The following is a 51,446-nucleotide window of genomic DNA, read 5'->3' as shown; positions in this document are numbered from 1 at the left end:
ATGGCGGGGGACTCTACAAAATCTCAGCGCTCAAGGCGCGGCGATTGGGTTTCTCGGGATTTCGTACAGAGCCTAGGAGAGGAGTGATTTGAGGATGGCCAACTGTATGAGATCAGTGCGGACCATTCCATGCGACTCGGAGCTTAACGGCCGAGAATAACGGAACGCAAAAATGCCAGCTTGCCTACGCTATATACTTGATACTGTAAAAGGCTATCGAAATCGCGTACTCGGTGGAGATCCGAGTACGCAGAGCGGTACCATCGGGAGTGAAAGCCCTCGTTCTTCATACCGCTTAATTTTTTTGGGCGTTGTTCACTAATGATGATGACGCCAGCAAAACCGCAACCGGTAGCCAGAACAACGTCCAGTAGTCTCCCGGCCGCGTGAAAATTCTCTCCACATCTGTAAGCATTGCAACGAGCGCGAAAAGCAAAGCGGGTATGGCGATGCGAATCCAGAAAAGGTCACGCTTTGACCAACACTTATAGAATAGAGTGACTATCCCGCCAAGCAGCAAAAACAAAGAAATCAGTCCACTGTCATAGATTTGCTGTAGATATAAGCTGTGTGCATGGGGAGAAACCATGCCTCTTCGAGGCCAGACGTACTTAAATTCTGTACCAAGTCCATGTCCTTGCCACCAGTAACCCGGCATTTGGGAGAGGAAATAATTCCAGATAGGTCCCCGGCCAGAAAGCTGGCGAGTAGTAACTTCGAAAACTAAATCGTGCCATAGGTATGACACAGCAACAATACACACAGTTACACCCGCAGCTAGAACCAGCCAACCTCGACGAGTATTTTGAATAACAATTACAGAAACGCCGCTTACCAGAAGCCCAAACCAAGCACCACGAGTATAAGTCAACAGCACATACACAACTAATACCGTGAAAATCGAGAACCAAAAGAAGAACGATTTTCTGCTTGCACTCTTGTCCAACGCGAATCCTAAAGCCCAAGTAGCAACTGCACCGTGAAATATACCAGCAGCTACCGGCCAACCATAATTAGCAAAGTCGCCGATCCCGGATCGATCTATTCTAAAAGCACGATACGCAAAAGGACGATCAAGTACCAAAAACTGGTGAACCATACTAACTAGCGCACCTAAGGCGATAACCACGACTGCCGTCATCACGGCACGCCGAAATACGACTTCGCTCTGACGAAGAAAGAAGCAAATAGCCAGAATGTAAAGAGCAATGAAAGCACCGCGCTTGACCAACGAGAAAGGATCATCTGATAGATCCCGCGCCCAAGCCGTACTTAGGGCAACCCAAAACAAGTAGCAAACCCAGGGAACGATATAGACATCAAGACCGAACCGTTTAATCCCGCCAAACAACACTACCAACAACGAGGGCAGAAGCAGCCAGATATATACCTGAGAATTCTGCGCACTATTAGACTCCAACCAGACTTTCCCACTCATCTGAATGAAAAGACCTAGAGCCATCATAGCGACAGCGACCACCGCCAGTCGTTCACGCACTAGTACACCACCCAAACCCACGCCCTCTTAAATACTCTGAAAAACTAAAAAGCGTTTCTATTAACAAAGCCCTTAAAGGCTGTCAAAAAGATAATTTTCAGATCTAGCCAAAGAGTCCAATTATCGATATACCAAAGGTCAAATTCGACACGCTTTTGCATCTTATCGAGTGTATCTGTCTCACCGCGGTAACCACTCACTTGCGCCCAGCCAGTGATCCCAGGCTTGACCTTGTGCCTTTGCATATATGACTCTACAAGATCCTTATAGTATTCATTATGAGCAAGTGCATGTGGCCGCGGCCCGACAATCGACATACGCCCTTGCAACACATTAAAGAACTGCGGCAACTCGTCAAGACTAGTACGACGGAGAAATGCCCCCAGCTTTGTAACCCGCATGTCCCCTCGCTTGGCCTGCGTCACTTCACCATTTCTTTCTGCATGCACTACCATCGACCGGAACTTATAGACTTTAAAATGCTTGCCATTAATGCCGGTACGCTTCTGCTTAAATAAAACAGGGCCGGGCGAGGTTATCTTTATAGCTATTCCAATTGCAATACATACAGGAAGTATAAGCAACGCAATGACGCCGCCTAATAGTAAGTCTTCCAACCGCTTTATCACTCTCGCAGGGCCGTCAATTGGGCTACAACTTAAGTCCAATGAGTACACACCAGCTATATGGCTGACTTTATGATTCAATAACGGAATATCTCCCCACTCGGGAAAAAATCTTACTGCGACAGTATAGTGGCGTAACGCGTAGAGTACTGACTGCACCGCCCCACCCTCGTGCAATGGTAGACAGAGCCACACCTCATGCACACCCAAAGAATCAACCTGTTCCACTAACTGCTCAAGCCATTTTTCATCAGAGCTATACGTAAGTTTATGCTCAAGCTTGAAACCGTGCTCTCCCAAAGCCTTTTCCTCATTGAGCTGCAACGCGGATGTACCTCCTGAGTCAACGAGTAGTACAGACTTTAAGTTCATATTCATGGAGCGGACATGACGTAGGAAAACAAATACTAAGAACCTCAAAACTAGAGACAATCCCACGCCGATCAGTAGCATGGCAGAGAACCAGATTCGGGAGTATTCCTCAGAAACCTTCAAGAAAAATGCAGTCGAAAGCAAGATTCCAGTCGCTATTGCCCAGCAAGCTAACAAAATACTCAACTGGCGTGCTAACGAGTAGCCACGTTGAGTGCCGTAAACGCCGCCCATCCACAGGCACAGCACAACAGTAATAGCAGTTATCAATGCAGCAGTCGTATAGCGACCAGCCATTTCGAATGCCCCATAACGCATCCAATGCGCAAGTAAGCCGGCAGCAATAATGATCCCTAAATCAATAAGTGCAACGAACAACGGTACCGGATACCGTTCCGCGAAAGTAGGCTGATAGCGCTTTACAACTTGCATATATTTATATTACCGTCCATTACCCATAAAAATCAGCCGCTCTCGACCCGAGTGCTTCATCTCTGCTAACGGTAGCCATTAGGATTAAGGCTTTGCCAGCGCCACGTATCCAGCATCATATCTCGCAAATTTCGCTCGGGCTGCCAGCCCAGCTCTTTTGCCGCCATTGAAATATCTGCCCAGCACTCCGCGACATCTCCAGGGCGTCGGTCTACCAGCTTGTAGGGTATAGAGACACCGCTGGCATCTTCGAAGGCGCTAATTAATTCTAGAACGCTGTATCCCTTTCCCGTACCAAAGTTCCATACTTTACAACCAGTGCAAGTACGCATGAAATCCATCGCCTTTATATGGCCAAAAGCCAGATCCATAACATGGATATAGTCCCGCACTCCCGTACCGTCGACAGTTGGATAATCGTGCCCAAAAACACTTAGCTGCTCGAGCTTCCCTACGGCCACTTGGCTTATAAACGGAACAAGGTTATTGGGAGTACCTTGAGGATCTTCACCAAGCATTCCACTTTCATGCGCGCCAACTGGATTAAAGTAGCGGGCAATAGCGATCCGCCAAGACTGATTCGTGCTCGCAATCTCATGGAGAACTTTTTCTGCCACAAACTTAGTGCAACCGTAGGGATTTGAAGGCATCTGTACCAGACTGTCTTCGCTAAGCGGCATCGTTTGCGCTGCACCATAGACAGTTGCGGAGGAACTGAAAACTAAATCGTACACATCCGCTTCTTGCATCGCGGCAAGTAAAGTGAGTGTCCCCCCCACATTATTAGAGTAGTAATCCAGCGGATTCTTAACACTTTCACCAACTGCTTTTAAACCCGCACAATGGATAACTCTATTTATATCATTATCAACAAAAACGCGTCGTAGCTTTGCCGCATCGCGCACATCGCCTTCTATACACTCCAATTCACAGCCAGAGATCTGAGCAACACGATCCAACGAAGATTTACAGCTATTACTAAAATTATCATAGACAATCACGCGCGCGCCGTACTGTAGTAGAGCCACAGCAATGTGAGAGCCTATAAACCCTGCCCCGCCCGTCAATAGAACAGCACCGCTCATCGAATCTCCTCAACTCTTGTTACGAGCATCAACTGAAGCTACTGAGTTTAGATACGGCCGTATTTATCTTCAAATCGCACAATATCATCTTCGCCCAAATAAGATCCGGACTGCACTTCAATTAACTCCAACGGAATAACGCCGGGATTTTCTAATGCGTGTACCTGCCCAATCGGAATATACGTGGATTGATTCTCAGTCACCAGGTACGTTTTTTCACCGTTAGTCACTTGAGCTGTACCACTTACAACTATCCAATGCTCAGCACGATGATGATGCATCTGAACTGAAAGCTTTGCTCCGGGATTAACAGTTATGCGTTTGACCTGATATCTCCGACCCGCATCAATACAATCGTACATCCCCCAAGGCCGATAAACCTCTCGATGCCGCATATACTCACTACGCCCTTCAGCCTTTATCAGGGAAACAATTGCTTTAATATCTTGCGCACTGGATTTCTCGGCGACTAGCACTGCGTCTTTAGTTTCTACAATCACAAGGTTACTAACACCAAGTGTGGTAACGAGGCGATAGTCTGAGTGGACATAACAATCCCGAGTTCGTGAGGTCAGCACATCGCCTTTAAGAACATTTCCATCGCTGTTCTTATCACCGACATCCCAGAGTGCATTCCATGACCCTACGTCACACCACCCGGCATCCAGAGACACCATGAGTCCATCCTCAGTACCTTCCATAACGGCGTAATCAACAGACTCATCAGGGCAAGTTAAGAACAGCTCTGGGTCTACGCGAGTAAAATGCATATCCTGCTTGCCGGCTGCCAGAGCTTGACGGCAAACAGCGACGATAGCAGGCCTTTGACGCTCCAGTTCCTCAAGGTATTTTTTGGCCTTGAACATGAACATGCCGCTATTCCAATAATAGCTGCCATCCTTGAGATATTCTTCCGCTCGCTCCAAGCATGGCTTTTCCACAAAGCTATCTACCGCGAAAGCACCTACCGAGGACTCCACGCCGCGCTTGATATATCCATAACCTGTTTCAGGATGGGTCGGCGTCACACCGAAAACTACCAGTTTGTCCATCATCGCGGCAGTGAAAGCAGTGTTAACACTTTCGTGAAAGCGCTCTATATCTAGAATAAGATGGTCAGCAGCCAAAGCTAATAAAACAGCATCCTCGTCTTTGGACAAAGATTCTAGTGCCGCCAGCGCCAAAGCTGGTGCAGTATTGCGTCCTGCAGGCTCCAGAATTATCTGGCATGAATCCATACCTAACTGTCTTAATTGTTCCGCAGCCAGAAACCGGTGTTGCTCATTACAAATGAGCAGTGGCTGAGCGGCCTCAATTCCATCAAGTCGCTGGCACGTATCCTGCAACATAGAAACCCCCTCCTTCACAAGAGGGATAAACTGCTTTGGATGGAGCTCTCGCGACAAGGGCCACAGTCGAGCCCCATATCCGCCAGCCATTATTATTGGATGCAACATAATAACTCCTTAACTAAAAATTAAAACCAAAAAAATCCTTGAGAAATTGTCACATCCAATGGCGTTGGGACTCTAGCTCCGGGCGAAACTTACGTTATTGACATACCACTCATACGCATCCCGCAGCCCTGTTTCCAAGTCAATACTGGCTTTCCAACCTAACTGCTCCAGACGAGACACGTCAAGTAATTTACGAGGCGTGCCGTCAGGCTTAGAAGTATCAAACACTATCTTTCCCGCATAACCAGTTATCTTGGCGACAGTTTCCGAAAGTTCCCGAATAGTGCAATCCAATCCTGTACCAACGTTGACATGAGACAGCATATCTTTCGTACAGGACTTGTAAGCGCAATTATCTAAGTGCATGACATGCACACAAGCGGCAGCCATATCGTCCACATGGAGAAATTCACGCTTGGGATTGCCACTACCCCAAATAACAACTGTCTCATCACTACGCAAAGTAGCTTCATGAAAACGACGTATCAGTGCAGGAATCACATGACTATTAACCGGATGATAATTATCATTCGGTCCGTAAAGGTTGGTCGGCATGACACTGCGGTAGTCTCTACCAAACTGTCGATTATAACTTTCACATAGTTTGATACCCGCAATCTTCGCTACAGCATAGGGTTCATTGGTCGGCTCTAAATGGCCGTCCAACAAGTATTCTTCGCGAATTGGTTGAGCAGCGAATTTCGGATAAATGCACGAAGAACCTAAAAAAAGCAGCTTCTGCACCCCAGCAGAATTGGCGGAATTAATGATATTCGCCTGTATCATCAAATTCTCATATATGAAGTCAGCAGGAAATTCATTGTTCGCATGAATACCCCCGACCTTCGCGGCAGCGAGATAGACCTCATCGAAATCCTGCTCGGCAAAAAAATCTCGCACCGAGCCCTGATCGACTAAATCCAGCTCTTCACGAGTCGCTGTAATAATTGTTCCGGCATTTAGCGTCTGCAAGCGCCGCACAATCGCTGACCCGACCATACCTTTATGGCCCGCAACAAAGATCCTCTTTTCTGCGCCCATGTTCAATTCTCCACAGCTACAGGCAAGTCGTAGCCATGCTTCTTCAAAAGTGCGTGCCGCTGAGCAATCTTCAGATCCTCAGATACCATTTCTGCGCACATGTCTTGCACCGTAATCTCAGGTGTCCAACCGAGTCGCTCTTTCGCACGGGTTGGGTCACCCAACAGCGTTTCGACTTCTGCAGGGCGGAAATAGCGAGGATCAACTCGTACGATAACATCGCCAACCTTCAACTCAGGAGCCTTGTTACCGTTAATCGCTACAACCACTGCGTGTTCATCTATACCCTCTCCAACAAAGTCGAGAGTTATTCCGAGCTCTTCGGCTGACCAACGCACAAAATCGCGAACAGAATACTGCACCCCTGTGGCAATTACGAAATCCTCTGGAACTTCTTGCTGTAGCATCATCCATTGCATGCGGACGTAGTCTTTAGCATGCCCCCAGTCGCGCAGTGCATTCATGTTGCCTAGGAATAGGCACTGCTCCAACCCCATTGCTATATTAGCAAGCGCCCGAGTTATTTTTCGCGTAACGAATGTCTCTCCCCGACGCGGTGATTCGTGATTGAAGAGAATTCCGTTGCAAGCATACATCCCATATGCTTCTCGATAGTTTACTGTAATCCAATAAGCATAAAGCTTTGCCACCGCATAGGGAGAGCGAGGATAGAAGGGAGTACTCTCTTTCTGTGGGATTTCTTGGACCAGGCCATACAACTCAGAAGTGGACGCCTGATAAAAACGAGTCGTTTGTTCGAGCCCCAACAACCGAATCGCTTCAAGTATTCGGAGCGTGCCCATGGCATCTACATCCGCAGTGTACTCAGGAGACTCAAAGCTCACTGCGACATGAGACTGCGCACCCAGATTGTAGACCTCGTGAGGCTTTACATCCTGGATAATACGAGTGAGGTTTGAGGAGTCGCTAAGGTCGCCGTAGTGTAAAACGAAATTTCGATTACTTACGTGCGGGTCCTGATAGATATGATCAATTCGCTGTGTATTGAACGAGGATGCGCGTCGCTTGAGGCCATGAACCTCATAACCTTTTTCAAGCAAAAACTCCGCCAGATAGGAACCATCCTGACCGGTAACACCTGTTATGAGAGCTCTTTTCTTAGTCATTGTGCACTTACCTTGTAAATTAAAAATCAATCCGTGACCTTATCGATCTAACCTTAAAAGCTGACGCATCGCAAAATAAACAAATAGTGTATTAGTTATAAAATAACGCTTAAATAGCCGTCTTGGCTCACTGCACAATCGATGAAGCCATTCAAAGCCGTTGTCGCGCATCCACCGTGGAGCTCGCGTTATAACGCCGGCGTGGTAATCAAACGCTGCGCCAACACCGATCATCACAGCCTTTATTTTGTCACGATGCTCCGCCATCCACAATTCCTGCTTCGGACACCCCAAACTGACCCAGACCGTTTTTGCTCCGGATGCATTTATCATATCCACTATTTGGGTATCCTCCACAGGACTCAAAGCCCGGAAAGGGGGGGAATAGGCCCCTGCTATCACTATGCCTGGCATCTGTTCAAGCAGCTTCTTTTTCAAGAGTTCCAACGTGGTCGCCGCCCCACCGTAAAGAAAAATAGGTTCACCTCGTAAAGACGCCTCTTTGCAATATGCCCACATCAGGTCAGGTCCATTGATCCTCTGTTGACCAGAAACACCAAGACGCCGCATTAGCCAAGCAACGGGGGCCCCATCCGAGGTGGCCATATCCGCATTCTCAATTACGCTTGAAAAGCGTGGGTCCAATCGGGCGGTGACCACCGAATGAACATTACAGATACAAACATAATGCCCTTCCCCACTTTCGCTGAATTGACGAACTTTCGCCAGAGCTCGGCCCCAAGTAAGACAGTCAATAGGTGAACCGATAACTTGACAGGTCTCTCGACCGGGTTGATCTGTGTTCATGCTCATTGAGAAGAAACCTTCATAGCTTGTTCGTAAATGCTTCGAAGTATGGCGTAGTTAGCCCCTTCGGTGTAATTTTCCTCGAAAGCCAACCGAGCGCCTTGTCCAAGTCTTTCCAGTAGGCCAGGCGTATGCCAAGCATCACGGACGCATGCTAGTATTGAATCTGGTGCAGCCGGTTTAAAAACGATACCACTCGTGCCATTTTGCACGATTGAGGGTAACGGCCCAATATCCGAAACAGCTGCCGGCGTACCAAAAGCAAATGCTTCACGGATCACCATCGGGAAGCCCTCGAACCATTCGGATGGCAGAATTTGAAGGCGCGCATTTGCGATTTGTCTTTCAGCCTCCTTAGCATCTACCTGCCCTAAAAACCGAACTGGTAAACCGGCACCCATACTTTCCAACTGATCACGTAATGCACCGTCACCTACAATTCGCAACTCTGGTGCCGCAGCTCCCCATGCTTGCCAGGCCCTAAGTAATGAAATAACGCCTTTTTCTGCGGTCAAACGACCTACAAATACGACATACGGTTCGCGATTAAGCCAAGGCTGCACTACTGGAGAGCCTGGGTAAAAATTAGGTTTAACAAAAACCTTTTCCGCAGGTAATCCAGCATCAATCATTAATGACCGCTGAAATTCTGAAAGTGCTATAAATGCATCTACATGCTTCCGCCAAGTGCCCAAGTACCTATGAAGCTCAACGTTCAAAGCCATGGGTAGAGTAGCTAGACGACTTTCCCTGTAGCAACCATGGATTAGGGAAGGTAAGGACGACTTCGCCTGCATGCACTCAATGCAAACCTTACCTTCCCTCATAGGAATAGCTGCGGGGCAAAACAGCCTGTAATTGTGAAGTGTCAGCACACGGGCGGCGCGTCCTGCAAGAGCAGGAAAAATAGCAGGTGATATCAATGGGAACGTATTATGCACATGCACAATATCTGGCTGAAACCCATCCAAAACACTTCTCAACTCATGCTTGATATCCATTCGCCAGGGCGTTCCCAAAGCCGCTGATAAGACACCTAGCTTCCCCTTCTTCGCTATTGAGTCGCTATACTTGCTAAACAGTTGAACATCATCACCATTCTTAGCGAGCAATCTCCTTTCAGCTTCAAGCACCTGATTCTCGCCGGAGGGAGTGGCTGAGTTGTAAAAATTATGTGCCAGTAGTATACGCATTAAATTTTATCCACACATAGTATTTGAAACCATCAGAACGTGATTTCAAATCACACAATTACAGCTCAACCCAATGGCGAAGATTACCCGCAGTCAGCGCGCCTACATTACTATAATTATCACTCTGGATACTTTCAAAAAGGCCTGCCACCTTACCCTTCCCACCAATTTGATAGTCTATTCCGTATACATCTTTACCGCTCGAAATCCCAAAAATACACGCATGGAATCGCATAGCCAAAAGATGAGTACAGCGCGCGAGTAATTCCAGCATCAATGGGACGCCCGGCTCATATTCTACGGTATAGAAATCACGAGAAGGCGAAATTTGCGCAACCAAATCATAAAAGGAACTAAAATCAGAAAATCCATAGGTATCAGGATTGAAAGGAATTAGTACAACGGCCCACTCTTTATCTAGCCCATTAACGAATTCGCTTAACTCGGCAACTGAACGCTCAACCACCGAAGAAACTGTTCCCTCAGTCCCTTTCAAAGCATAGGCGCTCCAAATAGGACGCAGATTGACAAAGAGCACTTTCTGTCTATCAGCAATGTAATCATCAAGTGCAGATATCTCTCCTCGCTCACGCGCGGAGTAATTCAGACCGCCCACTAAGTTACGATAATAGTCTAGGTAATCGAAAGCTGGATCTCGACCAACCTTCTCAATATGAAGCTTGGCATGATTGGGCAAGCTATCTAAATTACTTTGACTCCGCAAGGTAGTATGCGCGGAATTCATCAGCATCAAAGACGCCAAGTACTTGCTAACGGTACGCTTGTACGGACCTAGCCCCACACCTTCAACAACAAAAGGCAGACCTTTCTTCCGAGCAAGTAATGACGCGTACAAATAAAAACTTAGATTAACTGGAATATCCATAATTGGCCCGCCGGCATAAGCAAGACCATCACTCTGTTTGAGCGAGCTTCTTAGGTTTCGCTTACTCAGCGTAACAACATTGAATTCAACCCCCTCAATCTTAAGGGATTGCACCCACTTGAGAGTCCTTGCAGGGCGAAAACTCAATATTGTAAAGTGTCGAGTATCAAACTTTTCTTTTAATCTGAGAATGACGCCTCCAAGAATCGCGGCATCGCCCACATGCTCGCCACCATATGCACCAATGATAGTAGCCTTGGTAACACCCCCCCTTACTAACGGCACAGGGATCTTGCCAATTGCGAGCCTAAACCTCAACATAGCAGCACTAACAATGTTATCCGAGAATCGCAAAAGCTTTTTGACGACACGGAACAATTTTAATTGGCGGACCTTATAGCTAACAATATTGAAGGGACTCCAAGCCCCACTCTGATCATGAATACAGCTCGAGCAATAATTATCTTTTGTGTGTTGTCTTGCCGTCGAAAGCCCTACATTTGACAATACATAATTAGCACTTCGTAAATTTTCGGCTGCCGGCTTTGTCGCGATTGAACAGGGATACAACTGCAAATTCGAAGTCAGCAGAATCCCTTGATCTTGGAAATAGCACGGCATCTCACGCCCGCCCCCATGGGTGAGCCAACGCCCCATACGATCATAGTATAATTTCCTAGATAGCGAGCGGGTCTGAGACAATAGCTCTTCAGATGAGAAGAAGTCTGCAACAAAGGAGCGTTCTTCACTTCCAATGAATACTTCACTCCGATCAGCATTGTACAGTCTCTCTATATTTGTAGCGAGCCGGAATATTATCTCAACACCCAGCGCACGAGCATGACTCAGGGCCATCTGCATAGAGTAGACATTCATGGTGGAGATTGTGTACTGGAGCTGCAACCTAACTCCTAGCTCCTTGGCTAACTCTATTGTCCTGCTAGACTTTATAAATGCACCATCGATCCCACGAATCATATCGTGTCGGACACCATATCCATCCATAGATATATTCAGGCTAAAGTCAACGCCTTTCTCACTAGTAATCTGCTTGATAAGCGGTAAAAATCGGCGCCACCGAGAACTACTATAACCATGAGAAGTGATGGATAAAGTCTCCAGCATCGGCAGAGCATTGACGATTGCCTCAACACACCGCACAAGATCCTTTCGCAGCGTTGGTTCACCACCAGAAATACCTAAATGCTTTACGTGCCTAAACTCTGCTGCCGATAGAACTTTGGAGATTTCCTCGGGAGAAATTTCGTTGGTAGCATTATTCTTCCAAATATTGCACATCGTGCACCGCGAATTGCAATTATCCGTAATTGGAAAATTTACAACCCGGATAGCAGAGTTAATACCGAGATAATCCTTCAAATACTCCAAGTACTTCAAAGCTCTACCCTCTCAGACTTATTATGCCAAGGTGCGAAAAAGAACCCCAGGGAAACTGCACTCGCACTGTAAGCTACTGCCATGGAGATAAATCCAGCCGTCAGGCTTATACCGCCACCGAAATAATAGAATAATACCAGGCACATCAACTTTACAATAACAGCAATAGAGAAAGAAACTATCACCGCACTCTGTTTTCCGCCTACCCGCAATACCGACTGCATGATAGAGATAGCCAGCATACATCCAACTATAAGAGCAAAGGCGAACCATAAATCAAGCCCTACAACCGGACCATCTAGAAGCACCTTATAAATAACAGCACATACAGGCGTAGCCAGTACAGCAATGGATAAGGGCAGTACCAAATACTCAAATCGAGACGAAGCATAATTGCGATTACGCGAAAAAATATAATTTATCATTGCACTCGAAAGTTGCTGCACAGGAGAAAGCAACATAAGCAACTTTCGCATTTCCACTAGCACATGGGTGCTACCAAGGTAAGTCAACACCAAGTAAATACCATTGGAAGGGAACCAAAGGAGAGGGACCAACATTACAGACTTAAGTAAATGCCCCGGCTCCGCTAGCAAAACGCCAAATGAATGGCGTACGCCTTTTCCCGCGCTTCGGATAGAAAGGGCCACAAGAATGGTTACAGCAACCGCACAAATTAAACTATAGGTCACGAGAAACCAAGAAAACCTTTGAACAACATACGCCGCACAAACGGAACCTGCACCTGACAGCACCGTCAGCATGACAGAAAACTTTATCAGACCCTCATCCAATAAAGTAATACGCCTTGACAACCACAGCATTGAACTTGCAAACATTGTCAGCCCTAACAGAACGCTATGCTTGTAATCATGCCAAAGCACAGAAGAAATTAGTGCATCCATTACACCAACTAATGTAATCAAAACTATAAAATCATAGAACGTTAGCCTTTTATCCTCTCCACCGAGGCGCCGCTCTACCATCAATGCAAAACCGAAGTTTAACAAGAACGCACAACCCGACACCATAACAGAGTATTGAGCCACATCAGCCAAATCGAATTGCTTATCAACCACCAGAAACAAAACAAAGCTAAATGCGGAAAACAGTAGCTGATCGAAAAGATAAACAACTTTCGTCCTCATCTGCCTCTCCCAACAAGAAGAGCGACTGAGAAAAACCAAAATGTGAGTACAGTATAAACACCACCAAAAATCGTCATCGTAGCACAACCTAGAAGCAAAGGTATTGATAGTGCCACGAGGTACTTATAATGAGTTGCGCCTGGATTGAAGGTCTGTTTTACACCGCTTTTTACCACCAAAAAAAACGGAAATAGCATTATCAGCAATGCAAACAAACCACTTGATAGAAAAACTTCGATCAACGCATTGTGCGAGTGCGGCGGAAGCCAATAGCTTTGCGTAAAGTTGTTCCTGTAATACTCTTTCACCCCTTCAACAAATCCGACACCGATCCCCCAGTGCTCAAATGCACCTTTAAGTCCAACCTCAGCAACGACACTTCTATTATTTAGTGTCAGCAAATCATAAAGCGGCCGCTCGCCCCTCCCAATTAGCGGCAGTAACTCCTCCATCAAGAACTGTAAAAAAAGCACAAGAACCGGTGCAATTACGAATAATACGGTTACCACCAACGTCATCCTGACTAATTGAGTCCGTTTAACGTACCACCACCATCCTAGGGCTGCAATGAGCGAGAATTGAGCCGTTCGACTTCCAGTCAAATACAGAACAACAACAAATAGACAGCAGTTAACGACTAGCAGAAATCGTCGCACCTGAGAGGCTGTTTGTCCATACAAATAGATCGCGGACAGGATGCCTGCCACGAATACCATCCCTAAGTAATTAGGACTGTAAGCGTCCCCACCAAGACGATAGCGCCCCTGTGTCTCCAGCGCGTAAAAATGTTCAAAAGAGAAGATAGCACCTATAACAACTACTACTAGTGTCATCCAAGCGGCTAAGTAGACCCATTTTGAAAATATATTTACCGCAGACTCAAGCCCCTCTTTGATCAGCACTCTATCCAGCATTACCAACGCACAAAAAAATGGCAGGTACTCAAATAATCTGTAGTACCCAACAACGCCCACTCCATTGAGCGCAAGCCCTAATAGAGCAACAAAAAAATATACCAGCAACAATTTCATCAGCCGAGAGCGAGCACTGAACACTCCAATTAGTGAGCTCGGCCTAAGCAAAGCGATTGCGGACATTGCGACAAATAGCCATAACACTCGAACAACCTTATCTAAAGCGTTGTCGAGATTAACATCCAGGCCAGTCTTATCCACCACTGACAAATTGAATGGAGTTAGAGAAATCAGAAGAACAAGAACAGTATCTATTCTTATCTTTAAACTCAGAGCTTGCCGCCCCCTCATTTTTCGCCTGCCATTATTTCATCCATTAGGAAAAGCCATTACAACCTACCGCCAGCTAGCAAGTGAAAATCTCTCACAATACTTGTCCAGCCTCCAGCCTTACTTGGGACTACAACAAAAAGCTCACTCCAGCGGTACCCCGATGTGACAACCAGGTAATACCATCCACTTACAAAGCTAATTCAACCCATTAATTAGCGACCAAAACACAAAACCACAACGAACTCGAGTCTATATACTACGAACAGCTACCACTACTGCTACGTCCTTAATCAGCCATCCATTCCTTGCGATACGCAATACTAAATTTGGATCAGCATCATCCATTGAATCAACCGCTAAGCTACATAAATTCAAAGGCGCAAACGGCTGACTAGGCTGTTTGCGCCAGAGAGCGTGAAGAAGCAAGCAAATAACACGATGCTTCTAACAAAACAGTAGACTACTGCCCCCCAACCCCAGATTGAACTTTAGGCCTCCCGCTCTCCCTCACTCTTTGGCGTAAATTTTTTAACGCAGCCAGCATTACACCCAATAGAAGCCCGCCTACCAACCCGCCAACCACAATAAGAAAACGCTTGGGCTTTATAGGTTTATCTGGAGACTCAATAGCTCCATCTTGGCGATAAACCTGCACAACTCCGCTGTCAACGGACAGTGTTCGATAAAATGCTAACGCTTCCTGTCTTTGGCGTAAATTCGCTACATACGGGTCATCTGAAGCCCGCTCGCGAAGATTGGCAATTTCTGCCTCCAACGCTTTACTACCACGCATATACGTTAATGAACCTTCCATTCCCGCTGATACCTCGGCCGAAATTATCGGGGGCTTTTCAAGTCCAATCGATTTCGCAACACGCAACGCCTCGGTCAACCGAGCGATGTCATCCTCTCGCCGTTTACGCGTACTCTCGCGAGATGCTGTAATTTGCTGTTCAAGATTATTAGCTTTGATTGTGGCATCAGCTTTCGCGTCCTTGACTACCTCGCTTACCCCTCGATACCCAGCCATCTCAACATAACGGGTAGCCCATTCGGCCGCTTCTTGGGGATCCGGTAGATTAACCTTCACAAAGTACCGATTGGGCGACTCTTTTCCGGCTGGACCAAGAGATAGAACTTTCTGAAACTCAGCGTACAGTTCATCTTGCGAACCTTGCCGCTCTTCCTCAGTAAGACTAGGTAGATAAAACTTTCGAAAAAACTCTCGACGTAGCGACTCAGACTGTAAATTACGCAGGTAAATATCATAGACATCTTTTACCGTCAGCATGGCCATCCCGCTGGTTCCGCCGCGGCCGAAATTCAGTTGCGCTATATCATTTTGTGACGGGGGCTGGACGAATACTTTCGCACTATAAATGGGAGTCGCCAGTAGCGCGTAAGCGACAGCCGCCGCCGTTACGATGCCAGCGGTGGCCAGCACCAGCGCTCTGTTCTTCCAAATTCCCGCAATCAGCTCAAACAGATCAATCTCGTCATCACCGCTCAGGCGCTCACGTTCACTGCGCATTTGTTCTATTTTTCCTTAGATCCGTCTGTCTGCAAGGTTTCTGGAAAATGGCACGCCAGAACCCCCAATCCCTTCCGCCACCCGCCACACTCGACGCAGTGGTGGTCCGGCTGGGCGCTCGCTACCTGCCATCTTAATCATTAATCAGTAATAGAGGAAACCGGAGCGCAGAAGTTCCTCATTTTCCGACAGGCATGACCCCCTCCGCCAAACGGCTGCTAAGGCACAGCAACCTCCAACTCAGCCCCCATCATCCGATATCGATCCCGCAAAACCCCCGCCAAAACCCGCTTCGCCCCCTCCTCCCCATGCACCAGAACCACCCTCCCCGCCGGCCTCCCCCGCCCCATCGCAAACCCCACCAACCCGGCCTGATCCGCATGCCCCGAGTACCCCGCCAAGCTCATCACCTTGGCCCTCACCTCATACCGCTCCCCATCCAGGTCCACCGCCACAAACCCCTGCACCCCTTCACACGCCTGTATCACCGCCCCAGGCGTCCCTTTGGCCTGATACCCCACGAACATCACTTCATGCCGCGCATCCCCCAACATGGCCTTCAGGTAGTTCACGATCCGCCCACCCGAGCACATACCATTACCGGCAATGACGATCGCCGGCCGCCCGGTGCTCTTGAGGTAGTTCACCACCTGCTGATGCCTGGCATGGGTATCGACAGTCACCAACTGATCGAACGCCAGCGGATTACGACCCTCGTCGAGTTTATCCCGGGCCTCGGTACGCCAGTATTGATGCAGGTCCTTGTAGGCCCTGGTAATGCGCTGTGCGAGCGGAGAATCGAGAATCACCGGCAACTGGGACCAATCCAGCGGATCGTCGCCAGAAGCGGCGCCCTTGGCCCCTAGCAGCGCCTTGCGGTGCAGGATGTCTTCCAGCTCGTAGAGCAACTCCTGGGTGCGCCCCAGGCTGAAGGCTGGAATGAGTATCGTGCCTCGATCCGCCAGCGCGCGGTCGATCCCCTGCTCCAGTTGCTGTTGACGCTGGCTGCGGTCGGGATGCAGGCGGTCACCATAGGTACTCTCCAGCACCAGCACATCGGCTCGCTCTGGCGGCTCTACTGGACGCAGCAAGGGATTACAGGGCGCACCCAGGTCGCCCGAGAAGACATAGCGGGTGTTTTCAGCACCCAGGTCCATATCACACTCGACATAGGCCGAACCCAGCAGGTGCCCGGCGCGCTGCAGACGGATACGGCAACCCAGGCCCTCGCGCTGCACGACGTCGTGCCAATGGCCGAACGGCAGCGGGACGATGCGTTCTTGCAGGAATTCAAGATAACGCGCGACATGGGCCGGTTCGCGGCTGATGCCGAGCTTGTAGGCATCCTCCAGCACCAGCGGCAGGAGTTTGGCTGAGGGTTCGCTGCAGTAGATGGGGCCACGGAAGCCCGCTGCGAACAGCGCCGGAATGCGCCCAATGTGATCGAGGTGGACGTGGGTGACGATCAGCGCTTGCACGCCCTGGATATCGAAGCCGAGCTCGCCTGACTCATCGCCCTGCTCGAGGCCGCAGTCGATCAATAGGCTGGTTGCTGCATCGAGGTGAAGTTGATGGCAGGAGCCGGTGACGTCACGAACACCACCGTGATGGCTAAGGGAGGGAAATTGCATGGCGCTGATCCTTGGCGATTGAGGAACGGGCAAGCATTACCCCACTCCTCGGCCTGTGAACCCAGCGCGCAAATCTCAACGGATTGTAGGAATCGACCTCAGCTGCTGGCCAGGGCTTCCTGCCGGGCGCTGCGGCGCAGTTTGCGCTTGCTGCGCATGAAGGCGTAGGTGCCCAGCAAGGGACCGATGGCGAGGCCAACGACAAGCGCAGCGAGGACCACAACGGCCACCGGCACTGCTGGCGCGGTCCAGCCGAACAGGACCAGGGCAACGCTCTGCTGGTTTTCCAGCACGAAGAACAGCACCACAGCCGCCAACAGCAGCACGAACAACGCCGCCAAGGCGCGCTTGAGGTTACGCATGTTTCTGCTCCTTTGCCCGGTCAGTGTGCGTGATCGGCTTCGTCTTCGTTGACGCGATCACGCAGCTCCTTGCCTGGTTTGAAGTGCGGGACGAATTTGCCCTCGAGGCTGACCGACTGGCCGGTCTTGGGGTTGCGGCCTACCCGGGGGGCGCGATAGTGCAGGGAAAAGCTGCCGAAACCGCGAATTTCGATGCGGTCACCGGTTGCCAGGCACTGTGACATCTGCTCAAGCATGGTCTTGATGGCCAACTCCACATCCTTCGAGGAGAGCAGGCCCTGCTGGGTGACAATACGTTCGATCAGCTCCGACTTCGTCATGTTTTTCCCTTCGTTATCAAGCAGCTAGATCATTGCTTAATCAGGTTGTAGCACGCTCGGCGGGATTTGAACAGGGTGGATCTTGACTTAATAAAAAAATTCAAGAACGAGACGTTCACGGCTGGGTATGCACAGGCTGCCGACGCGGTTTTTCCAGATCACCACCCGGGTTAACACAATTAAGGATCCGTGGAGAGGGATGCGGAATTCCCATGCAATCAATTTGACATCATTCACTAAATTAGGAAAAATGTATCTAGCTGTTACAACAATGAAATATTCCTATGTTAGAGCGCTCTGGCTCGATCAATGCCTCCGATCTTGCCAATTGCCGTGCGCTCCGAGTACGTGCCCATCCCATGCTGACTTCGATGTTCCTCGCTGAGGATCTTTCTGCCACTGAGCAGCAAGAGCTAAACCGCTTCATCGATCACCCCGAAACCCTCGCCCTCCTCAACCCACGCAGCGACGAAACCCAGGTCCGGGTAGGTGACCAGGACACGCTGGTGTTCAAGGTGTTCAACATCCGTCGCTTCAAACAGCGCTGGCGGGCTCGCTGGAAACACGAATGCCCCGTGCATGGCCAGCGTCATGGCTGGGCTGAGCGCAGCAATGCCGAACGCTTCCAGGCGCTTGGGCTGCCCGGCCTGCCAACCCGCGCATACCTGGAGAACCGCACCCTTCTCGGGTGCAAGCAGCAGGTAGTGGCCTATCCCTACCTGAGCGGCCACCAGACCTTGCACGAGCGGCTACAGCACGATCCCCTCCAGGCCCTGGACGCCGTCGAGCCGGTGCTGCTACGCCTGGCCCAGGCGGGGGTTTTCCATCTGGATCTCAATACCCGCAACCTCATGCTCGATACAGACGACCAGGTGCGGGTCATCGACTTCGAGTACATGGCCTGGGACCAGTCACGTAAAGGCGAAATCTACAGCTACTCCTTGGGTTATCTGTTCCAGAAATGGGCCAGGCAGTCCATCGAAAGCGATGCCTTCGACCAATGGGCCCATCACTTGATGGAGCGTAATGCCGAGAGCTTCGGCTCGACGGCGCACAAACTGCTGGCCGCTTACACACTGGGCAAGAAAGTCGAGTTGTCCCGCGCCAAACGTTATCGGATATTCAAATGAAGCTTTTCACGCAACTGCTGGCGCGCCTGCGCCTGGCACGCTGGCGCAAGAAACTAAAGGCTGACAGAGGCTTCAGCCTGCGCCTGCGCAACCCCACGCGCTTTCTCGAAGGCCTGGCTCGGGAGAATGTTCCCTACGTCGTGCTGCGCTGGTACGATGAAGTTCCCGAGGTACTGTCCGGCCAGTTGGCGGACGATATCGATATCCTGGTGCAGCACGGCTCCCTGCCGCGCATTGCTGCAGCCATGCCGTTCTTCAACTTCGGCCGCAAAGCCAACAAGGTCAAGTTCGACATCTATAGCGACTCCGGTCGCAGCGGCCTGTCCTACCGCCACATGCCCTATTACCCACCAGTGCGGGCCCGTCATCTGCTGGACACCCGCGTGCACGACCCTCGCGGCTGGTACCGCATTGCACCCGCCGACTACATCCCAGCGCTGACCTATCACCTGACTTACCACAAGCGGCAGAACAGTGGTTTGCGCGTGCAGCCCGGCGATAGCGAGGCCAGTCGGCTGCCTGCCAAGAAGGATTACCGTCAACGCCTGTTGCTTGAAGCCGCTCGCGAAGGCGTGGCGATTCCGCCGATCGACAGCTTGGTGCAGGCCCATCTCTGGTTGCATGAACAGGGCTGGGCGATGCCCTTCGACTTGATCCGGCGCTGGCCCGACCAGGATGCCTGGCTGGCCCAACTGTTCGAATTGGAGGCCCAGCGCCTGCAGGCCAGCAACGAACAGACACCTGACAACCTGTTCATGCTGGTAACGCGGCAGGAAACCGCTGATCAAGGGCATGAACAGGAGATCATCGACACGCTCAGCCGCCACGGAACCGTCGTAGCTCGCGAACAACTGTCTGGCGATCAGCGCCAACGCTTGCTGTGGTGGGCACGGGGCGGCAATTGGCTGGCCGCGAAGCAGTACGCCTTGAGCGCTCCGGCCACCGTCATCACTTGCCTGCTGCCGACAGGCACAGTTGCCGACATCAAGGTCGAGCTACGCAAGTCGTTATCGCAACGCCACGGCAAGCAGAACTGGCTGCACGGTACCGACGATCTCGACGAAACGCTGTACTACCAGCAATTGATGAGTGGCCACCACTACCGCCTTCCAACTTCCAGTGCAGGACATTGACATGAAACTGCTTATCGTCAGTCGGCAGGAGCGTGCCCGGTCCTTCGACACACTGTTCGCCGGTTTGAAGACTCACTTCACCCAGGTCGATGTACACAAGCTGAGCAAGGCCCAGGTTCACGATATCCGACCCTACCTGAAGAGCACCGATTTCAGCGCCTGGGACCGGATCCTCTTCGATGTGCCGCTGCGACGCATGGGCAAAGCTGCCAACGCCCTGAGTCAGGTCGAGGGTCTGGTGTTCTATGAAGAGGACGCTTGCCAGGAACTGATCGCCAAGAGCAAGTTCCACAACCAGTTCGCCGCCGGCTTCAAACGCCTGCGCAACGCTCGCATCATCGTCACCAGCTACCACATGCGCGACCATTTCAAGGCCCGCGGAATCGATGCCTGGTGCATCCCCAAGGCCTACGACGATGCCGTGCTGGATGATCTGGGCATCGCCCGTGATATACCGCTGGGCTTCATCGGTCGCACCAAGAGCCAGGTCTACAACGAGCGCCGCCACCTACTCGAACGCATGACCGATCGCTGCGGGCTGCAAGCACTGCGCACCCAGACGCCCGACGAGTATCTGCAACTGCTCAATCGCATCGCCGTCTTCCTTAGCGCCGACATTGGCTTCAACGAATACATGGCCAAGAACTTCGAGGCCATGGGTTGCGGCTGCCTGCTGATGGCCAAGCGACAACCCTCCGAAGACGAACACCTCGGCCTGGTCGACATGCACAACGTGGTGCACTACGACACCCTCGACGAGGCGCTCGCCAAGTACCACCAGTTGCGAAACGACCCTGAGTTGCTCCGCCGTATCGCGGCCAATGGCCTGACGCTGGTACGCGAGCGCCATCGCCTGTCGCAGCGCACGCCCGACTTTGCCCAGGTATTGCGCATGCCGGCCCTTGGCATTACGGCCGGCAATACCCCTTGGTACCAGCGCATCACCGCCTGGTTGCCGGGCGTGTTCACTTGGTCTTGACCGCACCGCACTTCAATAACGGAACAGCATTTGTAATGGACGCAAAATCCACCCTTATCGCCCGCATCGACAACCGTGAAGCGGTCATTGGCATCGTCGGCCTTGGCTATGTAGGCCTGCCATTGATGCTGCGCTATACCGCCGCAGGCTTCAGAGTGTTGGGCCTGGACATCGACACCCATAAAGTCGACATGCTCAACGATGGACTCAGTTACATCGAGCATATTCGTGGCGAAGACATCAGTCAGGCCTGCCAGGCCGGTTTCCGGGCAACCTGTGATTTCAGCCGGGTAGCAGAGTGCGATGCATTGATTCTGTGCGTACCAACACCTCTCAATGAATACCGCGAACCGGATATCAGTTACGTCATCAACACGGCCGATGCCATTGCCCCTTACCTGCGGTCGGGCCAGGTCGTCTCGTTGGAAAGCACGACCTATCCCGGCACTACCGACGAAGAGATCATTCCGCGCATTTGCCAGCAAGGCCTGAACGTGGGTACTGATGTGTTCGTGCTTTATTCTCCAGAGCGTGAAGACCCGGGCAACAAGCACTTCGATACCCAGACCATCCCCAAAGTGGTCGGCGGCGCCACAGAAGCCTGTTTGCAAGTCGGTGTCGCGCTTTACCAGGTCGCCATCGACCGCGTGGTGCCGGTGAGTTCGACCAAGGCAGCAGAGTTGACCAAGCTGCTGGAGAACATCCACCGGGCGGTCAATATCGGCCTGGTGAACGAGATGAAGATCGTTGCCGACAAGATGGGGATCGATATCTTCGAGGTAGTCGATGCCGCCGCCACCAAGCCTTTTGGTTTTACCCCCTACTATCCAGGCCCAGGACTAGGTGGTCATTGCATTCCGATCGACCCCTTCTATCTGACCTGGAAGGCTCGCGCCTATGGCCTGCACACCCGTTTCATCGAGCTGTCGGGTGAAATAAACCAAGGCATGCCCGAGTATGTCGTGAACAAGTTGGTGGATGGCCTCAACGAGCATGGTAAGCCCGTAAAAAACAGCAAGGTGCTAGTGCTCGGTATCGCCTACAAGAAAAACATCGACGACATGCGAGAGTCCCCAGCCCTGGAGATCATCAAACTGCTTCGCCAGCGCGGTGGGATCACAGCTTACAGCGATCCGCATGTACCGACGTTCCATGGCCATGGAATCTACGATTTCGTGATGGAGAGCGTAGCGCTGACCCCGCAAACCCTTGCCGAGTACGACGCGGTGGTGCTGGCGACGGATCATGATCGCTTTGACTATGACATGATTGCCGACAACGCTCGATTGATCGTCGACAGCCGTGGGCGTTATCGAAGGGAAATGGCGAGTTTGATCAAGGCGTAGAAGAGCAGTATCGGCTGCTTTTGAGGGGCTTCCGTGTGGCGGCACCGGGGGTTCGCTTCAGGGGTGCGGTGGTGCGGATATCGAGCGCCACCACCCATCTCCAGACAGGCACCTCCATCAGACCAACACCCCCGCCCCCACACAAAAAAAAGGGTGGCCCGAAGGCCACCCCTTTTTACCGATCAAACAGAACTCAGTTCTGCTTGGCCATAGCTTCGCGCAGCAGCGCGGCCATGGTGGTGTCGGCAGCCGCTTCCGGAGCGTTTTTCAGGCTCTGGATGGCTTCGCGCTCTTCAGCATCGTCCTTCGACTTGATGGACAGGCTGATAACGCGGGACTTGCGGTCGACGCTGATGATCTTGGCTTCGATCTCTTCGCCTTCCTTCAGAACGTTACGCGCGTCTTCAACGCGGTCACGGCTTATTTCGGAAGCTTTCAGAGTGGCTTCGATGTCTTCGGCCAGGGTGACGATGGCGCCCTTGGCGTCAACTTCTTTCACGATGCCCTTGACGATAGCGCCCTTGTCATTGACAGCAACGAAGTTGGAGAACGGATCGTCTTCCAGCTGCTTGATGCCCAGGGAGATGCGCTCGCGCTCTGGGTCGACCGACAGGATGACGGTTTCCAGCTCGTCGCCCTTCTTGAAACGACGTACGGCTTCTTCGCCGGTTTCGTTCCAGGAGATGTCGGACAGGTGAACCAGACCGTCGATGCCGCCTTCCAGGCCGATGAAGATACCGAAGTCGGTGATCGACTTGATGGTACCGGTGATCTTGTCACCCTTGTTGAACTGGCCGGAGAAGTCTTCCCATGGGTTGGATTTGCACTGCTTGATACCCAGGGAGATACGACGACGCTCTTCGTCGATGTCCAGAACCATGACTTCCACTTCGTCGCCAACCTGAACGACTTTCGACGGGTGGATGTTCTTGTTGGTCCAGTCCATTTCGGAAACGTGTACCAGACCTTCAACGCCTTCTTCCAGCTCAGCGAAGCAGCCGTAGTCGGTCAGGTTGGTAACGCGAGCCTGTACGCGAGTACCTTCTGGGTAACGCGAAGTGATAGCTACCCACGGATCTTCGCCCATCTGCTTCAGACCCAGGGAAACGCGGTTGCGCTCACGGTCGAACTTCAGAACGCGAACGTCGACTTCGTCACCAACGTTGACGATTTCCGACGGGTGCTTGATGCGCTTCCAAGCCATGTCGGTGATGTGCAGCAGGCCGTCGATACCGCCCAGGTCCACGAATGCGCCGTAGTCGGTGAGGTTCTTGACGATACCCTTGACCTGTTGGCCTTCCTGCAGGGTTTCCAGCAGGGCTTCGCGCTCGGCGCTGTTCTCGGCTTCCAGCACGCTGCGACGGGAAACGACAACGTTGTTGCGCTTCTGGTCCAGCTTGATGACCTTGAATTCCAGCTCTTTGCCTTCGAGGTGGGAGGTGTCGCGCACTGGGCGGACATCAACCAGGGAGCCCGGCAGGAACGCACGGATGCCGTTAACGTCGACAGTGAAGCCGCCCTTAACCTTACCGTTGATAACGCCCTTGACCACTTCTTCGGCGGCGAAAGCTGCTTCCAGAACAATCCAGCACTCGGCGCGCTTGGCTTTTTCACGGGACAGTTTGGTTTCGCCAAAGCCGTCTTCGACCGCGTCCAGCGCAACGTGAACTTCGTCACCGACCTTGATGGTCAGCTCGCCAGCTTCGTTGTAGAACTGCTCGAGCGGGATGACGCCCTCGGACTTCAGGCCAGCGTGTACGGTAACCCAGTCGCCGTCGATGTCGACAACGATACCGGAGATGATTGCACCCGGCTGAAGATTGAGGGTTTTCAGGCTTTCTTCAAAGAGTTCTGCAAAGCTTTCGCTCATTTTAATTCCTGTAGATTCGGGCGAAACAGACGCCCATCGCCACATTCCAGACAATGTGGGTTTGTTTTAAGTAAAGGAAAGCCGGCAGGACGTTGACTGGTGCCCCTGCCTGCTCTCCTGGCTATCAGAGCAGATCGCGCTGGGCGAGCTCGCTCCTGATACGTTGCAACACCTGCTCGATGGACAACTCGGTGGAGTCCAACTGGATGGCGTCGGCCGCTGGCTTCAGCGGGGCCACCGCACGTTGGGTGTCGCGCTCATCACGCGCACGAATCTCATCTAGCAGACTCGACAGACTAACATCTTCGCCTTTGCCCTTCAACTGGAGGTAGCGGCGGCGGGCACGCTCCTCGGCACTGGCGGTGAGAAACACCTTCAGCGGCGCGTCGGGGAACACCACGGTGCCCATGTCACGACCATCGGCGATCAACCCGGGCAGCTCGCGGAAGGCGCGCTGGCGCTGCAGCAGCGCCTCACGCACGGCCGGCAGCGAGGCGACCATCGAGGCGCCGGCACCGACCGTCTCGGTGCGGATGACGTTGCTGACGTCTTCGCCTTCGAGAATGATCTGTTGCAGCTTACCCGGCTCAGCGGCGATGAACTGCACATCCAGATGGGCGGCCAAGGCCTTGAGCAGTTCTTCGTTGGTCAGGTCGACACCATGGTTGGTGGCATTGAACGCCAGCAACCGGTACAGAGCGCCGGAGTCGAGCAATCTCCAGCCCAGTTCGCGGGCCAACAGGCCGGCAACGGTGCCCTTGCCGGAACCGCTTGGGCCGTCGATGGTGATGACAGGCGCTTGAGCGATCACGACTTGCCCTCTTCGGCCACGCGGATGCCGACTTCGGCGCACAGCGCCAGGAAGTTCGGGAACGAGGTGGCGACGTTGGCGCAGTCGTGGATTCGAATCGGGGCGCTGGCGCGCAGCGAGGCCACGCTGAAGGCCATGGCGATGCGGTGGTCGCCGTGACCGTGCACTTCGCCGCCGCCAATCTGACCGCCGTCGATGATGATGCCGTCGGGGGTCGGCTCGCACTTCACGCCCAGGGCGGTCAGGCCGTCGGCCATCACCTGGATGCGGTCCGATTCCTTGACCCGCAGCTCTTCGGCGCCACGCAGCACGGTGCGGCCTTCAGCGCAGGCGGCGGCGACGAACAGCACCGGGAATTCGTCGATCGCCAGCGGCACCAGGGCCTCGGGGATCTCGATGCCCTTGAGCTGGGTGCCCCGCACACGCAGATCGGCCACCGGCTCGCCGCCAACTTCACGCTGGTTTTCCAGGGTGATGTCGCCGCCCATCAGGCGCAGGATGTCGATCACACCGGTACGGGTCGGGTTGATGCCGACGTGCTCGAGCACCAGCTCCGAGCCCTGGGCGATCGACGCGGCGACCAGGAAGAAGGCCGCCGAGGAGATATCCGCTGGCACTTCGATGCGGGTAGCGGTGAGCTTGCCACCGGCCTGCAGCGAGGCGACCGGGCCGTTGCTCTCTACCGCATAGCCGAAACCACGAAGCATGCGCTCGGTGTGATCGCGGGTCGGTGCCGGCTCGGTGACGGTGGTGGTGCCTTCGGCGTACAGGCCAGCGAGCAGCAGGCAGGATTTGACCTGGGCACTGGCCATCGGCAGCGTGTAGTTCAGCGCCTTGAGCTTGTGACCACCGCGAATGGTCAGCGGCGGACGGCCGTCCGGGCCGGTCTCCACTACCGCGCCCATTTCCCGCAGCGGGTTGGCCACGCGGTTCATCGGACGCTTGGACAGCGAGGCATCGCCAGTCATGGTGACGTCGAACGGCTGGCCAGCCAGCAGGCCCGACAGCAGGCGCATCGAGGTGCCGGAGTTACCCACGTACAGTGGCCCGGGTGGTGGCTTGAGGCCATGCAGGCCGACGCCATGGATGGTCACGCGCCCGTGGTTCGGGCCCTCGATGACCACCCCCATGTCGCGGAAGGCCTGCAGGGTCGCCAGGGCATCCTCGCCTTCGAGGAAGCCTTCGACCTCGGTCGTGCCTTCGGCCAGCGAGCCGAGCATGATCGAACGGTGGGAAATCGACTTGTCGCCCGGTACGCGGATCCGTCCGGACACGCGGCCACCCGGTTGGGCCAGGAAAATCAGATCGTTGGCGTTCATAGCGTCCACATAGGCCCGGCGGGCCAGGATTTTACTGAAATGCTCGCGGGCAAACCGTGCGCGGGTGAATACACCCAGCAACTGGTGCCCGTCCCCTGCATCGACCGCGTCGCGCAATGCGTCGAGGTCGCTGCGAAATGTATCCAAGGTCCGCAGGACAGCCTCGCGATTGGCGAGGAAGATGTCATGCCACATGGTCGGATCGCTGCCGGCGATTCGGGTGAAATCGCGAAAGCCCCCCGCAGCGTACCGGAAGATCTCCAGGTTTTCATTGCGCTTGGCCAGCGAATCGACCAAGCCGAATGCCAGCAGGTGCGGCAGATGGCTGGTGGCGGCCAGGACTTCGTCGTGGCGTTCGACCGTCATGTGCTCGACATCGGCGCCCAGGGCGCGCCACAGGCGGTCGACCAGGGCCAGGGCGGCCGGGTCGGTTTCGGCCAGGGGCGTGAGGATGACCTTGTGGCGGCGGAACAACGCTGCGTTCGAGGCCTCTACCCCGCTCTGCTCGGAGCCGGCGATCGGGTGGCCAGGGACGAAACGCGGCAGGCGGGTGCCGAATACGTCGCGAGCGGCACGCACCACGTTGCCTTTGGCACTGCCAACGTCGGTGATGACGGCATGGCCAAGGTCGAGCTGCGCCAGGCGCCCCAGGAGTTTTTCCATGGCCAGGATCGGCACGGCGAGTTGGATCACGTCGGCGCCGACACAGGCCGCGGCGAGGTCTTCTTCGCAGCGGTCGACGACGCCGAGGGCCACGGCCTGCTTGCGCGACGGGGCGTCGAGGTCGACGCCGACCACTTCGCGGCACAGGCCGCTTTCACGCAGGCCTTTGGCGAACGAACCGCCGATCAGGCCGAGGCCGACCACCACCAGGCGGTCGATGATTGGCGCGGATTTGGTTTTTGCTGCATTTACCACGGGCGCGGACCTTGTTCAGAAATCGAGACAGCCTGGGAGGGCCATTGGGTCGCTTCGCGCCCCTTCGCGGGCAAGCCCGCTCCCACAGTGAACGGGTGGAACCGCCCAGCGTGGAACCCTGAAGAAACGCCGAGCGGCGCCAATGCCCCAGATCAAAGCACCGCCTTGGGATACGACCCCAGCACCTTGAGCGCCACGGCTTCCTGACTGATCTTCTCCAGCACCGCCTTGATCAGCGGATCGCGGTGGTGGCCGACGAAGTCGATGAAGAACACGTAGGTCCACTTGCCGCTACGCGACGGACGGGTCTCGATACGGGTCAGGTCGATGCCGTTGTCGTGGAACGGCACCAGCAGCTCGTGCAGGGCGCCAGGCTTGTTGCTCATCGACACGATGATCGAGGTCTTGTCGTCACCGGTCGGCGGCACTTCCTGGTTGCCGATCATCAGGAAGCGCGTGGAGTTGTCCGGACGGTCCTCGATCTTCTCGGCCAGACGGGTCAAACCGTACAGGTTGGCCGCCATATCGCCGGCGATGGCCGCCGAATTCCACTCCCCCTTCACCCGCTTGGCCGCCTCGGCATTGCTCGAGACCGCCACGCGCTCGACGTTCGGGTAGTGGGCGTCCAGCCACTTGCGGCACTGGGCCAGCGACTGGGCGTGGGAATAGATGCGGGTGATGCTGTCGGTCTTGGTGTTCTCGCCTACCAGCAGGTGATGGTGGATACGCAACTCCACCTCGCCGCAGATCACCATGTCGTGCTCGAGGAAGCTGTCCAGGGTGTGGCTGACCGCACCTTCGGTGGAGTTCTCCACCGGCACCACACCGAAGTTGACGGCACCGGCCGCTACTTCGCGGAACACTTCGTCGATGGCCGCCATTGGGCGGCTGATCACGGCGTGGCCGAAGTGCTTCATGGCTGCGGCCTGGGTGAAGGTGCCCTCGGGGCCGAGGTAGGCGACCTTGAGCGGCTCTTCCAGGGCCAGGCACGAGGACATGATCTCGCGGAACAACCGCGCCATCTCTTCGTTGCCCAGCGGGCCCTTGTTGCGCTCCATCACGCGCTTGAGCACGGCGGCTTCACGCTCGGGACGGTAGAACACCGGCTTTTCGCCCTCAGCCAGCGAGGCGGTCTTGACCTTGGCCACTTCCTGGGCGCAACGGGCGCGATCGCTGATCAGCTCGAGGATCTTCTCGTCAAGGCTGTCGATGCGCACGCGCAGCGCCTTGAGTTCCTGTTCGGACATCAGCCGTGCTCCTTCTCGAATTCAGCCATGTAGGCCACCAGGGCCTCGACGGCCTCCAGACCCAAGGCGTTGTAGATCGAAGCGCGCATGCCGCCCACCGAACGGTGACCCTTGAGGTTGAGCAGGCCACGGGCATCGGCACCGGCCAGGAAGGCCTTGTCCAGGCGCTCGTCGGCCAGGCGGAAGGGTACGTTCATCCACGAACGGGCATTGTGGCTGATCGGGTTGGTGTAGAACTCGCTAGCGTCGATAAAGCCGTAGAGACGGTCTTTCTTGGCGCGGTTGCGCTGCTCCATGGCCTCGACGCCGCCCTGCTCCTTGAGCCACTCGAAGACCAGGCCGGAGAGGTACCACGAATAGGTAGCCGGGGTGTTGTACATCGAACCGTTGTCCGCAGCGACCTTGTAGTCGAGCATGGTCGGGCAGTGGCTGCGAGCATGGCCGATCAGGTCTTCACGGACGATCACCACCACCAGGCCGCTGGGGCCGATGTTCTTCTGCGCGCCGGCGTAGATCATGCCGTACTGCGAGACATCGATCGGGCGCGAGAGGATATCGGACGACATATCGACCACCAGTGGCACGTCACCGGTCTCGGGTACCCAGTCGAACTGCAGACCACCGATGGTCTCGTTGGACGCGTAGTGGACGTAGGCGGCGTTCGGGGTCAGGTTCCACTCGTTCTGGCCAGGAATGGCCAGGTAGTCGTATGGCTTGGCGCTGGCAGCGACATTGACGTGACCGAAGCGGCGCGCTTCTTCGATGGCCTTTTTCGACCAGATGCCGGTCTCGATGTAATCGGCAGTGCCGTTTTCCGGCAGCAGGTTCAGCGGAATCTCGGCGAACTGCTGGCTGGCGCCACCCTGCAGGAACAGGACCTTGTAATTGGAGGGGATGGACAACAGGTCACGCAGGTCCTGCTCGGCCTTCTCTGCGATGGCCACGTAGTCGTCGCTGCGATGGCTCATCTCCATCACCGACAAGCCCTTGCCACGCCAGTCCAGCATTTCGGCCTGGGCACGCTGCAGCACGGCGTCAGGAAGCGCGGCGGGGCCTGCGCAGAAGTTAAAGGCTCGTTTGCTCACATCCACTCTCGCTCTGCATAAATAGAACAAAATCGTAATTCGGTTGCCACATCCCATGCAGGAACCGTGGCGCCTGCATCGCGAGCTGCGCTCGCTCCTACACAGTCAAACGGGGCGACCTTGGTCGCCCCGCTCGGGTTTTACGCTTGCTTACTCCTGCGGAGCCTCTTCGGCACCCGCAGCTTCATCATCCGGCGCGTCGGCCTGGACGCCCTCCTCGTCCCCTTCGATGGCTTCATCGAATTCGTCTTCGGACGGCTCCTGGATTCGCTCCAGGCCTACCAATGTCTCGTCGCTGGCCAGCTTGATCAGCGTCACGCCCTGGGTGTTACGGCCCAGGCTGGACACCTCACCGACCCGCGTCCGTACCAGGGTGCCTTGGTCGGAGATCAGCATGATCTCCTCGCCTTCCTGCACCTGGATGGCGCCGATCAGCAATCCATTGCGCCCCTTGGTGCCCATGGCGATCACGCCTTGGCCACCGCGACCGCGACGCGGGAACTTGGACAGCGGCGTGCGCTTGCCGAAGCCCCGCTCGGAGGCGGTGAGGATCTGCGCGCCAGACTCAGGGATCAGCATCGAGATGATGCGCTGGCCCTTGCCCAGTTTCATGCCTCGTACGCCACGGGCGGTACGGCCCATTTCGCGAACCACGCTCTCGGCGAAGCGGATCACCTTGCCGGCGTCGGAGAACATCATGACTTCCTTGGCGCCGTCGGTGATGGCCGCGGCGATCAGGGTGTCACCTTCCTTGAGCTTCAGGGCGATCAGGCCGTTGGAGCGCGGACGAGCGAACTGAACCAGCGGAGTCTTCTTGACGGTACCGGAAGCGGTGGCCATGAAGATATAGGCGCCGGTCGGCTCGGCCACCCACTCAGGTGTATCGCCGTCTTCTTCGTCGACTTCCTCGACCTCGACCACTTCGCCTTCGATCACGCCGTCATCGCCGTCTTCGAGCTCTTCGTCCGGATCGGCGTTTTGCTGCAGGGCTTCGAGGTCGATCTGCAGCATGGCGGTGATGCGCTCACCCTCCTCCAGCGGCAGCAGGTTGACCAGCGGGCGACCACGGGCGGCGCGGGAGGCCTCGGGAATGTCGTAGGTCTTGAGCCAGTACACCTTGCCCTTGCTGGAGAACAGCAGCAGGGTGGCGTGGCTGTTGGCGACCAGCAGGTGCTCGATGTAGTCCTCGTCCTTGACACCGGTGGCCGACTTGCCCTTGCCGCCACGGCGCTGAGCCTGGTAGGCAGACAGCGGCTGAGTCTTGGCATAGCCGCCGTGGGAGATGGTCACCACGCGCTCTTCTTCGGGGATCATGTCGCCGTAGTTGAGGTCGTGACGGGCATCGAGGATTTCGGTGCGACGGGCATCGCCGTATTCGGCACGGATAGCTTCGAGCTCTTCGCGGATCACTTCCATCAGGCGCTGGGCACTGCTGAGGATGCGGATCAGTTCGCCGATCTGCTCGAGGATTTCCTGGTACTCTGCCAGCAGCTTCTCGTGCTCCAGGCCGGTCAGGCGGTGCAGGCGCAGGTCGAGGATGGCCTGGGCCTGCTCAGGCGACAGGTAATACTTGCCATCACGCAGGCCGTATTGCTCTGGCAGGTCTTCCGGACGGCAGGAATCGGCGCCGGCGCGCTCGACCATGACCTGTACGGCACTGGACTCCCAGGCCGTGGAAATCAAGGCTTCCTTGGCTTCGGACGGCGTCGGCGAGGCCTTGATCAGGGCGATGACCGGGTCGATGTTGGACAGCGCGACAGCCTGGCCTTCGAGGATGTGGCCGCGCTCACGGGCCTTGCGCAGCTCGAACACGGTACGCCGGGTGACCACCTCACGGCGGTGACGAACGAAGGCTTCGAGCAGGTCCTTGAGGTTGAGCAGCCGCGGGCGGCCATCGACCAGGGCCACGATGTTGATGCCGAACACGCTCTGCAGCTGGGTCTGCGAGTACAGATTGTTGAGCACCACCTCCGGCACCTCGCCGCGACGCAGCTCGATGACGATGCGCATGCCATCCTTGTCGGACTCGTCGCGCAGCTCGGTGATGCCTTCGATCTTCTTCTCTTTGACCAGCTCGGCGATCTTCTCGATCAGGCGAGCCTTGTTCAGCTGATACGGCAGCTCGGTGACGACGATCTGCTGACGGCCACCGACCTTGTCGATGTCCTCGATCTCGGAGCGGGCGCGCATGTAGATGCGGCCACGGCCGGTGCGATACGCCTCGATGATGCCCTGGCGACCGTTGATCAGGCCGGCGGTGGGGAAATCGGGACCGGGGATGTACTGCATCAGCTCGTCGACGGTGACCTCGGGGTTGTCGATCAGCGCCAGGCAGCCGTCGATGACCTCGCCGAGGTTGTGCGGCGGGATGTTGGTCGCCATGCCCACGGCGATACCGCTGGAGCCGTTGACCAGCAGGTTGGGGATACGGGTCGGCATGACCGCCGGGATCTGCTCGGTGCCGTCGTAGTTGGGCACCCAGTCGACCGTTTCCTTGTGCAGGTCGGCCAGCAGCTCGTGGGCCAGCTTGGCCATGCGCACTTCGGTGTATCGCATGGCTGCGGCGTTGTCGCCGTCCACCGAACCGAAGTTGCCCTGACCGTCGACCAGCAGGTAGCGCAGCGAGAACGGCTGGGCCATACGCACGATGGTGTCGTAGACCGCAGTGTCGCCGTGGGGGTGGTACTTACCGATGACGTCACCGACCACACGGGCGGACTTCTTGTACGGCTTGTTCCAGTCGTTGCCCAGTTCGCTCATCGCATAGAGAACGCGGCGATGCACGGGCTTCAAGCCGTCACGCGCATCGGGCAGCGCTCGCCCGACAATCACGCTCATCGCGTAGTCGAGGTAAGACTGTCTCAGTTCGTCTTCGATATTGACCGGGAGGATTTCTTTGGCCAGTTCGCCCATGAGAAGCCTGATTCCTTTTTCTGGTGAAACTTCGCAGCCTCCATCAAGGGCCGAACGAAGCTCGCCGCCGCAACGCAAAAGGGAGCGACGACTTACGACAAATCAATGAGTTGTGCCATGGATCTGCGCAATGAAGGCCGCCGTCGTGGGCGGTCTTGGAAACTGCCGGATGTTATCACAAAGGCGTTACGGGTGGGGAGATATGGCTGGGGTGGCAGCAGGGAGAGTTGCGGCGCGGCGGATATCGAGCGCCGCGCGGGCGGCGCTCGATATCCGCCACACCACAACCCACCCGCCAAGCCAATCCCGCCCCTCAATGCAACCGCTTGCGGCACATCAACTGGGCCAGCTTGGCCGTGTCCGGGCGCTCGACGATGCCTCGTTCGGTCACGATCACGTCGATCAGGTCGGCCGGAGTCACATCGAACACCGGATTGAACACCTCGACATCCGCTGCCACCCGGGTGCCGGCCAGGTCCAGCAATTCATCGGCGGCGCGCTCTTCCAGGGGAATGTCCTCGCCGCAGGCCAGGTTCAGGTCGATGCTGGTGCTCGGCGCCACCACCATGAAGCGCACACCATGGTGCATGGCACTCACCGCCAGCTGGTAGGTGCCGATCTTGCTCGCTACATCGCCGTTGGCGGCGATGCAGTCGGCCCCCACCACCACCCAGGTGATGCCCTTGGTCTTCATCAGGTGGGCCAGCGCAGAATCGGCGCACAGGGTCACGGGAATGCCTTCGTTGGCCAATTCCCACGCCGTCACTCGCGAGCCGTGCAGCCAGGGACGGGTCTCGCCGGCGTAGACCCGCTCGACCATGCCCTCCAGAAAGCCCGCGCGAATCACCCCCAACGCCGTGCCGATACCGCCACAGGCCAGCGCGCCGGCATTGCCGTAGGTCAGCAAGGCCTGCTGGTTGCCCTGGTGACGACGGATCAGTTCGATGCCGTGCTGGGCCATGGTCAGGTTGGCCTCGCGGTCGCTTTCGTGAATAGCGAGCGCCTCGGCCTCCAGCGCCGCCAGCACGTCGTCCTCGGGACGTACCCGTTGCAGGCGTTCGCGCATGCGGTTGAGTGCCCAGAACAGGTTGGCGGCGGTGGGGCGTGCCTCGGCCAGGCTGAGGAAGTCCTCTTCCAGGTCCTGCTCCCAATCGCCACCCTGCGCCAGGCGCTCTTCCAGGGCCAGCACCAACCCATAGGCCGCGGCGATGCCGATCGCTGCGGCGCCGCGCACGGCCATGTCACGAATAGCCACCACCACCTGCGTTACATCGTCGCAGGTCAGCCAGCGCTCCTGCGCTGGCAGCAGACGCTGGTCGAGCAGGTGCAGGCAGCCGTCGTGCCAGCGAATGCCGGTCACCTTCTCCGCCGCCAAAAGTTGCTCGCGCATCGCCTCTCCCCGTCGTTCGCACATTAAAAGCCGGCGATTATAGCGACCCTGCGCCGCAGACGCTCGGGTATACTGCGCCCTTTGAAGTACACGTTCCCGAGGACTGTTCAATGAGCAACGTCGACCACGCCGAAATCGCCAAGTTCGAGGCCCTGGCCCACCGCTGGTGGGACCGCGAGAGCGAGTTCAAGCCGCTGCACGAGATCAACCCGCTGCGCGTCAACTGGATCGACGAGCGCGTCGGCCTGGCCGGCAAGAAGGTGCTCGACGTCGGCTGCGGCGGCGGCATCCTCAGCGAATCCATGGCCCTGCGTGGCGCCAGCGTCACCGGCATCGACATGGGCGAGGCGCCCCTGGCCGTGGCCCAGCTGCACCAGCTGGAATCCGGCGTCCAGGTCGAGTACCGGCAGATCACCGCCGAGGCCCTGGCCGAGGAAATGCCCGGGCAGTTCGATGTGGTCACCTGCCTGGAAATGCTCGAGCACGTACCCGACCCGTCTTCCGTTATCCGCGCTTGCTACCGCATGGTCAAGCCGGGCGGCCAGGTGTTCTTCTCGACCATCAACCGCAACCCCAAGGCCTACCTGCTGGCCATCATCGGCGCCGAGTACATCCTGAAGATGCTGCCGCGCGGCACCCACGACTTCAAGAAATTCATCCGTCCGTCCGAACTGGGCGCCTGGAGCCGCGCAGCCGGCCTCGAGGTCAAGGACATCATCGGCCTGACCTACAACCCGCTGACCAAGCACTACAAGCTCGGCAGCGATGTCGACGTCAACTACATGATCCAGACCCTGCGCGAGGAATGAGCATGCGTTTGCGAGCAGTACTCTTCGACATGGACGGCACCCTGCTCGACACGGCGCCGGACTTCATCGCCATCTGTCAGGCGATGCTCGCCGATCGCGGCCTGCCGCCAGTGGACGATGAGCTGATCCGTGGCGTGATTTCGGGCGGTGCCCGGGCGATGGTCGCCACGACCTTCGCGATGGATCCGCAAGCCGAAGGTTTCGAGGCCCTGCGCCTGGAGTTCCTGGAGCGCTACCAACGCGATTGCGCGGTGCACAGCAAACTGTTCGACGGCATGGCCGAGCTGTTGGAGGACATCGAGAAAGGCAACCTGATCTGGGGCGTGGTCACCAACAAGCCGGTGCGCTTCGCCGAACCGATCATGCAACGCCTGGGCTTGGCCGAGCGCTCAGCCCTGCTGATCTGCCCCGACCACGTGAAGAACAGCAAGCCCGACCCCGAGCCGCTGATCCTGGCCTGCACCACCCTGAAGCTGGACCCCGCCAGCGTGCTGTTCGTCGGCGACGACCTGCGCGACATCGAGTCCGGCCGCGCTGCCGGCACCCGCACGGCAGCGGTGCGCTACGGCTATATTCATCCTCAGGACAACCCGAACAACTGGGGCGCCGATGTGGTGGTGGACCGCCCACTGGACTTGCGCAAGGTGATCGACAGCGCACTGTGCGGTTGCTGAGCCGAGACCTGGTCCAGGAATCCGCGTACGCCCTACCCCTGTGGGAGCGGGCTTGTCCCGCGAACACGGACGAAGCCCGTGCCATCCACCACGGTGTCGGCTTGGCGGGCAAGCCCGCTCCCACGAGGCTCGGCACCTTCCCCATTGAACAAGGGATAATCTGATGTACGACTACACCGCCCGCCCCGACCTGCTCAAGGGCCGCGTCATCCTGGTCACCGGTGCCGGCCGCGGCATTGGCGCCGCAGCTGCCAAGGCCTATGCCGCCTTGGGTGCCACCGTGCTACTGCTGGGCAAGACCGAAGCCAACCTCAACGAGGTCTACGATCAGATCGAGGCCGCCGGTCACCCGCAGCCGGTGGTGATCCCGTTCAACCTGGAAACCGCTCTGGCGCACCAGTACGACGAATTGGCAGTGATGATCGAGGAGCAGTTCGGCCGCCTCGACGGCTTGCTCAACAACGCCTCGATCATCGGCCCGCGAACCCCGCTGGAGCAGCTCTCGGGCGATAACTTCATGCGTGTGATGCACATCAACGTCAACGCCACGTTCATGCTCACCAGTACCCTGCTGCCGCTGCTGAAGCTGTCGGAGGACGCCTCGGTGGTGTTCACCTCCAGTAGCGTCGGGCGCAAGGGCCGGGCTTACTGGGGCGCTTACGGGGTATCGAAATTCGCCACCGAGGGATTGATGCAGACCTTGGCCGACGAGCTCGAAGGCGTAGCTCCGGTGCGTTCCAACAGCATCAACCCCGGAGCCACACGCACGGCGATGCGGGCGCTGGCCTATCCCAGCGAGAACCCGCAGAACAACCCGCTGCCTGAAGAAATCATGCCGGTGTACCTGTACCTGATGGGGCCGGACAGTACCGGGGTGAATGGCCAGGCGTTCGACGCCCAGTAAGAGATTGGGGGTCTGCACGGGCCTCTTCGCGGGGCAAGCCCGCTCCCACAGGATCCCCACAGGCCTTGAAAACTGTGGTGTTCCTGAGGCTCAGGCTCCCCACAGGCCTTGAAAACTGTGGTGTTCCTGAGGCTCAGGCTCCCCATAGGCCTTGAAAACTGTGGTGTTCCTGGGGCTCAGGTTACATACAAGCTTTGAAAACTGTGGTGTTCCTGAGGCTCAGGCTCCCCACAGGCCTTGAAAACTGTGGTGTTCCTGGGGCTCAGGTTACACACAATCTTTGAAAACTGTGGGGTTCCTGTGGGAGCGGGCTTGCCCCGCGAAGAGGCCGGCACCGCCCCCAAAGCCCTCAACCTGCCGCCAACGCCGGCCGCGCCCGCCCTACCTGGCGCCCTTCCACCTGCATGCACCGCTCCAAGAACAAGTACATGCAGTCATAGCTCTTGCACACCGCCTTACGCAGTTCATTGCGCAGCCCCTGGCTGGGGTTCTCACCCGCCAAAGTGCAGATGATCTCCAACGCCTCCCACGGGTGCGCATCGTCGTACTGGGCATGCATGCGCAGCCACTTCATCGCGCGCTTGCGCACGTCCTCGGGGAAACCTTGGGCATAGGTATCGGACGCGCAGACCACCGCCGACCACTCTCCGGTCGCACCCTCGATGGCATAGTTGGTCGCGGCCATCGCGACCGCCAGCGACTCGGTGGTACAGACCCGCCAACACCAGTCGTTGAGGCCATTGAGCTCGGGTGGCACTTCCTGCGCCTGGAGGTCATGCAGGCTCACGCCATGGGCCTGACACCAATGCACCCAGTAGTCGGCATGGTTGAGCTCGACGCGGATGTTGCGCATCAGCCAGCGCCGCGCCATGTCCTCACCTGGATGGCGGGCATAGCGGGTCTTGGTCAGGTTGTGGGCCATGTACAGGGAAAACTGCTCGACCACCGGCCAACCCCCGATCAGGTACTGGCGCACAGTGGCCGGTTTGAGCTGGCCATCGCGCAGGCGCTGGTAGAACTCATGCTCCACCACCCGGCGCTTGCTCTCGCGACAATCTTCGATCAGCTGTTGGGCCCACTGCGGATAACTGGCTGGATCCATTAACGGTCCAATACGAACGAATGCGTCAATCACTTTCAGCTCCTTGATCCTTGTGATCCAACGTTCAGCGTCAGCGGAATGTCCCCGGCGCCCGATGCAACAAAGGCCGTGTCGCAATCCGCTGGCGCTGCAGACTGTCGACGGTGAACACCTGGGGACGCTCTATGAGGTAGCCCTGGGCGTAGTCCACGCCAATCTCCTGCAAGGCCTGTTCGATCAGCGGTGTTTCGACGAACTCGGCAATGGTCCGTTTACCCATGACATGGCCAATATGGTTGATCACCTCGACCATGGCCCGGTTCACCGGATCATCGAGCATATCTTTGACAAAACTTCCGTCGATCTTCAAGAAGTCCACAGGTAAATGCTTCAAATAGGCGAATGACGACATTCCGGCGCAGAAGTCGTCCAGGGAGAACTTGCAGCCCAGGCCCTTCAATTCATTGATGAAGCGGATGGCACTGCCGAGGTTGGCGATGGCGGTGGTTTCGGTGATCTCGAAACAGATCATCTTCGCCGGGATGGCATACTCGCCGAACAGCCGTTTCAGGTAGTCGAGGAACATGTCATCGCCGATACTGGCGCCCGACAGGTTGATCGCACACATCGACAGCGGTCGCTCGCGGCCCTGATCCAGGCACTGGCGGATGACCTGGAAGACACTGCGCACCACCCAGCGGTCGATAGCCGTCATCAGGCCGAACCGCTCGGCGGCCGGGATGAAGCTGCCGGGCAGGATGATACGGCCGCTCTCGTCCTGCAGGCGCAGGAGGATCTCCAGATGGCCGGCGCCCTCGTGGGGCCTGAGCGCGGCGATTTCCTGGGCATACAGGCAGAAGCGGTTTTCCTCCAAGGCCACGTGCAGGCGTTGGATCCAGGCCATCTCGCCAAATCGTGTGGACAACTCGCTGTCGTCGTCGTGATACACCTGCACCCGGTTACGGCCCTTCTCCTTGGCCAGGTAGCAGGCCATGTCGGCAGCCCGCAGCGAACCTTCCAGGGTGCTGGGCACTTGCGCCAAGTGCACCAGGCCAATGCTCACGGTGGTCACGAACGGCCGCCCCTTCCACACGAAATGCAGGCTCTGCACGGCCTGGCGCAATTGATCGGCGATGCGCTCGGCCTGGTCCGGCGGGCAGTTTTCCAGGAGTATGCCGAACTCATCACCGCCCAGACGGGCCAGGGTGTCACTCTCGCGCAGCCCCGACTGAAGCACCGCGCAGATGTGCCGCAACAACTCGTCGCCAGCGGCATGGCCACAGGTGTCGTTGACCAGCTTGAACTGGTCGAGGTCGAGGAACATCAGCGAATGCCGTCCCGCTTGGCGCGCCAAGCCATTGAGGGCCTGCTCCAGGCGGTACTCGAACTCGCGCCGGTTGGCCAGCCCGGTCAGGGCGTCGTGGGTGGCCTGCCACGACAGATTGGCGATGTACTGCCGCTCCTGGGTCATGTCGTGCAACACCAGGACGATACCGGCCACCTGCCCCTGATTGACGATCGGCGAGCCAACCAGGTTGACCGACACCGTGCTGCCGTCCAGGCGCTGGATCAAGCGCGCGTGCTCGGGGCCGCCATCGAGCGTGCCGGAAAGCACCTGTTCGACCAGGCCGGCGCTGCTGTCATCGGCGTGCTCCTCGACCAGGCTGAACAAGGCCGCCAAGGGCAGCCCCACGGCCTGACCGGCATGCCAGTGGGTCAGTTGTTCGGCAGCCGGGTTCATGTAACCGATGTAGCCATGCATATCGGTGGTGATCACCGCATCACCGATGGCCTGGAGGGTGATCTGCGCCCGCTCTTTTTCCTCCTGCAGGGCGCTGGCGAAGGCCTGGCGCTGGGCCAGCAGCTTGCTCGAACGGCGCCAGGCGATGGCGATCAGGAACAGCGCGGTCAGCAGGTTGATGGCCAACAGCAGGCGCAAGAGCAGGCGCGACCCCTCGCCCAGGGCAGCGCTGAACGCTTTGGAGGCCGGGGTCACGCCATCGTCGATGGCGACGATTCGCGCCTTCCACGCGGCCACTTGCTCGGCATCGACCGGGCCGGCGGCGATTCGCTCGCGCATCACCTGAGCCAGTACGTCGAGCTGACGCAGGTAGCTGTCGCCCATCTCCCAATACTCGATCGCCGTCTGCACGTAGCTGACCTGGCGGAAGTTGCGATAGAACCAGATGATCCGCTCGACATCCTCGGGATGGTTGCCGCCTTGCAGCACCGCCCGGCGGGCAGCATCGAGATCGGGGCTGGACTGTTCGAGCAGCACGCGCATCTCGCGATCGCCCTGAGGCACGCTGATGGCCTGGCGGTAACGCTGATAGACGCGCTCGTCACGGCTGTCGGCGTACAGGTTGAGATAGGAGATGGCATCTTTCTGCGCCTTGGACCATAAGCTTTCACCCGCGACGTAGGCGCGCACGGCCGATAACGCATAAAGGCTGACGCTGCCCAGTAGCATCTGGAACACCACTACCGCGACAAATGGCCAAATGATGCCCAACAGCCTTGGCGCTTCGAGAGTCCGATTTCCCTTCATGTAGTCCCTGTCGCAGAGTAGATAAGGCACGGATCGACCCAGACAAGCAAAGCGTAGGCGATTTGCTATCTATGCGGTGGGAATTTGTTTGTTGCGAATGTAAGCCGGGAGGGTTGGGGGCGGCGAGATCGAGCGCCCACCCTCAACTTTGCTGCAAATGCCCGTACAGCTTGGCATACAACCCGCCTTCGGCGATCAACTGCTGGTGCCCGCCCTCTTCGGCCACGCGACCGCCATCGAACACCATTACCCGGTCGGCCTGCTTCACTGCCGACAGTCGGTGGGCGATGATCAACGTGGTACGCCCACTGAGAAAACGCCCCAGGGCCTGATGCAAGTTGTACTCGGTGGCCGCATCGAGCGCCGAGGTGGCCTCGTCGAGGATCACCACCTTGGGCTCGGCCAACACCATGCGGGCAATGGCCAAGCGCTGGCGCTGGCCCCCGGACAGGCGCACGCCGGAGCGACCGACCACGCTGTCCAGACCTTGCGGCAAGGCAGCGATGGTGGCATCGAGCTGGGCGATGCGCAGCGCCTCCCAACAGGCCTCGTCACTGCTGTCACGGCCCATGGTCAGATTGGCACGCACGGTGTCGTTGAACAGCGACGGATGCTGCAACACCACCGCCACGTTCTCGCGCAGGGTTTCCAGGCCGATCTCCTGCAGGCTCGCGCCGCCGAAACGAATGGTTCCGGCCTGGGCGCTGTACAGGCCCAACAGCAATTGCACGAGGGTGCTCTTGCCACCACCGCTGGCACCGACGATCGCCACTTTCTCGCCAGCGGCAATCGTCAGGTCCAGGTGTTCGAGCACCGGCTCATCGGCATAGGCGAAGCTCAAATCGCGGACCTCGATGCCGACCGTCGAGCGACCGAGGAACGGGTCGCAAGCGGCCGGATACTGCGGCTCGTCGGCTCGCGCCAGCAGCTCGTTGAGCCGGCTCAAGGCACCGCCGGCGGCATAGTAGGCGTATTGCAGGTTGAGCAACTGCTCGACCGGACCGATCATGAACCACAGGTAACTGAACACCGCCAGCATCTGGCCGATCGACAGGTCGGAAAACAGCACGGTCAACATGGCCGCGGCGCGGAAGATGTCGATGCCGAACTGGAACAACAAGCCGCTGGCACGGCCACTGGCATCGCTCTTCCATTGCGAGTCGACGGCATAGTCACGCACTTCACGGGCGCGCAGACCGAGGCGACCGAGGAAATAACCCTGGCGGTTACCGGCGCGGATCTCCTGGATCGCATCGAGGGTCTCGGCCAGCGCCTGGGTGAAACGCGACGTGCTGTCGTTCTCGAGCTTCTTGAGATGCTTGACGCGCTTGCCCAGTTGAACCGTGAAGTAGATCACCAGTGGGTTGAACAGCAGGATCAGCAGGGCCAGCTTCCAGTGCATCCAGATCAGAATCGCCGCCGTGCCGGTCAGGGTGAGCATGGCCACGAGGAAGCGACTCAGGGTTTCGCCGACGAACTTGTCGAGGGTGTCCAGGTCGGTGACCAGGTGCGTGGTCACGGTACCGCTACCCAGGCTTTCGTACTCCTTGAGCGAAATGCGCTTGAGGCGCTCGATCAGACGGATGCGCAGGCGGTACACGATGTCCTTGGCCAGGCCCGCGAACAGCTTGGCCTGCACCACGTTGAACGTCAGCGCAGCCAGGCGCAGACACAAGGTGAGCACCAGCATCAGGCCGATATAGCCGACCGGCGCCTGCCAGCCAGTGGGCAGCAGGTGGTTCATCCATTTCAGCGCAGCATCGCCATGGCCGAGCAGCACTTCGTCGACCAGCAATGGCAGCAGCAATGGGATCGGCACGCTGCAGCAGGCGGCCAGCACGGCCACCAGGTTGGCGCTCCACAGGTGTTTCTTGTGATGCAATGCCAGGCGACGGATCTGTGCCCAGCTCAGTCGATCGGGCACAGCCGCCGGCTTACCCGGCACAGGGTCTGGCGACCCGGGAAGATCAAGCACAGGCAGCCTGCTGCAACCAGCGACCGAGCAACGGTTGCAGGCGCTCCAGGGGCTGGTAGCCGTTGGTCAGCAAGGCCAACTGGCCATTGCGCTCGGCCAGCAGGGTCGGGAAGCCGGCGATACCCAGGTCCTGGACCCAGCTGAAGTCGGCTGCGGTGGCGACCCGGGTGTCGGCGTGGGCGAAGACCTCGGCGAAAGCGCTGCGGTCGAAACCAGCCTGCTCGGCCAGGTCGACCAGTTGCGGCGCGGTGGTCACGTCCAGGCCCTGTTCGTAGAAGCCGCCCTGGATCAGTGCCAGCAACGGCCACACACGCTCGGCGTCGAGGGTGCGCGCCGCGACCAGGGCGCGGCAGGCGGGCTCGGTGTCGTAGACGAAGCCATCGGGCATGGCGCCGTCGAAACGGAACGGCTGGCCAGTGGCCTGCGCCACCGCTTGCCAATGTTCGAGGATGTATTTGCGGGTGGCGGCATCCAAGGCGCTGCCGCCGGTGCGCAGGCCACCCGGTACCACGTGGGTGGCCACGCCCGCGTCACGCGCCTGGTCGATCAGGGCCGCGGCCACTGGCGCGAAGCCCCAGCACCAGGAGCACATCGGGTCCATCACATAGATCAGGCGCATGGACATGCATCAGGCCTCGGCTTTGTAGTTGTAGCCAATCGGGTGCGGCAGGTTGCGGGCCTTGGCCAGCTCGATCTGCTTCTGCCGGTCGATGGCGCTGCGCCGGGTCTTCTCGCTCAGGCTGTCCCAGCAGTGCGGGCAGCTCACGCCTGGCGAGTAGTGCTCGGACGCGCGGTCGGCAGCGTCGATCGGGTGGCGGCAGGCATGGCACTGGTCGTATTCGCCTTCGCTGAGGTCGTGGCGCACCGTCACGCGGTTGTCGAAGACGAAGCAGTCGCCATCCCACAGGCTCTCTTCCTGAGGCACTTCCTCGAAGTATTTGAGGATGCCCCCTTTGAGATGATAGACCGCTTCGAAGCCCTCACCGAGCATGTAGCTCGAGGCTTTTTCGCAACGGATGCCGCCGGTGCAGAACATCGCCACCTTCTTGTGCTTGCTCGGGTCGAAGTTGGCCTTGATGTACTCGGGAAACTCGCGGAAGGTCTCGGTCTTGGGATCGACGGCGCCCTTGAAGGTGCCAATGGCCACCTCGTAGTCGTTGCGGGTGTCGATCAGCAGCACTTCCGGGTCGCTGATCAGCGCGTTCCAATCCTTGGGCTCGACGTAGGTGCCGACCTGCTGGTTGGGGTCCACGCCTGGCACGCCGAGGGTGACGATCTCTTTCTTGAGCTTGACCTTGGTGCGGTAGAACGGCTGTTCGTCGCAGTACGATTCCTTGTGGTCGACATCCACCAGGCGCGGGTCGCTGCGCAGCCAGGCAAGCAGTGCGTCGATGCCTTCACGGCTGGCCGAAACGGTGCCGTTGATGCCTTCGTTGGCCAGCAGCAGGGTGCCTTTGACGCCATTGTCGAGCATGGCCTTGAGCAGGGGTTCGCGCAGTTCGACGTAGTCTTCCAGGGTGACGAACTTGTACAGCGCCGCGACGACGATCGGTTGGGACATGAAGCGGTATCTCCAGGTGGTTGCCCTCGTAAGGGGCGGACCGGGTTTGACATGAAAAGCCAGGGGGCCGCGATGCGGCCCCCTGGGATGTTGCGAATTCTACCAGAACGGTAGAGAGGATTCAGTGCCCGCCGCCGGCACACACCGGCGAGGCAGGCGCCGCGCCGACCTTGGCCCACTCCTCGGCGGTATAGGTATGAATGGCCAGGGCATGGATCTCACCCATCAGCTCACCCATGGTGGCGTAGACCTTCTGGTGACGCTTGACGCTGTTGAGCCCGGCGAACTGCTCGCTGACGATCACCGCCTTGTAGTGGGTCTCCTGGCCACGGCTGTGCATGTGGCTTTCGTTGAGGACTTCAAGGTGTTGCGGGGCCAGCGCGGCCAATTGTTGCTCGATGCGTTGCTGCATGGTCATCGGCGGTCACTCACTTCTTGGTCGGGGCGGCTGCCTTGCCGGCGTTCGGGTCGAGTTCCTTGGTCATGTCCTCGAGCAGCTTGTTCACCACTGGTACTGCAGGTTCCAGGCTCTGCTGGGTCAACTGAGCCGACTGCTGGGTGACCTTGGGCATCTCGCGCAGGACTTTCTTGCCCAGGGGCGATTCATAGAATTTGACCAGATCCTTGAGCTCTTGCTCGGTGAAGGTCTTGGTGTACAGGTCGACCATTTTCGGCTTGAGCTTGTTCCAGCCGATGGCGTTGTCCAGCGCGGCGTTGGCTTTGGCCTGGTAGCTCTCGAGCACCGGTTGCTTGGAGGCAGGGGCCTTGGTCTGGGCGAACCGCTGGGCGAACATCTGCTGGACCTGCATGTACACCGGGGTACCCAGCTTGTCGGCATTGGCCAGGGTCAGGAATTTCTCGGCAGCAGCGTTGTGGCTGGAAGTGGCAGCGAGGACCTGGCCGCTGGCACAGGCCAGGGCGACGGCAGCACAGAGGACACGGAGACGGGTCATTGCAATTCCTTCGAAAGAGGGAGGGGGTACCTCAGAAAGGAGCATTCTGCGCCGTGGTGGCGAAGTGCTCAAGTGGCACGACATGCGATTGAACCGCACTGTCGAATCAGGGCCTAAACTGCGATTTCGAACACTTAAGGAGTGAGCGCAGCATGAGCCGTATCGAGACAGACAGCTTAGGCCAGGTCGAAGTTCCTGAGGACGCCTACTGGGGCGCCCAGACCCAGCGGTCGCTGATCAACTTCGCCATCGGCAAGGAACGCATGCCGCTTCCGGTGCTGCACGCCCTGGCGCTGGTAAAAAAGGCCGCGGCACGGGTCAACGATCGCAATGGCGACCTGCCTGCCGATATCGCCCGGCTGATCGAACAGGCCGCCGACGAAGTGCTCGCAGGTGAACACGACGACCAGTTCCCGCTGGTGGTGTGGCAAACCGGCAGCGGCACCCAGAGCAACATGAACGTCAACGAGGTGATCGCCGGACGCGCCAACGAGCTGGCCGGCCAGGGGCGCGGCGGCAAGACGCCGGTGCACCCCAACGACCACGTCAACCGCTCGCAGAGCTCCAACGACTGTTTCCCCACCGCCATGCACATCGCCGCCGCCGAGGCCGTGCACAATCAGTTGCTGCCGGCGATCGCCGAATTGTCGTCGGGGCTCGCCGAACTGGCGGCGCGCCATCATCAACTGGTCAAGACCGGTCGCACGCACATGATGGATGCCACGCCGATCACCTTCGGTCAGGAGATCTCGGCCTTCGTCGCTCAGCTCGACTACGCCCAGCGAGCCATCCGCGCCACCCTGCCGGCGGTGTGCGAGCTGGCCCAGGGCGGTACTGCCGTGGGCACTGGCCTCAACGCCCCGCACGGCTTCGCCGAAGCCATCGCCGCCGAGCTGGCGGCGCTGTCCGGGCTGCCGTTCGTGACCGCACCCAACAAGTTCGCCGCCCTCGCCGGCCACGAGCCACTGACCAGCCTCGCTGGCGCTTTGAAGACACTGGCGGTGGCGTTGATGAAGATCGCCAACGATCTGCGCCTGCTCGGCTCGGGGCCGCGTGCCGGATTGGCCGAGGTACGCCTGCCGGCCAACGAGCCGGGCAGCTCGATCATGCCGGGCAAGGTCAACCCGACCCAGTGCGAAGCCCTGTCGATGCTGGCTTGCCAGGTGCTGGGCAACGACGCCGCAATCGGCTTCGCCGCCAGCCAGGGGCATTTGCAATTGAACGTGTTCAAGCCGGTGATCATTCATAATCTGCTGCAATCGATCACTCTGCTCGCCGATGGCTGTCGCAACTTCCAGCAGCATTGCGTGGCGGGGATCGAGCCCGATGCCGAGCAGATGGCGGCGCACCTGGAGCGTGGCTTGATGCTGGTGACGGCCCTCAATCCGCACATCGGCTACGACAAGGCCGCGGAAATCGCCAAGAAGGCCTATGCCGAAGGCAAGACCCTGCGTGAGGCGGCGCTGGAGTTGCAGTACCTGAGCAACGAACAGTTCGACCAGTGGGTGCGACCGGAGAACATGCTGGCGCCGGGGGGGAAAGGGTTGAGCGCTAGGTAGCCAATACCGGCCTCTTCGCGGGCAAGCCCGCTCCCACAGGAACACCCCAGCCCTCGAAATAGAGCGGGTATCTGTGGGAGCGGGCTTGCCCGCGAAGAGGCCGGTACTGACCATCACAGAACTTGACCTAACCGCGCCTTCCGCGCCCGCCAACCGGCCACCAGCGATGGCCCCAAAGCCACCAACGCCGACCCCAGCACCACCGTCACCGCCCCCAGATACCCCAAGCCATTGAGGCCCTCGGCCTGCACGTACTCAGGCCAGACCCAGGCCGCCAGCGCCACGGCCACCAGGGTCACCAGCGGCGTCAGCGCCAATGTCGCACTCACCCGCGAGGCCTCCCAGTGCGCCAGAGCCTCGGCGAATGCGCCATAGGCCACCAGAGTATTCAGGCAACAGGCCAGCAACAGCCAGCCCTGCACCGGGGTCAGTTGCAAGACCTCCAGCGGGTGCACCCAGGGGGTGAGCAGCAGCGCGCAACTCAGGTAGATCACCATCATCACCTGCTGCGAATGCCAGACCGTCAGTAGCTGTTTCTGACTCAAGGCGTAGAACACCCAGATGCTGGTCGCCAGGACGATGGTCAACACACCCGTGGTATAGGCACCCAGCGAGGTCAGCAGCTCTTCCAGGCGTTGATTGAAGAACAGCCCGAAGCCACCCAACAGCACCAGCAGGCCGATACCCTGCCCCAGGCTGAAACGCTCCTTGAAGACGAACACACTGGCCACCAGCAACAGCACCGGGCCAAGCTGCACCACCAGTTGCGCGGTACCAGGGCTGAGCAGATTCAGGCCAACCAGGTACAGCACGTAGTTACCCATCAGCCCGCACACGGCCACCAGCACCAAGCCCTTGCCCTTGCGTCCCAGTGCCTGCACCGACGGCAGCCGACGCTTGGCGCGCAACCAGATGAACAGCAGCCCTCCGGACACCAGCAGGCGATACCAGGTGACGGTGATCGGATCCATCACCTGAAGCACCTGCTTGAGCTTGATCGGCAGGATGCCCCAGAGCAATGCCGTCAGAAGTGCCAGCAGCAGGCCGTGGATCCAGCGTCCGGAAGTGATGTGCATGGTGCCCTCGTGTCGGCCCGTGGTGGGGGGCCGATTCTAAGGGCTTGGAAGGCTCGACTGGGGGAAAGTGCCGGGAAAAAAATTCATCAGGTCATTCCCAGGGGGCATGGTTGTCTGTGCCGGCCTCTTCGCGGGACAAGCCCGCTCCTACAGGTATTTCACAACTCCAAGGCCGGCGGTGATCCTGTGGGAGCGGGCTTGTCCCGCGAAGAAGCCAGCACATCACTTTTTATCCTTGGCGAACGCCGCTTCCAGCGCCTCATTGATGGTGCGCAACACCTTGACCCGCGCCCAGCGCTTGTCATTGGCCTCGACCAACGTCCACGGCGCAATCTCGGTGCTGGTGCGATCGACCATGTCGCCCACGGCCTGGGTGTACTCGTCCCACTTGTCGCGGTTGCGCCAGTCGTCCTCGGTGATCTTGTAGCGCTTGAACGGCGTTGCCTCGCGCTCCTCGAAACGCTCCAGCTGGGTCTGCTGGTCGATCGCCAGCCAGAACTTGACCAGCACGCCCCCGGCATTCACCAGTTGCTCTTCGAAATCGTTGATCTCGCCGTAGGCGCGCATCCAGTCGATCGGCGCGCAGAAGCCCTCGACCCGCTCGACCAGCACCCGCCCATACCAGGAGCGGTCGAAGATGGTGAACTTGCCTCGGGCTGGCATGTGCCGCCAGAAACGCCAGAGGTACGGCTGGGCGAGCTCCTCCTGAGTGGGCGCGGCGATCGGTACGATGCGGTACTGACGTGGGTCGAGCGCGGCAGCCACGCGGCGGATGGCACTGCCCTTGCCGGCAGCGTCATTGCCTTCGAACACCGCGATCAGGGCGTGCTTGCGCATGTGCTTGTGGCGCAGCAACCCGGCCAGGCGCGCCTGCTCGGTCACCAGTTGTTCCTGGTAGTCGGCCTTGTCCAGGCGCAAGGTCATGTCCAGGGCACCGAGCAGGCTGCGCTGATCGATGCTGCGGCCCAGCGGTGCGATATTGCCCTGGTGCTTGCCCTTGGGGTTGCTGGCCAACGCGGCTTGCAGGCTTTCGAGCAGGATACGCCCGACCGCCAGGCTGCGGTAATTCGGGTCGACGCCCTCGACCACGTGCCAGGGCGCATAGTCGCGGCTGGTCCGGCGCAGTACCCGCTCGCCGAAGCGCACGAAGCGGTCGTAGGTTCGCGACTGCTGCCAGTCCAGCGGGCTGATCCGCCAGCTGTGCAGCGGGTCGTCCTTGAGCGCCTTGAGCCGCGCCTTCATCTGTTTCTTCGACAGATGGAACCAGAACTTGATGATCAGCGCGCCTTCGTCGCAGAGCATCTGCTCCAGGCGCTCGGCCCCGGTGATCGCCTGGTCGAGCACGGCATCCTTGAACTGACCGTGCACCCGGCCCTGGATCATCTGGCTGTACCAGTTGCCGAAGAACACCCCCATCCGGCCCTTCGGTGGCAGGGCCCGCCAGTAGCGCCAGGCGGGTGGGCGAGCCAGTTCCTCGTCGGTCTGCTGGTCGAAGGTGAGCACGTCGATCATGCGCGGATCCATCCACTCGTTGAGCAGCTTGACCGTCTCGCCCTTGCCGGCACCCTCGACGCCGTTGATCAGTACGATCACCGGAAACCGCGCCTGCTGCTTGAGCTCGTATTGCGCCTCGAGCAGGGCCTCGCGCAGGGCGGGCACCTCGGCGTCGTAGGTGTCCTTGTCAATGCTGTGACCGATTTCCGCAGATTCGAACATGCTGGGCTCCCTCGATGGATAAGCAAGACTAGCGGAATCCTGGCGGCTGGCGTCAAGCTGGCAGATGCAAGAAACAGCCGGCCGTGCCACCATTTGCGCCTTTACTCACCGCGTGCAGCTTCGCGCTTGCCACTTTCAGCGAAACCCGCCATGTCCGCACCCACCCTTGTCCAGCATGCCCAGATCGACTGGGACGACCAGGGCCGCCCCCACTCGCGGCAATACGACGACGTCTATTTCTCGAAGAACGAAGGGACCGAGGAAACCCGGCATGTGTTCCTCGACCAGACCGGCCTGGCCGAACGCTTCGCCAACCTGGCGCCGCATACCAGCCTGGTGATCGGCGAAACCGGCTTCGGCACCGGCATGAACTTCTTCTGTGCCTGGCAGCTGTTCGCCGAGCGGGCACCCAACGAGGCCCGGCTGCATTTCGTCAGTGTCGAGAAATTCCCTCTCGCCCCCGACGACCTGGCCCGCGCGGTGCGTCTGTGGCCAGAGCTATCGGCGTTCAGCGAGCCGCTGCTGGCGCAATATGTGGCGGTGCACCCAGGCTTCCAACAGTTCACCTTCGACCAAGGCCGGGTCACCCTGACCCTGCTGGTGGGCGATGTACTGGAGCAACTGCCCCAGCTCGATGCGCGCATCGATGTGTGGTTTCTCGACGGTTTCGCCCCGGCCAAGAACCCCGACATGTGGACCCCCGAACTGTTCGCGCAACTAGCGCGGCTGTCGCGCCCTGGCACTGCGCTGGGCACCTTCACCACCACCGGCTGGGTCCGACGAGGGCTGATCGACGCAGGCTTCCGAATGAAAAAGGTGCCCGGCATCGGCAAGAAGTGGGAGGTGATGAGCGGCGAGTACATCGGCCAGCCCCACCCTGCCGCTACCGCGCCGTGGTATGCCCGCCCCGGGATACCCGCAGGCCCGCGGCAGGCGCTGGTGATTGGCGCCGGCCTGGCGGGCAGCGCCACGGCCGCCAGCCTTGCCGCACGCGGTTGGCAGGTGAGCGTGCTGGAACGCCACGATGCCCCCGCCCGCGAAGCCTCCGGCAACCCCCAGGGGGTGCTGTACCTCAAGCTGTCGGCGCATGGCACAGCGTTGTCGCAGATGATCCTGTCCGGTTTCGGCTACACCCGGCGTCAGCTCGAACGACTGCAACAGGGCCGCGACTGGGAAGCCTGCGGCGTGCTGCAGCTGGCCTTCGACAGCAAGGAAGCCGAGCGCCAGAACAAGCTGGCCGAAGCCTTCGACCCCAGTCTGCTGCAGGTACTGACCCACAGCGAAGCCGAGACGATCGCCGGGGTGGCGCTGCCGGCTGGCGGCTTGTTCTATCCCGAGGGGGGCTGGGTGCACCCGCCGGCCCTGTGCCAGGCACAACTGCAGCACCCTAATATCCGCCTGCTGCCGCACCAGCAGGTGCTGGCGCTGCGCAAGGTCGATGGCCTGTGGCAGGCCTGGGACGGCGAACGGTTGTTGGCCAGCGCGCCCGTGGTGGTGCTGGCTACCGCTGCCGAGGTACGGCATTTCGAGGCCTGCGCGCAGTTGCCGCTCAAGCGCATCCGTGGGCAAATCACCCGGCTGCCGGCAACGCCCGCCAGCCGGGCGTTGCGCACCGTCGTGTGCGCCGAGGGCTATGTGGCGCCGCCACGGGGTGACGAGCATACCCTGGGGGCCAGTTTCGACTTTCATAGTGAAGACCTTGAACCAACTGTGGCCGAGCATCAGGGCAACCTGGCCCTGCTGAACGAGATCTCCACCGACCTCGCCCAACGTCTGGGCGGCCACGCGCTGGACGCCGGACACCTGCAGGGACGTGCGGCGTTCCGCTGCACCAGTCCCGATTACCTGCCGATCGTCGGACCGCTGGCCGATTCGACCGCGTTCGCCAAGGCTTACGCGGTGCTTGGCAAAGATGCACGCCAAGTGCCGGAGGTGCCCTGCCCCTGGCTGGACGGCTTGTATGTGAACAGCGGGCATGGCTCGCGCGGACTGATCACCGCGCCGCTGAGCGGCGAGCTGATCGCGGCATGGGTCAATGACGAGCCGTTGCCACTGCCGCGTGCGGTGGCCGAAGCGTGTCACCCGAACCGCTTTGCATTGCGCAGGTTGATTCGCGGGAAATGAAGGGGTGGGTTTGGGGTGGTGGGGGGGGGGGGTTGGGGGGGGGGGGGGGGGGGGGGGGGCCCGGCGCCCCCCCCGCCCCCCCCCCCCCCCCCGCGGGGGGGCGGGGGGGGGGCCGGGCGGGGGGGGACGTGGGCGCGCAGGGGGCGTGAGGGGGGGGGGGCGAT

Annotated in this window: 40 protein-coding genes; 9 read left to right on the top strand and 31 right to left on the bottom strand. The window is 58.1% G+C overall.

The features are described 5' to 3' along the window. Nucleotides 1-295: 295 nt before the first annotated feature. The 15 genes from KY379_RS22800 to ihfB all read right to left on the bottom strand — a co-directional run bounded on the left by KY379_RS22800 (nucleotide 296) and on the right by ihfB (nucleotide 18,161). Nucleotides 296-1,498, bottom strand: coding sequence for an O-antigen ligase family protein (locus KY379_RS22800; protein ID WP_261241504.1), 1,203 nt, complete (start codon nucleotides 1,496-1,498; stop codon nucleotides 296-298). Between the two features lie 44 nt (nucleotides 1,499-1,542). Continuing rightward, the gene (locus KY379_RS22795) at nucleotides 1,543-2,928 is read right to left on the bottom strand and encodes an undecaprenyl-phosphate glucose phosphotransferase (RefSeq protein WP_261241503.1); all 1,386 of its coding nucleotides are present in this window, start codon (nucleotides 2,926-2,928) and stop codon (nucleotides 1,543-1,545) included. A gap of 65 nt (nucleotides 2,929-2,993) precedes the next feature. Beyond that, entirely contained in the window at nucleotides 2,994-4,013 is a 1,020-nt protein-coding gene (gene galE, locus KY379_RS22790; protein WP_261241502.1) for a UDP-glucose 4-epimerase GalE, read from the bottom strand. Nucleotides 4,014-4,060: 47 nt separating this feature from the next. Further along, nucleotides 4,061-5,470, bottom strand: coding sequence for a mannose-1-phosphate guanylyltransferase/mannose-6-phosphate isomerase (locus tag KY379_RS22785; protein WP_261241501.1), 1,410 nt, complete (start codon nucleotides 5,468-5,470; stop codon nucleotides 4,061-4,063). 72 nt (nucleotides 5,471-5,542) lie between these two features. Continuing rightward, the gene (locus KY379_RS22780; protein WP_261241500.1) at nucleotides 5,543-6,511 is read right to left on the bottom strand and encodes a GDP-L-fucose synthase family protein; all 969 of its coding nucleotides are present in this window, start codon (nucleotides 6,509-6,511) and stop codon (nucleotides 5,543-5,545) included. Between the two features lie 2 nt (nucleotides 6,512-6,513). Then, a complete protein-coding gene (gene gmd / locus KY379_RS22775; RefSeq protein WP_261241499.1) occupies nucleotides 6,514-7,638 on the bottom strand; it encodes a GDP-mannose 4,6-dehydratase in 1,125 nt (374 codons plus the stop codon). 39 nt (nucleotides 7,639-7,677) lie between these two features. Continuing rightward, nucleotides 7,678-8,451, bottom strand: a complete 774-nt coding sequence (locus KY379_RS22770; RefSeq protein WP_261241498.1) for a WecB/TagA/CpsF family glycosyltransferase — start codon at nucleotides 8,449-8,451, stop codon at nucleotides 7,678-7,680. Continuing rightward, nucleotides 8,448-9,638, bottom strand: coding sequence for a glycosyltransferase family 4 protein (locus tag KY379_RS22765; protein WP_261241497.1), 1,191 nt, complete (start codon nucleotides 9,636-9,638; stop codon nucleotides 8,448-8,450). Before KY379_RS22765 ends, KY379_RS22770 begins: the two co-directional genes overlap by 4 nt. 58 nt (nucleotides 9,639-9,696) lie before the next feature. Next, nucleotides 9,697-11,904, bottom strand: a complete 2,208-nt coding sequence (locus KY379_RS22760; RefSeq protein ID WP_261241506.1) for a radical SAM protein — start codon at nucleotides 11,902-11,904, stop codon at nucleotides 9,697-9,699. Nucleotides 11,905-11,918: 14 nt separating this feature from the next. Then, nucleotides 11,919-13,070 (bottom strand): hypothetical protein, encoded by a 1,152-nt coding sequence (locus tag KY379_RS22755; RefSeq protein WP_261241496.1) that lies wholly within the window; start codon nucleotides 13,068-13,070, stop codon nucleotides 11,919-11,921. Continuing rightward, nucleotides 13,067-14,101: an O-antigen ligase family protein gene (locus tag KY379_RS22750; RefSeq protein ID WP_261241495.1), complete on the bottom strand. Its 1,035-nt coding sequence runs from the start codon at nucleotides 14,099-14,101 to the stop codon at nucleotides 13,067-13,069. Before KY379_RS22750 ends, KY379_RS22755 begins: the two co-directional genes overlap by 4 nt. Before the next feature lie 676 nt (nucleotides 14,102-14,777). Continuing rightward, on the bottom strand, nucleotides 14,778-15,848 hold the full coding sequence (locus KY379_RS22745) for a Wzz/FepE/Etk N-terminal domain-containing protein (protein WP_261241494.1): 1,071 nt from the start codon (nucleotides 15,846-15,848) through the stop codon (nucleotides 14,778-14,780). A gap of 218 nt (nucleotides 15,849-16,066) precedes the next feature. Beyond that, nucleotides 16,067-17,479, bottom strand: coding sequence for an MBL fold metallo-hydrolase (locus KY379_RS22740; RefSeq protein ID WP_261241493.1), 1,413 nt, complete (start codon nucleotides 17,477-17,479; stop codon nucleotides 16,067-16,069). 98 nt (nucleotides 17,480-17,577) lie between these two features. Next, nucleotides 17,578-17,841 carry a lipopolysaccharide assembly protein LapA domain-containing protein gene (locus KY379_RS22735; protein WP_196174166.1) on the bottom strand — a complete coding sequence of 88 codons (264 nt, stop codon included), beginning with the start codon at nucleotides 17,839-17,841 and terminating at the stop codon, nucleotides 17,578-17,580. Nucleotides 17,842-17,861: 20 nt separating this feature from the next. Further along, nucleotides 17,862-18,161 carry an integration host factor subunit beta gene (gene ihfB, locus KY379_RS22730; protein WP_133330961.1) on the bottom strand — a complete coding sequence of 100 codons (300 nt, stop codon included), beginning with the start codon at nucleotides 18,159-18,161 and terminating at the stop codon, nucleotides 17,862-17,864. Nucleotides 18,162-18,520: 359 nt separating this feature from the next. Between ihfB and KY379_RS22725 the strand changes: the two genes are divergently transcribed. Genes KY379_RS22725 through KY379_RS22710 form a run of 4 tightly spaced genes read left to right on the top strand, consistent with a single transcriptional unit; the run spans nucleotide 18,521 to nucleotide 22,749 of the window. Then, nucleotides 18,521-19,291, top strand: a complete 771-nt coding sequence (locus tag KY379_RS22725; protein WP_261241492.1) for a phosphotransferase — start codon at nucleotides 18,521-18,523, stop codon at nucleotides 19,289-19,291. Beyond that, nucleotides 19,288-20,424: a hypothetical protein gene (locus tag KY379_RS22720; protein ID WP_196174164.1), complete on the top strand. Its 1,137-nt coding sequence runs from the start codon at nucleotides 19,288-19,290 to the stop codon at nucleotides 20,422-20,424. Before KY379_RS22725 ends, KY379_RS22720 begins: the two co-directional genes overlap by 4 nt. A gap of 1 nt (nucleotide 20,425) precedes the next feature. Continuing rightward, nucleotides 20,426-21,403: a glycosyltransferase gene (locus tag KY379_RS22715; RefSeq protein ID WP_261241491.1), complete on the top strand. Its 978-nt coding sequence runs from the start codon at nucleotides 20,426-20,428 to the stop codon at nucleotides 21,401-21,403. Nucleotides 21,404-21,438: 35 nt separating this feature from the next. Then, complete coding sequence (locus KY379_RS22710; protein ID WP_261241505.1) at nucleotides 21,439-22,749, top strand: nucleotide sugar dehydrogenase; 1,311 nt, start codon at nucleotides 21,439-21,441, stop codon at nucleotides 22,747-22,749. A 193-nt stretch (nucleotides 22,750-22,942) separates the two neighbouring features. On the opposite strand, the gene rpsA is transcribed toward KY379_RS22710, so the two are convergent. From rpsA to mtnA, 7 genes are all read right to left on the bottom strand, one after another. Then, the gene (gene rpsA / locus KY379_RS22705; RefSeq protein ID WP_261241490.1) at nucleotides 22,943-24,619 is read right to left on the bottom strand and encodes a 30S ribosomal protein S1; all 1,677 of its coding nucleotides are present in this window, start codon (nucleotides 24,617-24,619) and stop codon (nucleotides 22,943-22,945) included. Between the two features lie 124 nt (nucleotides 24,620-24,743). Beyond that, on the bottom strand, nucleotides 24,744-25,430 hold the full coding sequence (cmk, locus tag KY379_RS22700; RefSeq protein ID WP_133330973.1) for a (d)CMP kinase: 687 nt from the start codon (nucleotides 25,428-25,430) through the stop codon (nucleotides 24,744-24,746). Continuing rightward, a complete protein-coding gene (locus tag KY379_RS22695; protein ID WP_261241489.1) occupies nucleotides 25,427-27,667 on the bottom strand; it encodes a bifunctional prephenate dehydrogenase/3-phosphoshikimate 1-carboxyvinyltransferase in 2,241 nt (746 codons plus the stop codon). Before KY379_RS22695 ends, cmk begins: the two co-directional genes overlap by 4 nt. A gap of 152 nt (nucleotides 27,668-27,819) precedes the next feature. After that, nucleotides 27,820-28,914 carry a prephenate dehydratase gene (pheA, locus tag KY379_RS22690; RefSeq protein ID WP_133330977.1) on the bottom strand — a complete coding sequence of 365 codons (1,095 nt, stop codon included), beginning with the start codon at nucleotides 28,912-28,914 and terminating at the stop codon, nucleotides 27,820-27,822. Next, nucleotides 28,914-29,999 (bottom strand): 3-phosphoserine/phosphohydroxythreonine transaminase, encoded by a 1,086-nt coding sequence (gene serC / locus KY379_RS22685; protein WP_133330979.1) that lies wholly within the window; start codon nucleotides 29,997-29,999, stop codon nucleotides 28,914-28,916. The genes pheA and serC overlap by 1 nt, the downstream gene beginning before the upstream one ends. 150 nt (nucleotides 30,000-30,149) lie before the next feature. Continuing rightward, nucleotides 30,150-32,912 carry a DNA gyrase subunit A gene (gyrA, locus tag KY379_RS22680; RefSeq protein ID WP_261241488.1) on the bottom strand — a complete coding sequence of 921 codons (2,763 nt, stop codon included), beginning with the start codon at nucleotides 32,910-32,912 and terminating at the stop codon, nucleotides 30,150-30,152. Nucleotides 32,913-33,225: 313 nt separating this feature from the next. After that, the gene (gene mtnA, locus KY379_RS22675; RefSeq protein ID WP_133330983.1) at nucleotides 33,226-34,302 is read right to left on the bottom strand and encodes an S-methyl-5-thioribose-1-phosphate isomerase; all 1,077 of its coding nucleotides are present in this window, start codon (nucleotides 34,300-34,302) and stop codon (nucleotides 33,226-33,228) included. Nucleotides 34,303-34,412: 110 nt separating this feature from the next. Between mtnA and ubiG the strand changes: the two genes are divergently transcribed. The 3 genes from ubiG (at nucleotide 34,413) to KY379_RS22660 (ending at nucleotide 36,689) form a co-directional block, all read left to right on the top strand. After that, on the top strand, nucleotides 34,413-35,111 hold the full coding sequence (ubiG, locus tag KY379_RS22670) for a bifunctional 2-polyprenyl-6-hydroxyphenol methylase/3-demethylubiquinol 3-O-methyltransferase UbiG (protein ID WP_133330985.1): 699 nt from the start codon (nucleotides 34,413-34,415) through the stop codon (nucleotides 35,109-35,111). Between the two features lie 2 nt (nucleotides 35,112-35,113). After that, complete coding sequence (gene mupP / locus KY379_RS22665) at nucleotides 35,114-35,785, top strand: N-acetylmuramic acid 6-phosphate phosphatase MupP (protein WP_133330987.1); 672 nt, start codon at nucleotides 35,114-35,116, stop codon at nucleotides 35,783-35,785. Between the two features lie 163 nt (nucleotides 35,786-35,948). Continuing rightward, on the top strand, nucleotides 35,949-36,689 hold the full coding sequence (locus tag KY379_RS22660; RefSeq protein WP_196174382.1) for a YciK family oxidoreductase: 741 nt from the start codon (nucleotides 35,949-35,951) through the stop codon (nucleotides 36,687-36,689). Nucleotides 36,690-37,038: 349 nt separating this feature from the next. Here KY379_RS22660 and KY379_RS22655 read toward each other — a convergent pair whose 3' ends face one another. The 7 genes from KY379_RS22655 to KY379_RS22625 all read right to left on the bottom strand — a co-directional run bounded on the left by KY379_RS22655 (nucleotide 37,039) and on the right by KY379_RS22625 (nucleotide 44,807). Next, entirely contained in the window at nucleotides 37,039-37,824 is a 786-nt protein-coding gene (locus KY379_RS22655; protein WP_133330991.1) for a TenA family transcriptional regulator, read from the bottom strand. Nucleotides 37,825-37,861: 37 nt separating this feature from the next. Further along, nucleotides 37,862-40,318 carry an EAL domain-containing protein gene (locus KY379_RS22650; RefSeq protein WP_261241487.1) on the bottom strand — a complete coding sequence of 819 codons (2,457 nt, stop codon included), beginning with the start codon at nucleotides 40,316-40,318 and terminating at the stop codon, nucleotides 37,862-37,864. 142 nt (nucleotides 40,319-40,460) lie between these two features. Then, nucleotides 40,461-42,293, bottom strand: coding sequence for an ABC transporter ATP-binding protein (locus tag KY379_RS22645; protein ID WP_133330995.1), 1,833 nt, complete (start codon nucleotides 42,291-42,293; stop codon nucleotides 40,461-40,463). After that, nucleotides 42,286-42,918 (bottom strand): DsbA family protein, encoded by a 633-nt coding sequence (locus KY379_RS22640; RefSeq protein ID WP_133330997.1) that lies wholly within the window; start codon nucleotides 42,916-42,918, stop codon nucleotides 42,286-42,288. The genes KY379_RS22645 and KY379_RS22640 overlap by 8 nt, the downstream gene beginning before the upstream one ends. A 3-nt stretch (nucleotides 42,919-42,921) precedes the next feature. Further along, a complete protein-coding gene (locus tag KY379_RS22635) occupies nucleotides 42,922-43,854 on the bottom strand; it encodes a rhodanese-related sulfurtransferase (RefSeq protein ID WP_261241486.1) in 933 nt (310 codons plus the stop codon). A 121-nt stretch (nucleotides 43,855-43,975) separates the two neighbouring features. Then, nucleotides 43,976-44,272: a BolA family protein gene (locus tag KY379_RS22630; RefSeq protein WP_133331001.1), complete on the bottom strand. Its 297-nt coding sequence runs from the start codon at nucleotides 44,270-44,272 to the stop codon at nucleotides 43,976-43,978. A gap of 10 nt (nucleotides 44,273-44,282) precedes the next feature. After that, complete coding sequence (locus tag KY379_RS22625) at nucleotides 44,283-44,807, bottom strand: DUF2059 domain-containing protein (protein ID WP_133331003.1); 525 nt, start codon at nucleotides 44,805-44,807, stop codon at nucleotides 44,283-44,285. A gap of 152 nt (nucleotides 44,808-44,959) precedes the next feature. On the opposite strand from KY379_RS22625, the gene KY379_RS22620 reads away from it, so the two are divergent. Next, nucleotides 44,960-46,366, top strand: coding sequence for a class II fumarate hydratase (locus tag KY379_RS22620; protein ID WP_261241485.1), 1,407 nt, complete (start codon nucleotides 44,960-44,962; stop codon nucleotides 46,364-46,366). Between the two features lie 113 nt (nucleotides 46,367-46,479). Here the strand turns inward: KY379_RS22620 and KY379_RS22615 are convergent, their stop codons facing one another. After that, a complete protein-coding gene (locus KY379_RS22615; protein WP_133331007.1) occupies nucleotides 46,480-47,442 on the bottom strand; it encodes a DMT family transporter in 963 nt (320 codons plus the stop codon). A gap of 222 nt (nucleotides 47,443-47,664) precedes the next feature. Then, complete coding sequence (gene pap / locus KY379_RS22610) at nucleotides 47,665-49,158, bottom strand: polyphosphate:AMP phosphotransferase (protein ID WP_133331009.1); 1,494 nt, start codon at nucleotides 49,156-49,158, stop codon at nucleotides 47,665-47,667. A 150-nt stretch (nucleotides 49,159-49,308) separates the two neighbouring features. On the opposite strand from pap, the gene mnmC reads away from it, so the two are divergent. Further along, nucleotides 49,309-51,282, top strand: coding sequence for a bifunctional tRNA (5-methylaminomethyl-2-thiouridine)(34)-methyltransferase MnmD/FAD-dependent 5-carboxymethylaminomethyl-2-thiouridine(34) oxidoreductase MnmC (mnmC, locus tag KY379_RS22605; RefSeq protein ID WP_261241484.1), 1,974 nt, complete (start codon nucleotides 49,309-49,311; stop codon nucleotides 51,280-51,282). The last annotated feature ends 164 nt before the right edge of the window (nucleotides 51,283-51,446 follow it).

The sequence above is a fragment of the Pseudomonas sp. HD6422 genome (assembly GCF_025377065.1).
GTDB lineage: Bacteria > Pseudomonadota > Gammaproteobacteria > Pseudomonadales > Pseudomonadaceae > Aquipseudomonas > Aquipseudomonas putida_U.
Note: the sequence above shows the minus strand (reverse complement) of the source record. Positions and strands in the feature narration are given on the sequence as shown.

Excerpts from the sequence above, each read along its gene's own strand:
- KY379_RS22795 (WP_261241503.1), bottom strand. The coding sequence starts at position 2,928 with ATGCAAGTTGTAAAGCGCTATCAGCCTACTTTCGCGGAACGGTATCCG.
- galE (WP_261241502.1), bottom strand. The coding sequence starts at position 4,013 with ATGAGCGGTGCTGTTCTATTGACGGGCGGGGCAGGGTTTATAGGCTCT.
- KY379_RS22785 (WP_261241501.1), bottom strand. The coding sequence starts at position 5,470 with ATGTTGCATCCAATAATAATGGCTGGCGGATATGGGGCTCGACTGTGG.
- KY379_RS22780 (WP_261241500.1), bottom strand. The coding sequence starts at position 6,511 with ATGGGCGCAGAAAAGAGGATCTTTGTTGCGGGCCATAAAGGTATGGTC.
- gmd (WP_261241499.1), bottom strand. The coding sequence starts at position 7,638 with ATGACTAAGAAAAGAGCTCTCATAACAGGTGTTACCGGTCAGGATGGT.
- KY379_RS22770 (WP_261241498.1), bottom strand. The coding sequence starts at position 8,451 with ATGAGCATGAACACAGATCAACCCGGTCGAGAGACCTGTCAAGTTATC.
- KY379_RS22765 (WP_261241497.1), bottom strand. The coding sequence starts at position 9,638 with ATGCGTATACTACTGGCACATAATTTTTACAACTCAGCCACTCCCTCC.
- KY379_RS22755 (WP_261241496.1), bottom strand. The coding sequence starts at position 13,070 with ATGAGGACGAAAGTTGTTTATCTTTTCGATCAGCTACTGTTTTCCGCA.
- KY379_RS22750 (WP_261241495.1), bottom strand. The coding sequence starts at position 14,101 with ATGAAATTGTTGCTGGTATATTTTTTTGTTGCTCTATTAGGGCTTGCG.
- KY379_RS22745 (WP_261241494.1), bottom strand. The coding sequence starts at position 15,848 with ATGCGCAGTGAACGTGAGCGCCTGAGCGGTGATGACGAGATTGATCTG.
- KY379_RS22740 (WP_261241493.1), bottom strand. The coding sequence starts at position 17,479 with ATGCAATTTCCCTCCCTTAGCCATCACGGTGGTGTTCGTGACGTCACC.
- KY379_RS22735 (WP_196174166.1), bottom strand. The coding sequence starts at position 17,841 with ATGCGTAACCTCAAGCGCGCCTTGGCGGCGTTGTTCGTGCTGCTGTTG.
- ihfB (WP_133330961.1), bottom strand. The coding sequence starts at position 18,161 with ATGACGAAGTCGGAGCTGATCGAACGTATTGTCACCCAGCAGGGCCTG.
- KY379_RS22725 (WP_261241492.1), top strand. The coding sequence starts at position 18,521 with ATGCTGACTTCGATGTTCCTCGCTGAGGATCTTTCTGCCACTGAGCAG.
- KY379_RS22720 (WP_196174164.1), top strand. The coding sequence starts at position 19,288 with ATGAAGCTTTTCACGCAACTGCTGGCGCGCCTGCGCCTGGCACGCTGG.
- KY379_RS22715 (WP_261241491.1), top strand. The coding sequence starts at position 20,426 with ATGAAACTGCTTATCGTCAGTCGGCAGGAGCGTGCCCGGTCCTTCGAC.
- KY379_RS22710 (WP_261241505.1), top strand. The coding sequence starts at position 21,439 with ATGGACGCAAAATCCACCCTTATCGCCCGCATCGACAACCGTGAAGCG.
- rpsA (WP_261241490.1), bottom strand. The coding sequence starts at position 24,619 with ATGAGCGAAAGCTTTGCAGAACTCTTTGAAGAAAGCCTGAAAACCCTC.
- pheA (WP_133330977.1), bottom strand. The coding sequence starts at position 28,914 with ATGTCCGAACAGGAACTCAAGGCGCTGCGCGTGCGCATCGACAGCCTT.
- gyrA (WP_261241488.1), bottom strand. The coding sequence starts at position 32,912 with ATGGGCGAACTGGCCAAAGAAATCCTCCCGGTCAATATCGAAGACGAA.
- mtnA (WP_133330983.1), bottom strand. The coding sequence starts at position 34,302 with ATGCGCGAGCAACTTTTGGCGGCGGAGAAGGTGACCGGCATTCGCTGG.
- ubiG (WP_133330985.1), top strand. The coding sequence starts at position 34,413 with ATGAGCAACGTCGACCACGCCGAAATCGCCAAGTTCGAGGCCCTGGCC.
- mupP (WP_133330987.1), top strand. The coding sequence starts at position 35,114 with ATGCGTTTGCGAGCAGTACTCTTCGACATGGACGGCACCCTGCTCGAC.
- KY379_RS22660 (WP_196174382.1), top strand. The coding sequence starts at position 35,949 with ATGTACGACTACACCGCCCGCCCCGACCTGCTCAAGGGCCGCGTCATC.
- KY379_RS22650 (WP_261241487.1), bottom strand. The coding sequence starts at position 40,318 with ATGAAGGGAAATCGGACTCTCGAAGCGCCAAGGCTGTTGGGCATCATT.
- KY379_RS22640 (WP_133330997.1), bottom strand. The coding sequence starts at position 42,918 with ATGTCCATGCGCCTGATCTATGTGATGGACCCGATGTGCTCCTGGTGC.
- KY379_RS22635 (WP_261241486.1), bottom strand. The coding sequence starts at position 43,854 with ATGTCCCAACCGATCGTCGTCGCGGCGCTGTACAAGTTCGTCACCCTG.
- KY379_RS22630 (WP_133331001.1), bottom strand. The coding sequence starts at position 44,272 with ATGACCATGCAGCAACGCATCGAGCAACAATTGGCCGCGCTGGCCCCG.
- KY379_RS22625 (WP_133331003.1), bottom strand. The coding sequence starts at position 44,807 with ATGACCCGTCTCCGTGTCCTCTGTGCTGCCGTCGCCCTGGCCTGTGCC.
- KY379_RS22620 (WP_261241485.1), top strand. The coding sequence starts at position 44,960 with ATGAGCCGTATCGAGACAGACAGCTTAGGCCAGGTCGAAGTTCCTGAG.
- KY379_RS22615 (WP_133331007.1), bottom strand. The coding sequence starts at position 47,442 with ATGCACATCACTTCCGGACGCTGGATCCACGGCCTGCTGCTGGCACTT.
- pap (WP_133331009.1), bottom strand. The coding sequence starts at position 49,158 with ATGTTCGAATCTGCGGAAATCGGTCACAGCATTGACAAGGACACCTAC.
- mnmC (WP_261241484.1), top strand. The coding sequence starts at position 49,309 with ATGTCCGCACCCACCCTTGTCCAGCATGCCCAGATCGACTGGGACGAC.